67 protein-coding genes and 1 pseudogene (2 of these 68 cut by a window edge) are annotated in these 53,259 nt (G+C 65.5%); 58 read left to right on the top strand and 10 right to left on the bottom strand.

Annotation, left to right across the window (positions count from 1 at the left end; translation table 11 throughout):
* The 4 genes from rpsL to tuf all read left to right on the top strand — a co-directional run.
* Positions 1-373 carry the 3' portion of a 30S ribosomal protein S12 gene (gene rpsL, locus ACOZBP_RS05155; protein ID WP_292037356.1) on the top strand. 2 nt of this gene lie to the left of the window's left edge, so only the last 373 of its 375 coding nucleotides appear in the window; the start codon is cut by the window's left edge — 1 of its three bases falls inside, at position 1; it ends in the stop codon at positions 371-373.
* Between the two features lie 78 nt (positions 374-451).
* Positions 452-925 carry a 30S ribosomal protein S7 gene (gene rpsG, locus ACOZBP_RS05150; protein ID WP_201100533.1) on the top strand — a complete coding sequence of 158 codons (474 nt, stop codon included), beginning with the start codon at positions 452-454 and terminating at the stop codon, positions 923-925.
* Positions 926-1,063: 138 nt separating this feature from the next.
* Entirely contained in the window at positions 1,064-3,142 is a 2,079-nt protein-coding gene (gene fusA / locus ACOZBP_RS05145; protein ID WP_422675311.1) for an elongation factor G, read from the top strand.
* Between the two features lie 121 nt (positions 3,143-3,263).
* Entirely contained in the window at positions 3,264-4,454 is a 1,191-nt protein-coding gene (tuf, locus tag ACOZBP_RS05140; protein WP_422675310.1) for an elongation factor Tu, read from the top strand.
* 116 nt (positions 4,455-4,570) lie between these two features.
* On the opposite strand, the gene ACOZBP_RS05135 is transcribed toward tuf, so the two are convergent.
* On the bottom strand, positions 4,571-4,735 hold the full coding sequence (locus ACOZBP_RS05135) for a hypothetical protein (protein WP_422675309.1): 165 nt from the start codon (positions 4,733-4,735) through the stop codon (positions 4,571-4,573).
* A gap of 152 nt (positions 4,736-4,887) precedes the next feature.
* Between ACOZBP_RS05135 and ACOZBP_RS05130 the strand changes: the two genes are divergently transcribed.
* From ACOZBP_RS05130 to ACOZBP_RS05120, 3 genes are all read left to right on the top strand, one after another.
* Positions 4,888-6,036, top strand: coding sequence for a GNAT family N-acetyltransferase (locus ACOZBP_RS05130; protein ID WP_422675308.1), 1,149 nt, complete (start codon positions 4,888-4,890; stop codon positions 6,034-6,036).
* A gap of 17 nt (positions 6,037-6,053) precedes the next feature.
* The gene (locus tag ACOZBP_RS05125; protein WP_422675307.1) at positions 6,054-6,962 is read left to right on the top strand and encodes a transcriptional regulator; all 909 of its coding nucleotides are present in this window, start codon (positions 6,054-6,056) and stop codon (positions 6,960-6,962) included.
* Positions 6,963-7,065: 103 nt separating this feature from the next.
* The gene (locus ACOZBP_RS05120) at positions 7,066-7,962 is read left to right on the top strand and encodes a GIN domain-containing protein (RefSeq protein ID WP_422675306.1); all 897 of its coding nucleotides are present in this window, start codon (positions 7,066-7,068) and stop codon (positions 7,960-7,962) included.
* 157 nt (positions 7,963-8,119) lie between these two features.
* Here ACOZBP_RS05120 and ACOZBP_RS05115 read toward each other — a convergent pair whose 3' ends face one another.
* Entirely contained in the window at positions 8,120-8,869 is a 750-nt protein-coding gene (locus ACOZBP_RS05115; protein WP_422675305.1) for a porin, read from the bottom strand.
* Between the two features lie 597 nt (positions 8,870-9,466).
* Between ACOZBP_RS05115 and rpsJ the strand changes: the two genes are divergently transcribed.
* The 30 genes and pseudogenes from rpsJ to ACOZBP_RS04965 all read left to right on the top strand — a co-directional run bounded on the left by rpsJ (position 9,467) and on the right by ACOZBP_RS04965 (position 25,948).
* Positions 9,467-9,772 (top strand): 30S ribosomal protein S10, encoded by a 306-nt coding sequence (gene rpsJ / locus ACOZBP_RS05110; RefSeq protein ID WP_105563630.1) that lies wholly within the window; start codon positions 9,467-9,469, stop codon positions 9,770-9,772.
* Between the two features lie 23 nt (positions 9,773-9,795).
* Positions 9,796-10,542, top strand: coding sequence for a 50S ribosomal protein L3 (gene rplC, locus ACOZBP_RS05105; protein ID WP_422675304.1), 747 nt, complete (start codon positions 9,796-9,798; stop codon positions 10,540-10,542).
* The gene (gene rplD, locus ACOZBP_RS05100; RefSeq protein WP_422675303.1) at positions 10,542-11,180 is read left to right on the top strand and encodes a 50S ribosomal protein L4; all 639 of its coding nucleotides are present in this window, start codon (positions 10,542-10,544) and stop codon (positions 11,178-11,180) included. The genes rplC and rplD overlap by 1 nt, the downstream gene beginning before the upstream one ends.
* Positions 11,180-11,485 (top strand): 50S ribosomal protein L23, encoded by a 306-nt coding sequence (locus tag ACOZBP_RS05095; protein WP_105563633.1) that lies wholly within the window; start codon positions 11,180-11,182, stop codon positions 11,483-11,485. The genes rplD and ACOZBP_RS05095 overlap by 1 nt, the downstream gene beginning before the upstream one ends.
* A gap of 4 nt (positions 11,486-11,489) precedes the next feature.
* Complete coding sequence (rplB, locus tag ACOZBP_RS05090) at positions 11,490-12,326, top strand: 50S ribosomal protein L2 (RefSeq protein ID WP_114818616.1); 837 nt, start codon at positions 11,490-11,492, stop codon at positions 12,324-12,326.
* 2 nt (positions 12,327-12,328) lie between these two features.
* Positions 12,329-12,607, top strand: coding sequence for a 30S ribosomal protein S19 (rpsS, locus tag ACOZBP_RS05085; RefSeq protein ID WP_105563635.1), 279 nt, complete (start codon positions 12,329-12,331; stop codon positions 12,605-12,607).
* A gap of 3 nt (positions 12,608-12,610) precedes the next feature.
* A complete protein-coding gene (gene rplV / locus ACOZBP_RS05080; protein WP_105563636.1) occupies positions 12,611-12,991 on the top strand; it encodes a 50S ribosomal protein L22 in 381 nt (126 codons plus the stop codon).
* Positions 12,991-13,734, top strand: a complete 744-nt coding sequence (gene rpsC / locus ACOZBP_RS05075; protein ID WP_422675302.1) for a 30S ribosomal protein S3 — start codon at positions 12,991-12,993, stop codon at positions 13,732-13,734. The genes rplV and rpsC overlap by 1 nt, the downstream gene beginning before the upstream one ends.
* 6 nt (positions 13,735-13,740) lie before the next feature.
* Complete coding sequence (gene rplP, locus ACOZBP_RS05070; protein ID WP_105563638.1) at positions 13,741-14,181, top strand: 50S ribosomal protein L16; 441 nt, start codon at positions 13,741-13,743, stop codon at positions 14,179-14,181.
* Positions 14,178-14,375 carry a 50S ribosomal protein L29 gene (gene rpmC / locus ACOZBP_RS05065; protein ID WP_105563639.1) on the top strand — a complete coding sequence of 66 codons (198 nt, stop codon included), beginning with the start codon at positions 14,178-14,180 and terminating at the stop codon, positions 14,373-14,375. Before rplP ends, rpmC begins: the two co-directional genes overlap by 4 nt.
* Positions 14,376-14,385: 10 nt before the next feature.
* Positions 14,386-14,628 (top strand): 30S ribosomal protein S17, encoded by a 243-nt coding sequence (gene rpsQ / locus ACOZBP_RS05060; protein WP_105563640.1) that lies wholly within the window; start codon positions 14,386-14,388, stop codon positions 14,626-14,628.
* A gap of 19 nt (positions 14,629-14,647) precedes the next feature.
* Complete coding sequence (gene rplN, locus ACOZBP_RS05055; RefSeq protein WP_021698481.1) at positions 14,648-15,016, top strand: 50S ribosomal protein L14; 369 nt, start codon at positions 14,648-14,650, stop codon at positions 15,014-15,016.
* A 1-nt stretch (position 15,017) separates the two neighbouring features.
* Positions 15,018-15,326 (top strand): 50S ribosomal protein L24, encoded by a 309-nt coding sequence (rplX, locus tag ACOZBP_RS05050; RefSeq protein WP_422675301.1) that lies wholly within the window; start codon positions 15,018-15,020, stop codon positions 15,324-15,326.
* Entirely contained in the window at positions 15,326-15,886 is a 561-nt protein-coding gene (gene rplE / locus ACOZBP_RS05045) for a 50S ribosomal protein L5 (RefSeq protein WP_422675300.1), read from the top strand. The genes rplX and rplE overlap by 1 nt, the downstream gene beginning before the upstream one ends.
* 19 nt (positions 15,887-15,905) lie before the next feature.
* Positions 15,906-16,211, top strand: a complete 306-nt coding sequence (rpsN, locus tag ACOZBP_RS05040; RefSeq protein ID WP_105563643.1) for a 30S ribosomal protein S14 — start codon at positions 15,906-15,908, stop codon at positions 16,209-16,211.
* A gap of 15 nt (positions 16,212-16,226) precedes the next feature.
* Positions 16,227-16,625: a 30S ribosomal protein S8 gene (gene rpsH, locus ACOZBP_RS05035; protein ID WP_105563644.1), complete on the top strand. Its 399-nt coding sequence runs from the start codon at positions 16,227-16,229 to the stop codon at positions 16,623-16,625.
* A 1-nt stretch (position 16,626) separates the two neighbouring features.
* Positions 16,627-17,160: a 50S ribosomal protein L6 gene (gene rplF / locus ACOZBP_RS05030; RefSeq protein ID WP_422675299.1), complete on the top strand. Its 534-nt coding sequence runs from the start codon at positions 16,627-16,629 to the stop codon at positions 17,158-17,160.
* Positions 17,161-17,163: 3 nt separating this feature from the next.
* Entirely contained in the window at positions 17,164-17,520 is a 357-nt protein-coding gene (gene rplR / locus ACOZBP_RS05025; protein WP_422675298.1) for a 50S ribosomal protein L18, read from the top strand.
* A gap of 13 nt (positions 17,521-17,533) precedes the next feature.
* Positions 17,534-18,139 (top strand): 30S ribosomal protein S5, encoded by a 606-nt coding sequence (gene rpsE, locus ACOZBP_RS05020; protein ID WP_105563647.1) that lies wholly within the window; start codon positions 17,534-17,536, stop codon positions 18,137-18,139.
* A gap of 5 nt (positions 18,140-18,144) precedes the next feature.
* On the top strand, positions 18,145-18,339 hold the full coding sequence (gene rpmD, locus ACOZBP_RS05015; protein ID WP_422675297.1) for a 50S ribosomal protein L30: 195 nt from the start codon (positions 18,145-18,147) through the stop codon (positions 18,337-18,339).
* Between the two features lie 166 nt (positions 18,340-18,505).
* Positions 18,506-18,967 (top strand): annotated as a pseudogene (gene rplO, locus ACOZBP_RS05010) (50S ribosomal protein L15); the annotation flags it as partial.
* 279 nt (positions 18,968-19,246) lie between these two features.
* Positions 19,247-20,626, top strand: coding sequence for a preprotein translocase subunit SecY (gene secY / locus ACOZBP_RS05005; protein ID WP_422675296.1), 1,380 nt, complete (start codon positions 19,247-19,249; stop codon positions 20,624-20,626).
* A gap of 25 nt (positions 20,627-20,651) precedes the next feature.
* A complete protein-coding gene (locus tag ACOZBP_RS05000; protein WP_422675295.1) occupies positions 20,652-21,212 on the top strand; it encodes an adenylate kinase in 561 nt (186 codons plus the stop codon).
* 67 nt (positions 21,213-21,279) lie between these two features.
* A complete protein-coding gene (locus ACOZBP_RS04995) occupies positions 21,280-22,005 on the top strand; it encodes an energy transducer TonB (RefSeq protein WP_422675294.1) in 726 nt (241 codons plus the stop codon).
* Between the two features lie 548 nt (positions 22,006-22,553).
* A complete protein-coding gene (locus ACOZBP_RS04990) occupies positions 22,554-22,841 on the top strand; it encodes a hypothetical protein (protein WP_422675293.1) in 288 nt (95 codons plus the stop codon).
* 109 nt (positions 22,842-22,950) lie between these two features.
* Positions 22,951-23,319, top strand: coding sequence for a 30S ribosomal protein S13 (gene rpsM / locus ACOZBP_RS04985; protein ID WP_114816471.1), 369 nt, complete (start codon positions 22,951-22,953; stop codon positions 23,317-23,319).
* A 14-nt stretch (positions 23,320-23,333) separates the two neighbouring features.
* Positions 23,334-23,723, top strand: coding sequence for a 30S ribosomal protein S11 (gene rpsK, locus ACOZBP_RS04980; protein WP_292036867.1), 390 nt, complete (start codon positions 23,334-23,336; stop codon positions 23,721-23,723).
* Between the two features lie 84 nt (positions 23,724-23,807).
* On the top strand, positions 23,808-24,827 hold the full coding sequence (locus ACOZBP_RS04975) for a DNA-directed RNA polymerase subunit alpha (protein ID WP_422675292.1): 1,020 nt from the start codon (positions 23,808-23,810) through the stop codon (positions 24,825-24,827).
* Positions 24,828-24,946: 119 nt separating this feature from the next.
* Positions 24,947-25,363 carry a 50S ribosomal protein L17 gene (gene rplQ, locus ACOZBP_RS04970; protein ID WP_292036869.1) on the top strand — a complete coding sequence of 139 codons (417 nt, stop codon included), beginning with the start codon at positions 24,947-24,949 and terminating at the stop codon, positions 25,361-25,363.
* A gap of 114 nt (positions 25,364-25,477) precedes the next feature.
* Positions 25,478-25,948: a GNAT family N-acetyltransferase gene (locus tag ACOZBP_RS04965; protein WP_422675291.1), complete on the top strand. Its 471-nt coding sequence runs from the start codon at positions 25,478-25,480 to the stop codon at positions 25,946-25,948.
* 3 nt (positions 25,949-25,951) lie between these two features.
* Here the strand turns inward: ACOZBP_RS04965 and ACOZBP_RS04960 are convergent, their stop codons facing one another.
* Both ACOZBP_RS04960 and ACOZBP_RS04955 read right to left on the bottom strand, forming a co-directional pair.
* Positions 25,952-26,809: an ABC transporter permease subunit gene (locus ACOZBP_RS04960; protein ID WP_422675290.1), complete on the bottom strand. Its 858-nt coding sequence runs from the start codon at positions 26,807-26,809 to the stop codon at positions 25,952-25,954.
* Positions 26,799-27,722, bottom strand: coding sequence for an ABC transporter ATP-binding protein (locus ACOZBP_RS04955; RefSeq protein WP_422675490.1), 924 nt, complete (start codon positions 27,720-27,722; stop codon positions 26,799-26,801). The genes ACOZBP_RS04960 and ACOZBP_RS04955 overlap by 11 nt, the downstream gene beginning before the upstream one ends.
* Positions 27,723-27,821: 99 nt before the next feature.
* On the opposite strand from ACOZBP_RS04955, the gene ACOZBP_RS04950 reads away from it, so the two are divergent.
* The 4 genes from ACOZBP_RS04950 (at position 27,822) to bla (ending at position 32,755) form a co-directional block, all read left to right on the top strand.
* Positions 27,822-29,048: an ectonucleotide pyrophosphatase/phosphodiesterase gene (locus ACOZBP_RS04950; RefSeq protein WP_422675289.1), complete on the top strand. Its 1,227-nt coding sequence runs from the start codon at positions 27,822-27,824 to the stop codon at positions 29,046-29,048.
* 38 nt (positions 29,049-29,086) lie between these two features.
* Complete coding sequence (locus ACOZBP_RS04945; RefSeq protein WP_422675288.1) at positions 29,087-30,328, top strand: TCR/Tet family MFS transporter; 1,242 nt, start codon at positions 29,087-29,089, stop codon at positions 30,326-30,328.
* A 93-nt stretch (positions 30,329-30,421) separates the two neighbouring features.
* Complete coding sequence (locus ACOZBP_RS04940; RefSeq protein ID WP_422675287.1) at positions 30,422-31,810, top strand: Do family serine endopeptidase; 1,389 nt, start codon at positions 30,422-30,424, stop codon at positions 31,808-31,810.
* A 63-nt stretch (positions 31,811-31,873) separates the two neighbouring features.
* On the top strand, positions 31,874-32,755 hold the full coding sequence (gene bla / locus ACOZBP_RS04935) for a subclass B3 metallo-beta-lactamase (protein WP_422675286.1): 882 nt from the start codon (positions 31,874-31,876) through the stop codon (positions 32,753-32,755).
* Here bla and ACOZBP_RS04930 read toward each other — a convergent pair.
* Positions 32,752-33,174 carry a VOC family protein gene (locus ACOZBP_RS04930; protein WP_422675285.1) on the bottom strand — a complete coding sequence of 141 codons (423 nt, stop codon included), beginning with the start codon at positions 33,172-33,174 and terminating at the stop codon, positions 32,752-32,754. The two genes, bla and ACOZBP_RS04930, sit on opposite strands and share 4 nt — an antisense overlap.
* 85 nt (positions 33,175-33,259) lie before the next feature.
* Here ACOZBP_RS04930 and ACOZBP_RS04925 point away from each other — a divergent pair, with 85 nt between their 5' ends.
* From ACOZBP_RS04925 to ACOZBP_RS04870, 12 genes are all read left to right on the top strand, one after another.
* Positions 33,260-34,570 carry a replication-associated recombination protein A gene (locus tag ACOZBP_RS04925; RefSeq protein ID WP_422675284.1) on the top strand — a complete coding sequence of 437 codons (1,311 nt, stop codon included), beginning with the start codon at positions 33,260-33,262 and terminating at the stop codon, positions 34,568-34,570.
* A gap of 216 nt (positions 34,571-34,786) precedes the next feature.
* Positions 34,787-35,239 carry a hypothetical protein gene (locus ACOZBP_RS04920; RefSeq protein ID WP_422675283.1) on the top strand — a complete coding sequence of 151 codons (453 nt, stop codon included), beginning with the start codon at positions 34,787-34,789 and terminating at the stop codon, positions 35,237-35,239.
* An 11-nt stretch (positions 35,240-35,250) separates the two neighbouring features.
* Positions 35,251-35,979 (top strand): RluA family pseudouridine synthase, encoded by a 729-nt coding sequence (locus ACOZBP_RS04915; protein WP_422675282.1) that lies wholly within the window; start codon positions 35,251-35,253, stop codon positions 35,977-35,979.
* 73 nt (positions 35,980-36,052) lie between these two features.
* A complete protein-coding gene (locus tag ACOZBP_RS04910) occupies positions 36,053-36,547 on the top strand; it encodes a CC0125/CC1285 family lipoprotein (RefSeq protein ID WP_422675281.1) in 495 nt (164 codons plus the stop codon).
* A 198-nt stretch (positions 36,548-36,745) separates the two neighbouring features.
* A complete protein-coding gene (locus tag ACOZBP_RS04905) occupies positions 36,746-37,078 on the top strand; it encodes a hypothetical protein (RefSeq protein ID WP_422675280.1) in 333 nt (110 codons plus the stop codon).
* A gap of 144 nt (positions 37,079-37,222) precedes the next feature.
* Positions 37,223-40,258, top strand: coding sequence for a TonB-dependent receptor domain-containing protein (locus ACOZBP_RS04900; protein WP_422675279.1), 3,036 nt, complete (start codon positions 37,223-37,225; stop codon positions 40,256-40,258).
* A 173-nt stretch (positions 40,259-40,431) separates the two neighbouring features.
* On the top strand, positions 40,432-40,830 hold the full coding sequence (gene crcB, locus ACOZBP_RS04895; RefSeq protein WP_422675278.1) for a fluoride efflux transporter CrcB: 399 nt from the start codon (positions 40,432-40,434) through the stop codon (positions 40,828-40,830).
* Positions 40,827-41,822: an RluA family pseudouridine synthase gene (locus ACOZBP_RS04890; protein WP_422675277.1), complete on the top strand. Its 996-nt coding sequence runs from the start codon at positions 40,827-40,829 to the stop codon at positions 41,820-41,822. The genes crcB and ACOZBP_RS04890 overlap by 4 nt, the downstream gene beginning before the upstream one ends.
* Positions 41,819-42,496, top strand: coding sequence for an HAD-IA family hydrolase (locus ACOZBP_RS04885; protein ID WP_422675276.1), 678 nt, complete (start codon positions 41,819-41,821; stop codon positions 42,494-42,496). Before ACOZBP_RS04890 ends, ACOZBP_RS04885 begins: the two co-directional genes overlap by 4 nt.
* Before the next feature lie 9 nt (positions 42,497-42,505).
* Entirely contained in the window at positions 42,506-43,270 is a 765-nt protein-coding gene (locus ACOZBP_RS04880) for an ATP12 family chaperone protein (protein WP_422675275.1), read from the top strand.
* Positions 43,271-43,350: 80 nt separating this feature from the next.
* Positions 43,351-43,809, top strand: coding sequence for a hypothetical protein (locus ACOZBP_RS04875; RefSeq protein WP_422675274.1), 459 nt, complete (start codon positions 43,351-43,353; stop codon positions 43,807-43,809).
* A complete protein-coding gene (locus tag ACOZBP_RS04870) occupies positions 43,806-44,105 on the top strand; it encodes a transcriptional regulator (protein WP_422675273.1) in 300 nt (99 codons plus the stop codon). Before ACOZBP_RS04875 ends, ACOZBP_RS04870 begins: the two co-directional genes overlap by 4 nt.
* Positions 44,106-44,108: 3 nt before the next feature.
* Here ACOZBP_RS04870 and ACOZBP_RS04865 read toward each other — a convergent pair whose 3' ends face one another.
* Positions 44,109-44,876, bottom strand: coding sequence for a pseudouridine synthase (locus ACOZBP_RS04865; RefSeq protein ID WP_422675272.1), 768 nt, complete (start codon positions 44,874-44,876; stop codon positions 44,109-44,111).
* A 312-nt stretch (positions 44,877-45,188) separates the two neighbouring features.
* Between ACOZBP_RS04865 and ACOZBP_RS04860 the strand changes: the two genes are divergently transcribed.
* Complete coding sequence (locus ACOZBP_RS04860) at positions 45,189-45,683, top strand: hypothetical protein (protein ID WP_422675271.1); 495 nt, start codon at positions 45,189-45,191, stop codon at positions 45,681-45,683.
* Here ACOZBP_RS04860 and ACOZBP_RS04855 read toward each other — a convergent pair whose 3' ends face one another.
* Positions 45,684-46,310 carry a DUF938 domain-containing protein gene (locus ACOZBP_RS04855; protein WP_422675270.1) on the bottom strand — a complete coding sequence of 209 codons (627 nt, stop codon included), beginning with the start codon at positions 46,308-46,310 and terminating at the stop codon, positions 45,684-45,686.
* Positions 46,311-46,525: 215 nt separating this feature from the next.
* On the opposite strand from ACOZBP_RS04855, the gene ACOZBP_RS04850 reads away from it, so the two are divergent.
* Together ACOZBP_RS04850 and ACOZBP_RS04845 are read left to right on the top strand one after the other, a co-directional pair.
* Positions 46,526-48,376 carry a phosphoenolpyruvate carboxykinase (GTP) gene (locus ACOZBP_RS04850; RefSeq protein ID WP_422675269.1) on the top strand — a complete coding sequence of 617 codons (1,851 nt, stop codon included), beginning with the start codon at positions 46,526-46,528 and terminating at the stop codon, positions 48,374-48,376.
* 48 nt (positions 48,377-48,424) lie between these two features.
* Entirely contained in the window at positions 48,425-49,435 is a 1,011-nt protein-coding gene (locus ACOZBP_RS04845; protein WP_422675268.1) for an NAD(P)/FAD-dependent oxidoreductase, read from the top strand.
* Here the strand turns inward: ACOZBP_RS04845 and ACOZBP_RS04840 are convergent.
* The gene (locus ACOZBP_RS04840; RefSeq protein ID WP_422675267.1) at positions 49,432-50,169 is read right to left on the bottom strand and encodes a TonB family protein; all 738 of its coding nucleotides are present in this window, start codon (positions 50,167-50,169) and stop codon (positions 49,432-49,434) included. The genes ACOZBP_RS04845 and ACOZBP_RS04840 overlap by 4 nt on opposite strands.
* A 129-nt stretch (positions 50,170-50,298) precedes the next feature.
* Between ACOZBP_RS04840 and ACOZBP_RS04835 the strand changes: the two genes are divergently transcribed.
* Both ACOZBP_RS04835 and ACOZBP_RS04830 read left to right on the top strand, forming a co-directional pair.
* On the top strand, positions 50,299-51,102 hold the full coding sequence (locus ACOZBP_RS04835) for a transglycosylase SLT domain-containing protein (RefSeq protein WP_422675266.1): 804 nt from the start codon (positions 50,299-50,301) through the stop codon (positions 51,100-51,102).
* A gap of 95 nt (positions 51,103-51,197) precedes the next feature.
* Positions 51,198-52,340: a DUF2336 domain-containing protein gene (locus ACOZBP_RS04830; RefSeq protein WP_422675265.1), complete on the top strand. Its 1,143-nt coding sequence runs from the start codon at positions 51,198-51,200 to the stop codon at positions 52,338-52,340.
* A gap of 67 nt (positions 52,341-52,407) precedes the next feature.
* Here the strand turns inward: ACOZBP_RS04830 and ACOZBP_RS04825 are convergent, their stop codons facing one another.
* On the bottom strand, positions 52,408-52,881 hold the full coding sequence (locus ACOZBP_RS04825; protein WP_422675264.1) for an Hpt domain-containing protein: 474 nt from the start codon (positions 52,879-52,881) through the stop codon (positions 52,408-52,410).
* Positions 52,882-52,945: 64 nt separating this feature from the next.
* Positions 52,946-53,259: the final stretch of an NAD kinase gene (locus ACOZBP_RS04820; protein WP_422675263.1), read on the bottom strand. The gene runs 466 nt beyond the window's last position; only the last 314 of its 780 coding nucleotides appear in the window; its start codon lies beyond the right edge, outside the window; its stop codon occupies positions 52,946-52,948.

The raw sequence follows: 53,259 nt of genomic DNA, 5'->3' as shown, positions 1-53,259 counted from the left end.
GCCTACGATCAACCAACTGATCCGCAAGCCGCGCAAGCCCAAGCCCACCCGTAACAAGGTCCCGGCTCTGGAAGGTTCGCCCCAGCGTCGCGGCGTTTGCACCCGCGTCTACACCACGACCCCGAAGAAGCCCAACTCGGCTCTGCGTAAGGTCGCCAAGGTCCGTCTGGCCAAGAACGGCTATGAAGCCGTTTGCTACATCCCCGGCGAAGGTCACAACCTGCAAGAGCACTCGGTTGTTCTGATCCGCGGCGGCCGCGTGAAGGACCTTCCCGGCGTGCGTTACCACATCCTGCGCGGCGTGCTCGATACGCAAGGCGTCAAGGACCGCAAGCAGCGTCGTTCGCACTACGGCACCAAGCGTCCGAAGTAAGCGAACCGTTTTCAGGCCTGCTGGTCTGGACCCTCAGAAATTTTCCCGGCGTCTGCCGGGCACTGCAAGGAATAACCTATGTCGCGTCGTCACCGCGCCCAGAAGCGTGAAGTTCTGCCGGATCCCAAGTTCGGCGATCTGATCGTCACCAAGTTCATGAACTACGTCATGTACGAAGGTAAGAAGGCCGTCGCCGAGAACATCGTCTATGGCGCCTTCGACATCCTGGCCGAGAAGAAGAAAGACCACACTGCGGTCGAGACCTTCCACACGGCTCTGGACAACGTCGCTCCGTCGGTCGAAGTCCGTTCGCGTCGCGTCGGCGGCGCCACCTACCAGGTGCCGGTCGAAGTCCGCCCGGACCGTCGCCGCGCCCTGGCCATCCGTTGGCTGGTGAACGCTGCGCGCAAGCGCGGTGAAAACACCATGACGGAAAAGCTGGCTGCTGAGCTGCTGGACGCCTCGAACAACCGCGGCACCGCAGTCAAGAAGCGCGAAGACACCCACAAGATGGCCGAAGCCAACCGCGCCTTCAGCCACTACCGCTGGTAAGCGTCTTCAAAGCGCCATCGAGCGCGCTTATCTGAGACTATCCGGCGCGGGCGGTTTGAGCTAAATCGCCCGCGCTGTCTTATCCGATATCACCTTGGGCGCCCGTCGCGTCCGCGAAGCACCCCGAAGGCAACTCCAATGCCCCGCACGCATAAGATTGAAGACTACCGCAACTTCGGCATCATGGCCCACATCGACGCGGGCAAGACGACGACGACCGAGCGGATCCTGTTCTACACCGGCAAGTCCCACAAGATCGGCGAAGTCCACGACGGCGCCGCCACCATGGACTGGATGGACCAGGAGCAGGAACGCGGCATCACCATCACGTCCGCCGCGACGACCGCCTACTGGAAAGAAAAGCGCCTCAACATCATCGACACCCCCGGCCACGTGGACTTCACCATTGAAGTCGAACGTTCGCTGCGCGTGCTTGACGGCGCTGTGACGGTTCTGGACGGCAACGCCGGCGTTGAGCCGCAGACCGAAACCGTCTGGCGTCAGGCCGACAAATATTCGGTGCCGCGCATCGTCTTCGTCAACAAGATGGACAAGATCGGCGCCGACTTCGACGCCTCGGTCCAGTCGATCCGCGACCGCCTGGGCGCCAAGGCTGTGCCGATCCAGTTCCCCATCGGTTCGGAATCCTCGCTGTCGGGCCTGGTCGACGTCGTCGAAATGCGTTCGGTCGTCTGGGACAACGACGCCCTGGGCGCCAACTTCACCGTGGGTGAGATCCCGGCCGACCTGATGGACAAGGCTGTTGAGGCCCGTCAGTACCTGATCGACAACGCTGTCGAACTCGATGACGAAGCCATGGAAGCCTATCTGGGCGGCGAAGAGCCCTCGGTCGAGACGCTGAAGAAGTGCATCCGTAAGGCTGTTCTGACCGGCGCCTTCTATCCGATCCTGTGCGGCTCGGCGTTCAAGAACAAGGGCGTTCAGACCCTGCTCGACGCCGTCGTCGACTACCTGCCGTCGCCGCTCGACATCCCGCCGACCCCGGGCATCGACTTCCGCACGGAAGAGCCGGTCGTGCGCAAGGCTTCTGACGATGAGCCCCTGTCGGTTCTGGCGTTCAAGATCATGGACGACCCCTTCGTCGGCTCGCTGACCTTCTGCCGCCTGTATTCGGGCAAGATGGAAACCGGCATGTCGCTGCTGAACTCCAGCCGCGACAAGAAAGAGCGCGTCGGCCGGATGCTGCAAATGCACTCCAACGACCGTCAGGACATCAAGGAAGCCTACGCCGGCGACATCGTCGCCCTGGCCGGCCTGAAGGACACCCGCACCGGCGACACCCTGTGCGATCCCATCAAGTCGCCCGTCATCCTCGAGAAGATGGAATTCCCGGCGCCCGTGATCGAGATCTCGGTCGAGCCCAAGACCAAGGCCGACCAGGAGAAGCTGGGCGTCGCCTTGGCCAAGCTGGCTTCGGAAGACCCCTCCTTCACCGTCTCGACCGACCACGAGTCGGGCCAGACGATCCTGAAGGGCATGGGCGAGCTTCACCTGGACATCAAGATCGATATCCTGAAGCGCACCTACAAGGTCGAAGCCACGATCGGCGCCCCGCAGGTGGCCTATCGTGAATCGCTGGGCCGCAAGGTCGACATCGACTACACCCACAAGAAGCAGACCGGCGGTACGGGCCAGTTCGCCCGCGTCATGATCACGTTTGAACCCGGCGAGCCGGGCTCGGGCTTCGTGTTCGAAAACTCGATCGTCGGCGGCGCAGTGCCCAAGGAATACATCCCGGGCGTTGAAAAGGGTCTGGAGTCCATCAAGGACAACGGCCTGCTGGCCGGCTTCCCGCTGATCGACTTCAAGGCGACCCTGACGGACGGCAAGTACCACGACGTCGACTCCAGCGTGCTGGCGTTCGAAATCGCGGCTCGCGCCGCCTTCCGCGAACTGAAGGAAAAGGGCGCTCCGAAGCTGCTCGAGCCGATCATGGCGGTCGAGGTCGTGACCCCCGAGGAATATCTCGGTTCGGTCATCGGCGACCTGAACGGCCGTCGCGGCATGATCCAGGGTCAGGACATGCGCGGCAACGCCACTGTCGTGAACGCCTTCGTCCCGCTGGCGAACATGTTCGGCTACGTGAACACCCTGCGGGGCATGTCGCAAGGTCGCGCCCAGTTCACCATGCAGTACGACCACTACGAGCCGGTGCCGCAACACGTCGCCGACGAAGTGATTAAGAAGTACGCCTAAACCCGTCGCTGTCCCGTCGTTTGTGACGGGCGCACTTGAAACCCGGGCGGTTTGCGCGCAGACCGCCCGCCTCATCCCCAAACCAATAGGACCCCCGGTTCGGGGACCCAGGAGCTAGAAGATGGCCAAGGAAAAGTTCGAACGCACCAAGCCGCACTGCAACATCGGCACGATTGGTCACGTTGACCACGGCAAGACGACGTTGACGGCGGCGATCACGATGACGCTGGCGAAGGCCGGCGGCGCGAAGGCGATGAACTACGCCGACATCGACGCCGCCCCGGAAGAAAAAGCCCGCGGCATCACGATCAACACGGCTCACGTCGAGTATGAGACGGCCAACCGTCACTACGCGCACGTCGACTGCCCGGGCCACGCCGACTACGTGAAGAACATGATCACGGGCGCCGCCCAGATGGACGGCGCCATCCTGGTGGTGTCGGCCGCCGACGGCCCGATGCCGCAGACGCGCGAGCACATCCTGCTGGCCCGTCAGGTCGGCGTGCCGGCCCTGGTCGTGTTCATGAACAAGGTCGACCTGGTCGACGACAAGGAGCTGCTGGAGCTGGTCGAGATGGAAGTGCGCGAGCTGCTTTCGTCCTACCAGTTCCCGGGCGACGACATCCCGGTGACCATGGGTTCGGCCAAGGCCGCGACCGACGGCGTGAACCCGGAAATCGGCGAGCAGCAAGTGCTGAAGCTGATGGAAACCGTCGACGCCTACATCCCGCAGCCGGAACGTCCGGTCGACATGCCCTTCCTGATGCCGCTCGAAGACGTCTTCTCGATCTCGGGCCGCGGCACCGTGGTCACGGGTCGCGTCGAGAAGGGGATCGTCAAGGTCGGTGAAGAAGTCGAGATCGTCGGCATCCGTCCGGTCCAGAAGACGACCTGCACGGGCGTCGAAATGTTCCGCAAGCTGCTGGACCAGGGTCAGGCCGGCGACAACGTGGGCGTGCTGCTGCGCGGCACCAAGCGTGAAGACGTCGAGCGCGGTCAGGTGCTGTGCAAGCCGGGTTCGATCACCCCGCACACCAAGTTCCTGGCTGAAGCCTACATCCTGACCAAGGAAGAAGGCGGCCGCCACACGCCGTTCTTCACCAACTACCGTCCGCAGTTCTACTTCCGCACGACCGACGTGACCGGCATCGTGCACCTGAAGGAAGGCGTCGAGATGATCATGCCCGGCGACAACGCCGAGCTGACCGTCGAACTGATCACCCCGATCGCCATGGATCAGGGCCTGCGCTTCGCCATCCGTGAAGGCGGCCGCACCGTCGGCGCCGGCGTGGTGGCCAAGATCGTCGAGTAATCGATCGATCCGGGCCCCAGGGCCCGAACAGTAGCGTAACGGCCTCTCTCACCAGCGGCCGCAGTATCGAGTAACAGAGCGGCCCCCCGGAGCAGTCCAGGGGGCCGCTTCTGCTTTCAGGGATTGGGCTTTCCGGTGGCCGGGTCGGTTTCCGTCTGGCCTGAATTGCTGGAACCCGCGGCGCCGTCGGGTTCGGTTGCAGGGCGCGGCGGTTGCCCGGGGCGGTCAGGCTTCTGGTTCTCGTTCTCGATTTCGCGACTGTCGGGGCGGGGATCGGGCATGGCGTGTTTCCTTGTGAGGCAGAACAACGCCCGGCGGCGAGCGCCGCTCCCATATCTCGTTCACCAACACTCTAAACCGTGTTGAAACGCGGCTGATCCAGAGTGGTAAGGCGGAGTGGCGGTTGCTCGTCGTTTCGCGCAAGGGGGAAGCCATGTCCGGCGCGTTATCGGTTGAAATCCGCAAACTTGACAGCCTGACGGCTGACGAGCGCGTTCAGTGGAACGCCTGGAGCGCGGCTGATCCCGATCTGGCCAGCCCCTATTTTCGTGTCGAGTTCGCCCAGATCGCGGGAGGGGTGAGCCCCGGCGCCGCCCTGGCGGTCTTCCGCCGCGATGGCGAAACGGTTGGCTATTTTCCGCATCAGAGGCGCGGCGGGGCGATCCAGCCGATCGCCGCTCCCATGAACGACTATCACGGCGTGATTGGTCCGAAGGGCGCTGTGCCGACGCTGGCGGAGGTCGCCCGACTGCTGGGCGGCACGCGGTTCAGCGTCAATGGATGGGTTGGACCGGCGTCCGGGGGCATCCGGGGCGAGAGTTTCCGCACCGCCATTCCCGAGGACGGCGGCTACCAGGCCTGGTATGCGGCGCGGCGTCAGGCCTTCGGCAAGTATTTCAAGGACAAGGAGCGGGCGCGGCGCAGCATGGCCGCCGAGTTCGGCTCGGTCGAGGTCCAGATCGGCGTGCGCGACGGCGCCCTGCTGGACGAGTTGATCGCTCTGAAACGCGAGCAGTACCGGCGAACCACGCGACACGACGTCTTCGCCTGCGGCTGGACTCGCGACCTGCTGCACGCCCTGATGGCGGCGGAACATGACGATTTCGGCGCCTCGATCGCGGTGCTGCGGGCGGGCGGGCGTATAGCGGCCATGGAGTATTCGCTACACGCCGGCCGACGGTTTCATTTCTGGTTCCCGGCCTATGTCCCCGCACTGGCGCGCTGTTCGCCGGGCATCATGCTGAGCATGGAGACCATTCGTCTGGGGGCCGAGCGCGGCTACCGCGATTTCGACTACGGTTTCGGCGGCGAGGCCTACAAGCGCTACTTCTGTGACACGATCCAGCCTGTGACGGAGGCTGCGATCCTGAAACCCGGACTGCCGAGCGCCCTGGGCGAGATGACTGCGTCCGTGCTGAGCCTGGCCGGGCCGGAGCGGGCGGAGGCTTTGCGCAACAGCCTGCGCCGACGCTGGAACGTGATCGAGGCCTGTGAAACCAATGGCGTGGACCGGTTCAAGGGGGTGGCGCTGGCCGCCCGCGTGGCCGTCTCCAAGGCGATGGGACTGACGGCATCTGCATAATGAAGACGAGGACCATCATGTCTGAGCGCGGCACCCGCTACCCGGGCCCCATCGCCGAGGCGGCGTTTCATCCGCACAGCCTCATCTCCCAGGGGTTCGCCGAAGACGCCGTTCTGGCCGGGATTCTGGATCGCTATCCGGCCGACCTCTTCGACATCAATCTGTACGACTACGACGACGAGGGGCAGGTGTCGCTGCGGACCGGCGCGCGCGGGCGACTGGACGGAGGGCAACTGCTGGAGGCGATCCAGCAAGGCCGGCTGTGGGTCAACCTGCGCGGGGTGGAAACGGGCTGGCCTGAACTGTGGGCTGCGGCCATGGCCGAGTATCGAAAGATCCAGGCGACCTATCCGGGACTGAAGGCGATCAAGAACGCGGGCCAGTTGATCCTGTCCTCGCCCAAGGCGCGGGTGCCCTATCATTTCGATGCGGCGGGGGTGGTGCTGTTCCACCTGCGCGGGCGCAAGCGGATCTTCATCTACCCTGGCGACGAGGCTCATCTGCCAGAGCGCAACATGGAGCAGGTGGTGGCCCGGCAGACGACCGAGGAACTGCCCTATACGCGCGCCTTCGAGGAGGACGCGCGGATCATGGATCTGGAGCCCGGCCAGGCGTTGACCTGGCCCCTTTATGCGCCGCACCGGGTCGAGAATCTGGATCGCTTCTGCGTCTCCCTGTCGATGGACTTCCAGACCTGGCCGTCGCGCTGGCGCAACGGCGCGCTCTATACCAACGCCGTCATGCGCAGCCGGGGCGGGTCGCCCCGCCTTACCGACCGGATGGGGCAGGGGGAACTGGCGGCGCGATGGGTCGCCTCGCTGGCGCTGCGCCGCATGGGCGCGCTGAAAAGCCGGATCGCGCATTTCGAGCGCGACTTCGAACCCGAGGTGGGCGTGGCGGACGGCGCCGGAAGCCTGAGCCGCTGAGATCCGAAATCCATTTCTTACAACGACTTCATGACCTCGATTTAAAATGACTTGAGCGCTGCGGCGGACCATTTTCACCTCACATCTGGAGAGGGACATCGCCATGAAGATCGCCGTATACGCCGCAGCCTCCGCCGCCGTCCTGGCCGCATTCGCCGCCGCCCAACCTGCGGCCGCACAGGACGCCGAGATACGTAACGCTGTGGCGCGCGTGATCGTCATTCCCGAGGACCGCACGGACATCGCCGTCGAGATCACGCAGGGATCGGCCGATCTGCCGCCACTGACGGTCGAGCGTCGGGGCGACAAGGTTCGCATTGACGGCGGCCTGGGCCGTCGCCGCAGCGTCCTGCAATTCAACAATGACAGCATCCGCAACTGCAACAACGGGCGAGCCGACGCGCGCCAGCCGGGCGAGGGCGCCACGGTCGAACTGGCCGACAAGGGACGCATCCGTCTGGAGGACGCGCCGCTGGTGGTGCTTCGCACGCCGCGTGCGGTGGATGTCAGCTCGGGCAGCGGCGTCTATGGCTCGATCGGCCGGGGCGCGCGGACGGTGGACCTGGGCGCCGGCGGTTGCGGGAACTGGACCGTCGCCAATGTCGACGGGCGTCTGGAGATCGGGGTCGGCGGCTCCGGCACGGTCCGCGCGGGCACGTCGCGCTCGCTGGAAGCCTCGGTCGGCGGCTCGGGCTCGATCCTGGCGGGGGCGACCGGTGATCTGGAAGCCAATGTCGGCGGCTCGGGCAATATCGTGGTGGCGGGTGTGAACGGCCCCGCCGAGGTGTCCATCGGCGGTTCGGGCGACGTCACGATCCGGGGCGGCCGCGCCTCAACGCTGGAGGTGGCGATCGCCGGCTCGGGCAACGTCCGTTTCGACGGGACGGCGAACGCCTTGGAGGCCTCGATCGCCGGCTCGGGCGATGTGCGCGTGGCCGAGGTCACCGGCCCGGTGTCGCGCTCGATCGTGGGTTCGGGCGAGGTGCGCATCGGACGCTGATCCGAGACACCCAGCCCAGAGAGAAGGCCCGGGAGCGTGGAACCCCCCGGGCCTTCTTCACGTCCGGGTCTCAACCAAGCAGCGACCAGTAAAAAGCCCCGGCGGATTGCTCCGCCGGGGCTTTTCGTCCTGACCCTGGGGTCGAGGCTTTCGCGGCTTAGAAGCCGGCGAGGCCCGGCAGGCCGGCCAGGGTGCGGCCCAGGTTGGCGCCGGCGCGGTCCAGCGACTGCAGGGTGCCGCCGAAGTTGTAGCGAGCGCCGACCATGAAGACGTCAGCGTCGACATCGACGTTGGCGAAGTCGGTCGAGACGCGCTGGTACGTGCCGCTGACGCTGAACGGGCTGTTGGCGAACTGGTACTCGGCGCCGGCGCCGTAGGCCCAGACGTCGGCTTCGGCCAGGTCGGCGTCGACGTTGGTGTACGAGACGCCAGCGTTCAGGCGGAACGACGGGTTGACGTAGTAGGCGGCGTCGCCGCCGAAGGTCCAGGCGTCAGCGCCGTCCAGATCGGTGTAGGACACCAGGCCCGTCAGGGTCGCGGAGGCCAGGTACTTCTGGACTTCTGCGCCGACCGAGAAGGTCTCGTCGCCGCCGAGGTCCGTGACGCCGACGAAGCCGCCGAGGCGCAGGTCCGAGCCGATGGTCTTGGTCAGGTGGGCGGCGGCGGCGGCCGTGGTGTCGTCGCCGAAGTCGCTGTCAGCGTAGTTGACGGCGCCGTTGACGGTGACGGTCCATTCCGGAGCGACCTGGAAGGCGCCGACGCCGTCCAGCTGGGCGCCGTCGGTCTTGAAGCCTTCGGCGTCGGTGTGGACGTAGCCGATGCCGGCCGAGCCGACAGCGTCTTGAGCGAAGGCGGGAGCGGCGATCAGGGTCGCGGCGGCGACCGAGGCGAGGAAGACGGTTTTCATTATGATTATCCTTTTTGTCGTGCCGCCGGATTCGCATCGCGGCGGGAACGGCCAGATAGGCCCCGCTTGGACGCTTTGCTGTAACGAACTTGTCATGTTTCAGCGGTTTAGGGCCGATGTTGCCGAAGTGTGACGCATTGCGGCATGTTTGCGTCACTCGGCGGTGCGGGATTGCGGCGGACCCTTAACGGCGCTGTCATGTGGTCAAGCTTTCGCCCCAGACGTTAAGCGGCAGGGCGCGAGCGGCGCGGAGGGGCGCTATATAGAGGGCGTCCGATCGATTGATCCGCCGCAGGCCAGCGCGAGTCTCAAACCCTTGCTGCGCGGCGGTTTCAGCGCTTGACGAAAAAGGAATCGAAGGGCATAAGCCCCCTTCTTGTTGGACCGGCTGTGCACTTTCGGGTGCAGACGCGGTTCGCAGGGACGACCTAAGTTACTGTTCTTTGCAGCATTCTTGGGACTTCAATGGCCTTCGCGGGTTTCTGCGTGGGCCAATCGTTTTTGCGGATTTGCGTTCCTTGGGGCTCTGCCCGAGGCTTCGGTCTTTGAAATGGTTCACAGGGACGCGGTTCCGACCGCTTGGGAATAACAACCGATATGGATCAAAGCATCCGCATCAGGCTCAAGGCCTTCGATCATCGCGTCCTCGACTTTTCGACGCGCGAAATCGTCAATACCGCCAAGCGCACCGGGGCGACCGTTCGTGGTCCGATCCCGCTGCCGACCCTGATCGAAAAGTTCACCGTGAACCGCTCGCCGCACGTCGATAAGAAGTCGCGCGAGCAGTTTGAAATCCGCACGCACAAACGCGTGCTCGACATCATCGACCCCACCCCGCAGACCGTGGACGCGCTCATGAAGCTCGACCTGTCCGCTGGCGTGGACGTCGAGATCAAGATTTAAGAAAGAAAGAGGCGGGATCCGACATGCGTACGGGCGTGATCGCCAAGAAACTGGGTATGACGCGCGTCTTCGCTGAAGACGGCGCGCACATCCCGGTCACGGTTCTGCAGCTTGATGGCTGTCAGGTCGTGGGTCAGCGCACTCAAGAGCGGGACGGCTACGTCGCCCTGCAACTGGGTGCCGGCACCAAGAAGGCAAAAAACACCAACAAGGCTCAGCGCGAAGTTTTCGCCAAGGCCGAGGTTGAACCTAAACATTATGTGACCGAATTCCGCGTTGACGCGGAAGGTCTGCTGGACGTGGGCGCCGAACTGTCGGCCGAACACTTCCTGGTGGGTCAAAAGGTCGACATCCAGGGCGAGACCATCGGTAAGGGCTTCGCCGGCGCCATGAAGCGCTGGAACTTCGGCGGTCTTCGCGCCTCGCACGGCGTGTCGGTGTCTCACCGTTCGCACGGTTCGACCGGCCAACGTCAAGATCCGGGCAAGACCTTCAAGGGCAAGAAGATGGCTGGCCATTACGGTCAGGAAGTCGTCACCCAGCAGAACCTGACCGTCGTCCGCGTGGACGCCGAGCGTGGCCTGATCCTGATCAAGGGCGCTGTCCCGGGTCACGACGGCAGCTACGTCAAGGTTCGCGACGCCATCAAGAAGGCTCGCCCGGCTGACGCTCCCTTCCCGGGCGCCGTCAAGTCGACCAAGGCTGCTCAACCCGCCTCGACCCCGGCTGAAGCGCCGGCCGTTGAAGCGACCGAAGGCGGTGAAGCGTAATGAAACTCTCTGTCATCAAGCTCGACGGCAAGGCTGCCGGCGACGTGGAACTGTCGGAAGCCGTCTTCGGCATCTCCGACATCCGCGGCGACCTGCTCGCTCGTTACGTCAACTGGCAGCTGGCCAAGCGCCGCGCCGGCACCCACAAGGTTCAAACCCGCAACGAGAATTCTCGTACGGGCAAGAAGATGTACAAGCAAAAGGGCACCGGCGGCGCTCGTCACGGTTCGCGCCGTGCCCCGCAGTTCGTCGGCGGTTCGCGCGCCTTTGGTCCGGTTGTCCGTGACCACGGCTATTCGCTGCCGAAGAAGGTCCGCGCCCTGGCTCTGCGTCACGCTCTCAGCTCGAAGGTCAAGGCCGGCGATCTGATCGTGGTCGACAGCGTTTCGGTCAAGGAAGCCAAGACGGCCTCGCTGCGCGAGACCTTTGGCAAGCTCGGCTGGACCAAGGCTCTGATCATCGCGGGTCCGGAAGTCGAAACCAACTTCGGCCTGGCCGCTCGCAACATCCCGAACATCGACGTGCTGCCGAACGCCGGCCTGAACGTCTATGACATCCTTCGGGCCGACAAACTGGTGCTGACCAAGGCCGCCGTTGAGGCGATCGAGGCGCGCTTCGCTGAGAAGGAAGCCGCATAATGGCCGCCGCTCAACCCACCGCCAAACACTACGACACCATCCTGGCTCCGATCATCACGGAAAAAGCCACGATCCTGTCGGAGCAGAACAAGGTTGTGTTCCGCGTCGCCGGCACGGCGACCAAGGACGAGATCGCTGCTGCGGTCGAAAGCCTGTTCAAAGTCAACGTCCTCAAGGTCAACACCCTGGTTCAAAAGGGCAAGACCAAGCGCTTCCGGGGCATCCTGGGCCGTCGCGTGGACATCAAAAAAGCAATCGTGACGCTGGCCGATGGTCAGTCGATCGACGTGACGACGGGGCTCTAATCAGATGGCTCTGAAGCATTACAATCCGACGTCGCCGGGCCGCCGCGCCCTGGTGCTGGTCGACCGGTCCGAGCTCCACAAGGGCCGTCCCGAGAAGTCGCTGACCGAAGGCCTGACGAAGTCCGGCGGTCGTGGCGCAGGTGGTCGCATCGCTGTCCGCTTCCGCGGCGGCGGCGCCAAGACCCTGTACCGCAAGATCGACTTCAAGCGTCGCAAGTTCGACGCCATCGGTACGGTCGAGCGTCTGGAATATGACCCGAACCGCACGGCCTTTATCGCTCTGGTGACCTACGCCGACGGCGAGAAGACCTACATCATCGCGCCGCAACGCCTTAAGGCCGGCGACACGGTGATCTCGGGCGAAAAGACCGACGTGAAGCCGGGCAACGCCATGCCGCTCCGTTCGATGCCGGTGGGTACGATCATCCACAACATCGAAATGAAGCCGGGCAAGGGCGCTCAGCTGGCCCGTTCGGCCGGCGCCTACGCCCAGCTGGTCGGCCGCGATCAGGGTTACGCCCAGATCCGCCTCGGCTCTGGCGAACTGCGCATGGTTCTGGACGGCTGCATGGCCACGGTGGGTGCGGTTTCGAACCCCGACCACATGAACCAGAACCTCGGCAAGGCCGGTCGCGTTCGTCACATGGGCTGGCGTCCGCACGTTCGCGGCGTCGCCATGAACCCGATCGACCACCCGCATGGTGGTGGTGAAGGCCGGACCTCTGGTGGTCGTACCCCGGTTACGCCGTGGGGCAAGGACACCAAGGGCACCCGCACCCGCAAGAACAAGGCTACGGACAAGTACATCATCCGTACCCGCCACGTTAAGAAGGCTCGCTAAGAATGGCCCGCTCCTCCTGGAAAGGCCCGTTTGTCGACGGGTATCTGCTCAAGAAGGCCGACGCCGTTCAAACGTCGGGCCGCAAGGATGTGATCAAGACCTGGTCGCGTCGTTCCACCATCCTGCCGCAGTTTGTCGGCCTGACCTTCGGCGTCCACAACGGCCAAAAGCACGTGCCGGTGATGGTCAACGAAGACATGGTCGGCATGAAGTTTGGCGAGTTCGCCCCGACCCGGTCGTTCCCGGGTCACGCGGCGGACAAGAAGGCCAAAAGGAAGTAACTGATGGCCAAGTCCAACAACCCCCGCCGCGTCGGCGCCACCGAGGCTCGCGCCAAGCTGGTCAACGTTCGCATCAGCCCTCAAAAGCTGAACCTGGTCGCCGCTTCGATCCGCGGTCTGCCGGTTCAGAAGGCGCTGAACGAGCTTGAGTTCAGCCGCAAGCGCATCGCCACCGACGTTCGCAAGGTCCTGTATTCGGCCGTTTCCAACGCCGAGAACAACCACAACCTCGACATCGACAACCTGGTTGTCGCTGAAGCGTTCGTGGGCAAGAACCTGGTGATGAAGCGCTTCGCGAGCCGCGCTCGTGGTCGCTCGTCGCGCATCCTGAAACCGTTCAGCGAGATCACGATCGTGGTCCGTGAAGCCGGCGAGGCCGCCTGATGGGTCAGAAAATCAATCCGGTCGGGCTGCGGCTCGGCATCACCCGTACGTGGGACAGCCGCTGGTTCGCCGGCGGCGCCGACTACGCCCGCCTGCTGCACCAGGACCTGAAGCTGCGCACGTGGCTGAAGGAGCGTCTGCTCGCAGCCGGCGTCTCGCGCATCATCATCGAGCGTCCGCACAAGAAGTGCCGCGTGACGATCTACGCCGCCCGTCCGGGCGTCGTGATCGGCAAGAAGGGCGCTGACATCGAGAAGCTCCGCAAGGACATCGCGGCCCGCACTGAAGGCGAAGTTCACCTGAACATCGTCGAAGTCCGCAAGCCCGAAGTCGATGCACAGCTGATCGCTGAAAACATCGCGCAGCAACTGGAGCGCCGGATCGCCTTCCGTCGCGCCATGAAGCGTTCGATGCAGTCGGCCATGCGTCTGGGCGCCAAGGGCGTCCGGATCAACGTCTCGGGTCGTCTGGGCGGTGCTGAAATCGCTCGTATGGAGTGGTACCGCGAAGGTCGCGTGCCGCTGCACACCCTGCGCGCCGACATCGACTATGGCTTCTATGAAGCCAAGACGACCTACGGCATCATTGGCGTGAAGGTCTGGGTCTTCAAGGGTGAAGTGCTCGAGCACGATCCCATGGCTCAAGACAAGCGCTGGGCCCTGGAAGCCTCGGGTCCGTCGTCCAACGAAGGCCGTGGCGGCCCCCGCGGTGACCGCGGTCCGCGCCGTGGTCGTGAGGGCTGATAGGTCATGTTGCAACCTAAAAAGACCAAGTACCGCAAGGCCTTCAAAGGCCGCATCCATGGCTCGGCCAAGGGTGGTTTCTCGCTGAACTTCGGCTCCTACGGCCTGAAGACGGTGGAACCCGAGCGTATTACTGCTCGCCAGATCGAAGCGGCTCGCCGCGCGATCACGCGTCAGATGAAGCGCCAGGGCCGCGTCTGGATCCGGGTCTTCCCGGATCTGCCCGTCACGGGCAAGCCGGCTGAAGTCCGGATGGGTAAGGGCAAGGGCGCCGTGGACCATTGGGCCGCGCGTTGCCACCCGGGCCGTATCCTGTTCGAAATCGACGGCGTGCCGGACGATGTGGCTCGCGAAGCGCTGCGCCTCGGCGCTGCCAAGCTGCCGGTCCGCACCAAGGTGGTCACTCGCCTTGACGCCGGCATCGCTCACCTTGAGGAAGCGGCATGACCAAGATCGCCGATCTCCGGGGCCAAACCCCCGACCAACTGGCCGACGAGCTGCTGAAGCTCAAGAAGGAACAGTTCAACCTGCGCTTCCAGGCCGCCACCGGTCAGATGGAAAAGACTCACCGCGTTGGTGAAGTCCGCAAAGATATCGCTCGCATCTCCACGCTTCTGCGTGAGAAGCGCGCTGCGGTTTAAGGAAACACCTATGCCCAAACGTATTCTTGAAGGCGTGGTCGTGTCCGACAAGGGCGACAAGACGGTCGTTGTGAAGGTCGAGCGCACTCTGCTGCACCCGGTCCTGAAGAAGATCGTCCGTCTGTCCAAGAAGTACCACGCTCACGATGAGGGCAACGCCCTCAAAGTCGGCGACGTCGCACGCATCGTCGAGTGCGCCCCCAAGTCCAAGCTGAAGCGTTGGGAAGTCGTTTCCCCCGCCTCGGCTTCGTAATAGAGAAGGATCGGATCCTATGATCCAGATGCAAACTAACCTGGAGGTCGCCGATAATTCGGGCGCCCGCCGGGTCATGTGCATCAAGGTGTTGGGCGGCTCCAAGCGCCGCTACGCCTCGGTGGGTGACACTATTGTCGCCTCGGTGAAGGAAGCTATTCCTCGCGGCCGCGTGAAGAAGGGCGACGTTGTTCGCGCCATCGTCGTGCGCACCGCCAAGGACATCCAGCGCAAGGACGGCTCGGTCATTCGTTTTGACAAGTCGGCCGCCGTCATCGTCAACAAGCAGAACGAGCCGGTCGGCACGCGGATCTTTGGCCCGGTTCCCCGCGAACTGCGCGCCAAGAACCACATGAAGATCATCTCGCTGGCTCCGGAGGTCCTGTAACATGGCCGCCAAGATCAAGAAGGGCGACAACGTTGTCGTCCTGGCCGGCAAGGACAAGGGCCGCACCGGCCAGGTGCTCCGCGTTCTCCCGACCGAAAACCGCGTCGTCGTGCAGGGCGTCAACATGGTTCAGCGCCACACGCGCCCGACCCAGGCTGACCCGCAGGGCGGCATCAAGCACAAGGAAGCCTCGCTTCACCTGTCGAACGTCGCGATCGCCGACGCCAACGGCAAGGCGACCCGCGTGGGCTTCCGGGTTGAAGGCGACGCCAAGGTTCGCTTCGCCAAGACCACGGGAGACGTCATCTAATGGCTGACACCAAGTACACCCCGCGTCTCAAGATCGAATATCAGGAGCGCATCCGCGCCGCCCTGAAGGAACAGTTCGGTTATACGAACGAGATGCAGATCCCCAAGCTGGACAAGATCGTCTTGAACATGGGTATCGGTGAAGCTGTCGCTGACTCCAAGAAGGCCAATGCGGCCCTCAAGGATCTGACGGCCATCGCCGGCCAGAAGGCCGTCGCCACCAAGGCTCGTAACTCCATCGCCGGCTTCAAGCTGCGTGAAGGCATGGTCATCGGCGGCAAGGTTACGCTGCGCGGCGCCCAGATGTATGAGTTCCTGGACCGGTTCATCACGATCGCGCTGCCGCGCGTGAAGGATTTCCGCGGCCTGAAGGGTACTTCGTTCGACGGTCGCGGCAACTACGCCACGGGTCTGAAGGAGCACATCGTGTTCCCGGAGATCAACTACGACCAGATCGACCAGATGTGGGGCATGGACGTTGTCGTCTGCACCACGGCCAAGACCGATGCGGAAGCCAAGGCTCTCCTCACCGAGTTCAAGTTCCCGTTCGTGAAGAACTGAGCGGGAAGGGAAGAGAACAATGGCTAAGAAAAGCGCCGTAAACCGTAACGAAGCCGTCAAGGCTTTGGTTGCGAAGTATGCCGCGAAGCGGGCCGCCCTCAAGGCGACCGCCAACGACGAAAGCCTGCCGCTGGAGGAGCGCTTTGACGCCCGCCTGAAGCTGGCTGAGCTGCCGCGCAACTCCGCACCGTCGCGCATTCGCAACCGCTGCGAAGTGACCGGCCGTCCGCGGGCCTTCTACCGCAAGCTGAAGATGAGCCGGATCGCCATGCGTGAACTCGGCAATCTGGGGCAAATCCCCGGCCTGACGAAGTCGAGCTGGTAAGGGGAGCGAACAGACATGATGATCAACGATCCCCTGAGCGACATGATCGCTCGCATCAAGAACGCGGCGACTCGCAAGCGTTCCAAGGTGCTGACCCCCGCCTCCCGTCTGCGCCAGCGCGTCCTCGACGTGCTGCAGGACGAAGGTTACATCCGCGGCTATTCGCTGGTTCAAAATCCCGGCGAGTTCCCGCAGTTCGAGATCGAGCTGAAGTACTTCGACGGCCAGCCGGTGATCGCTGAGATCGCCCGCGTGTCGAAGCCCGGCCGTCGCGTCTATTCGGCCATCGGCGACCTGAAGCCGATCAAGAACGGCCTCGGCATCTCGATCCTCTCGACTTCGAAAGGCGTCATGTCCGACGCCAACGCCCGCGACGCTAACGTCGGCGGCGAAGTCCTCTGCAGGGTCTACTGATATGTCCCGTATTGGCAAGAAAACCATCGCTGTGCCGAAGGGCGTGACTGTCACGCTCGACGGCCAGACCGTCTCGGTCAAGGGTCCCAAGGGCGAGCGCTCCTGGACCGTGGCCGAAGAAATCGAAGTCACCCAGGGCGAAGAGGGTCTGTCTCTGGCCCTTCGCACCGACACCCAGCGCGGTCGCGCCATGTGGGGTCTGTCGCGCACCCTGGTCGACAACATGGTCGTCGGCGTCACCGAGGGCTTCGAGAAGACCCTGGAACTGGTCGGCGTGGGTTACCGCGCCGCCCTGAAGGGCCAGGCCCTGTCGCTGCAACTCGGCTTCTCGCATGAAGTCGACATCGCGCCGCCGGCCGGCGTCACCTTCGTCGTGCCGAAGCAGACCGAGATCAAGATCCAGGGTGCTGACAAGCAGGCCGTCGGTCAGATCGCCGCCGTGATCCGCAAGCTGCGTCCGCCGGAGCCCTACAAGGGCAAGGGCGTGCGTTATTCGGGCGAAAAGGTCCGGCGCAAGGAAGGCAAGAAGAAGTAAGTCATGGCTCTTTCTCTGCAACAACAAGCCAAGCGCCGCGCCGAACGCAACCGTCGTCGCCTCAAGGCTGTCTCCAACGGCCGCCTGCGTCTGTCGGTCTTCCGTTCGGACAAGAACATCTCGGTTCAGATCATCGACGACGCTCAGGGCGTCACGGTGGCCGCCGCCTCGTCGCTGGAAGGCGGCAAGGGTTCCAAGGGCTCGAACGTCGCCGCTGCTGCTGCGATCGGCAAGCTGATCGCCGAGCGCGCCAAGGAGAAGGGCGTCACTGACGTCGTCTTCGACCGCGGCGGCTACATCTATCACGGCCGCGTCAAGGCGCTGGCGGAGGCCGCGCGTGAAGCCGGCCTGAACTTCTAAGGGATCGAGAAGCATGGCTCGTGAACCCCAACGCGGACAAGGTGGTCAGAACCGCGACCGCCGCGACCGTAACGCTCCCGCTGTCGACGGTCCGGATTCGGACATCGTCGAGAAGCTGGTGCACATCAACCGCGTCGCCGCCACCGTTAAGGGCGGACGTCGTTTTTCGTTCGCAGCCCTGATGGTTGTGGGCGACGGCAAGGGCCGGGTCGGCTTCGGTCATGGCAAGGCGCGTGAAGTGCCGGAAGCCATCCGCAAGGCGACTGAAGAAGCCAAGAAGACCATGATCCGCGTGCCTCTTCGTGAGAACCGCACGCTGCACCACGACGGCAACGGCCGTTGGGGCGCAGGCAAGATCATGATGCGCGCCGCCCCTCCCGGGACCGGCGTCATCGCCGGCGGTCCGATGCGTGCAGTCCTCGAAACCCTCGGCGTCCAGGACGTCGTGGGCAAGTCGACCGGCTCGTCGAACCCCTACAACATGATCCGCGCGACCTTCGAAGCTCTGAAGGTTCAATCGTCGCCGCGTCAGGTTGCTGCAAAGCGTGGCAAGAAGGTCGCCGACCTGATGGGCCGCCGCAACGACGGCGCTTCGGCGCCTGAAGCAGTCGAGGGCTGATAGACATGGCGAAGAACGAAAAAGCCACCGTCACGGTTCGCCAAACGGCCAGCCCGATCCGCCGCAAGGCTGATCAGCGCGCCACCCTGGCGGGTCTGGGTCTGAACCGCATCGGCCGTGAGTCGACGCTGGAAGACACCCCTTCGGTTCGTGGGATGATCGCCAAGGTCGCCCACATGCTGGAAGTGGTCGAAAAATAAGCTGATGCGCCCTTCCCCGTCCGCGGGGGAGGGCGTTTCACTTTTTAAGAAGCATCTTGCGATGCTGCGTCGGGCCGCCTAGAAGCGGCCCTTCAATTTATCCAACGCCGAGTCAGGTGTGATCCTTGCGATCGATCTGGCGCTAGCACCCGAAAGGATCAGGCACATGAAACTGAACGAAATTCGCGACAACGAAGGCGCCCACAAGAAGCGCATGCGCGTCGGCCGCGGCCCGGGTTCGGGCAAGGGCAAGACCGCCGGTCGCGGTGTCAAGGGTCAGAAGTCGCGTTCGGGCGTCGCCATCGGCGGCTTCGAAGGCGGTCAAATGCCGCTCTACATGCGTATGCCCAAGCGCGGCTTCAACAACGCCAACGCTCTGAAGCTGGCGGAAGTGAACCTGTGGCGCCTGCAAGACGCCATCGACGCCGGCAAGCTGGACGCCAAGGCTGAGATCAACGGCGCCGCCCTGGTGGCCGCCGGCGTGATCCGTCGCGTCAAGGACGGCGTCCGCGTTCTGGGCACCGGCGACATCAAGGCCAAGCTTAACCTGGTCGTGTGGTCGGCCTCGGCCGGCGCCATCAAGGCCATTGAAGCCGCCGGCGGTTCGGTCGAGCAACAGCGCATCGCCGCTGAAGCCAAGGCCGCTGCGCGCGTCGAGAAGCGCAACCTGGCCAAGGGCAAGGTGCCGCCTGCCAAGACGCCGCTGGGCGACGCCAACAAGGTCTCGGCCCGCGCCAAGCGCGCCGCTGCCAAGGCCTAAATCGATATCGTCATCCCGTGCGAGCGTTGCTGATGCGGCGTTCGCCGGGATTGTCCGCACCGGGATGACGAAATTCATGAAAGCGGCCCTCGCAAGACGGCCGCTTTCCGCCTATCTGACGACGGGCATAGTCGTGGGGACCGCCTAATGGCTTCGGCCGCTGAACAACTCGCCGCCAATATGAACATGGGCTCGTTCGCGAAAGCGACCGAGCTGCACAAACGCCTGCTGTTCACGCTGGGCGCGCTGCTGGTCTATCGGATCGGCACCTATGTTCCGATTCCGGGCATCAATTCCGAGGCCTTCCTGGCCTTCTTCCAGAACCCGGACGGCCAGCGCGGCATCCTGGACATGTTCAACATGTTCTCGGGCGGCGCGGTCGAGCGTATGGCCGTCTTCGCGCTGAACGTGATGCCGTACATCTCGGCCTCGATCATCGTGCAGCTGATGGGCGCGGTTTACCCGCCCTGGGAGAAGCTGAAGAAGGAAGGCGGCGAAAGCGGCCGCAAGCAGCTGAACCAGTATACCCGCTATCTGACGGTCTTCCTGGCCCTGGCCCAGTCCTTCGGCATCGCTGCGGGCCTTAACGCCCAGGCCGGTCTGATCGATCAGCCCGGCATCTTCTTCATCATCTCGACGGTCACGACCCTGACCGGCGGCACCATGTTCCTGATGTGGCTGGGTGAGCAGGTGACGGCGCGTGGCGTCGGGAACGGCATCTCGCTGATCATCTTCGCCGGTATCGTGGCGGTTCTGCCGTCTACCGTGGCGCGTCTGCTGGGCCTGGCCCAGCAGGGGCAGATGTCGGTCTTCGCCCTGCTGTTCATCGCCATTCTGGCGGTGGCGACCATCGTCTTCATCGTCTTCATGGAGCGCGCCCAGCGCCGCCTTCTGATCCAGTATCCGAAGCGTCAGGAAGGCAACCGCATGACGGGCGGCGAACGGTCCTTCCTGCCGCTGAAGGTCAACACCGCCGGCGTCATCCCGGCCATCTTCGCCTCGTCGCTGCTGATGCTGCCGACGACGGTGGCCACGTTCACCGCCAACGCCAACCTGCCCGAGTGGATGAGCTGGCTGCCGATGGTGACGGCGCAGCTGACCCACGGCCAGCCGCTGTTCATGATCCTGTATGCGGTCCTGATCGTCTTCTTCTGCTTCTTCTACACCTCGATCACCTTCAATCCCGAGGACACGGCCGAGAACCTGCGCAAGTACGGCGGCTTCCTGCCGGGCATCCGTCCGGGCAAGCGCACGGCCGAGTACCTGGACTATGTCCTGACGCGACTGACCGTGATCGGCGCTGCCTACATCACCGCCGTCTGCCTGCTTCCGGAGTTTCTGGTCAGCAGCATGGGCAACAGCCTCTACTTCGGCGGCACCTCCATCCTGATCGTCGTTTCGGTGACGATGGATACGGTGGCCCAGATCCAGTCCCAACTGCTGGCGCACCAGTATGAAGGTCTGATCAAGAAGGCGAAGCTGCGTGGTCGCGGCGGCCGGGGCGGCGCCGCCCCCGTCCGGCGCTAAAGCTCGGGGTAGGGGAGCCCGCACGATGAATCTGATCCTGTTCGGGCCGCCTGCGGCCGGTAAAGGCACGCAAGCCAAGCGCCTGGTCGAAGAGCGGGGCATGATCCAGCTGTCGACCGGCGACATGCTTCGGGCTGCGATCGCCTCGGGCTCGGAACTCGGCCTCAAGGTCCAGGACGTGCTTGCACGCGGCGACCTCGTGACCGACGACATCGTCATCGCCCTGATCGAGGACCGTTTGCCGGAAGCCGAGGCCGCCGGCGGCGCCATCTTCGACGGTTTCCCGCGCAATGTGGCCCAGGCCGAAGCCCTGGACGCCATGCTGGACAAGCGCGGCGCGCGGATCGACCGGGTCGTCCGTCTCAAGGTCGATGATCAGGCCCTGACCGACCGGATCGCCAAACGCTTCGCGGAGCAGGGGCGTCCAGACGATAATCCCGAGACCTTCAAGGACCGTCTGACGGTCTACAACGGCCAGACTGCGCCCCTGCTTCCCTACTATGCGGCCCAGGGCAAGTTGACCGAGATTGACGGCATGGGGGATATCGCCACCGTGGCTGCGGCCATCGACGGCGCCCTGGCTTAAGGCGCATCCTGATCTGAAGCGGTGTTCGGGCGTTAGGCGTCCGAGTATCCACTTCAACGGGGCGCACATGAGCAGAAGATCGTCGTCGCCAAACGGCAGGTTGACCCTGGCGGGCGTGGCGACCAGCGTCGGCCTTCTGCATTTGGCGCTGTTCGCTCTGCTGGGTCACCTGCGACCCACAACGCAATACACGCCGTCGTCGCGGCCGGTCGAGGTTGAACTTGTCCGGCCGTCGCCAATTCCGCCCTTGCCGGTTTCGCCGCCGCCTCGCACGCCGACGCCGACCGCCGGGGGAGGGGCGCCCTCGGCGCCGTCGATCGTGCGGCCTGCGCGGCCCAGACCCGTTCAACCCCCGCCCGAACTCACAGCGCCGCCTCGACCTGCGCCTGAGCAGCCATTGGTGATCGGCGTCGCGTCGCCGCCGTCACCTTCGCCGGGACCGGGCCAGGGCGGACAGGGCGCAGGGCAGGGCGGGGGAACTGGCTCGGGTGTCGGGCGTGGCGCGGGCGATGGACGCTTCCGGTTGCTGCGCGGGCCGACGATAGGCGAACTGCGCCGCCTCCATCCGCCGGCTGCCTTTCGCCAGAGGATCGGGGGACAGGCGACCCTGTCCTGTCGGATACGGCTCGACACGCGTCTTGAGGACTGTCGGGTGGTGGAGGAAAGTCCGACCGGCATGGGGTTTGGCCCAGCCGCCCTGGCGGCGTCGATCCATTTCCGGTTTCAGCCGCCCATACGCGACGGCGCGCCCGTGGATGGGCAGGAAGTCCCCGTCGTCGTTATCTGGCCCTGACGTGTGAGGGCGACTTGAAGTCCGGCAGCCGTCAGGCATTATGAGTCATATCTCGACGTTATGTCATGGCTTCCGGAGGGATCCCTGTGCTTGTGGAGGCGCAGAACGGCTCAGACGACAGGCGACGCCTGATAGCGGTCATCGGGGTCGGTTTGATCCATGTCGCCCTTATCGCCGTTTTCGCCCTCGACCGACGCGACTTGCCATCGGAAACCTTCCAGCCGCCGGCCTTTGATATCCTGATGATGCGGCTGTCGCCGACAGCCCCGTCCGTCGACAAAGAGGCCGGAGGAGGCGCGCCACCGGCGGCTTCACGCGTTCACAGAGCGGTTCATCCGCCGGTTGAAAAGGTGGAGGCGCCGGCGCCGCTCGTTCAGGCGCCGCTTCCGACGCTTGAGGTCGGGCTCGCGGCTGTGCCGACTATCGAGCCTGGCATGGGACGTGGAGGCGACGGTACGGGGCAAGGCGACGGTCTCGGCGAGGGGGATGGCGCAGGCGCAGGTCGGGGGACCGGGCCGGTTCTCCTTAGCGGTCCGAAAGGAGCGGTCATGACGGCCAACGTCTCTTCGGCCTCGCTGGCGACGCTGCCCGGTTCCTACGCCGTGCTTCAATGCTATATTCAGGTGGGCCGCGACCGTCTGGAAGACTGCAGGGTGCAGGACGAGCATCCGGCGGGCGAAGGCGTAGGGCGGGCTGCGATTCAAAGGGCCGGGGAATTCCGCTATAGAGCGCCCAGCCGCATAGGCCGCTTCGGCGGGCGTCATCGTCAGGTGATCGCCGTGGCTTTTCCGCCTGTGCAAGCGCCGGCGGGAGGCGGCGATGGCGGCGCCCGTTGACGCAAACAGAATCCCCTGTATAAGGGCCGCTTCCGCGAAGGGCGCACACGCTCCTGGTCTGTTGACCGGAGCGGTTTCCGCGTCTGTTTAAGCGTATCTGGAGATTCTCGTGGCCCGTATCGCTGGCGTCAACATTCCGACCAACAAGCGCGTCGAAATCGCGCTTCAGTACATCCATGGCATCGGCGCGCACGCCGCCAAGGAAATCACCGCGAAGGTCGGCATCGAGCCGGCGCGCCGCGTGAACCAGCTGACCGACGCAGAGGTCCTGCAGATCCGTGAAACGATCGACAAGGACCACACCGTCGAAGGCGACCTGCGCCGCGAGACGTCGATGAACATCAAGCGTCTGATGGACCTGGCCTGCTACCGCGGCCTGCGTCACCGCAAGGGCCTGCCGGTCCGTGGTCAGCGCACGCATACCAACGCACGTACCCGCAAGGGTCCGGCCAAGCCGATCGCCGGCAAGAAGAAGTAAGAGAGGGCTGATCGATGGCCAAGGAACCGGGTCGCGTAAAGAAGCGCGAGCGCAAGAACATCACGTCGGGCGTCGCTCACGTGAACGCCTCTTTCAACAACACCATGATCACGATCACGGACGCCCAGGGGAACGCGATTTCCTGGTCTTCGGCTGGTCACATGGGCTTCAAGGGTTCGCGTAAGTCGACCCCTTACGCCGCCCAGATGGCCGGTGAAGATGCGGGCAAGAAGGCCCAGGAACACGGCGTCAAGACGCTGGAAGTCAACGTCTCCGGTCCGGGTTCCGGCCGTGAGTCGGCGCTCCGCGCGCTGCAGTCCATCGGTCTGACGATCACGACCATCCGCGACGTGACTCCGATGCCGCACAATGGTTGCCGTCCGCCCAAGCGCCGCCGCGTCTAAGCGACCGCCTACCCCTTTTCCCGCCGGTTCCGGCTGCCCTGAACGTGAGGGTGCGGAACCGGCGAAATCCGTTCGAGGGACTCTATGATCGAAAGAAACTGGCAAGAGCTGATCCGTCCCGAGAAGCCGCAAGTCGAGGGCGGCTCCGACCCGCTGCGCAAGGCGCGTCTGGTCGCTGAGCCTCTCGAGCGCGGTTTCGGCGTGACGCTCGGCAACGCGCTTCGTCGCGTTCTGCTGTCGTCGCTGCAAGGCGCGGCTGTCACGGCCATCCAGATCGACGGCGTCGTTCACGAGTTCTCGTCGCTGGAAGGCGTTCGGGAAGACGTGGTCGACATCGTCCTGAACATCAAGCAACTGGCGCTGCGTATGCACGCCGAAGGCCCCAAGCGCATGACCTTGCGCGCCACGGGCCCCGGCGTCGTCACGGCGGGCCAGATCGAGGCTCCGGCTGATATCGAGGTTCTGAACCCCGATCACGTCATCTGCACGCTCGACGACGGCGCTTCGGTCCGCATGGAACTGACTGTCCAGAACGGCAAGGGCTACGTCGCCGCCGAACTGAACCGTCCGGAAGATGCGCCGATCGGTCTGATTTCGGTCGACGCCCTCTATTCGCCCGTCAAGCGCGTCGCCTATCGCGTCGAGCCGACCCGTCAGGGTCAGTCGATGGATTACGACAAGCTGATCCTGGAAGTGGAAACCAACGGCGCCGTCTCGCCGGTTGACGCGGTGGCCTATGCCGCCCGCATCCTGCAAGACCAGCTGCAGATCTTCATCACCTTCGACGAGCCGACCAAGGCTGTTGAGGCCACGGACGGCAAGCCCGACCTGCCCTTCAACCCGGCTCTGCTCAAGAAGGTCGACGAACTGGAGCTGTCGGTCCGCTCGGCCAACTGCCTGAAGAACGACAACATCGTCTACATCGGCGACCTGATCCAGAAGACCGAGGGCGAAATGCTTCGCACCCCGAACTTCGGCCGCAAGTCGCTGAACGAGATCAAGGAAGTTCTCGCGACGATGGGCCTGTCGCTCGGCATGGACGTGCCGAACTGGCCGCCCGAAAACATCGAAGATCTGGCCAAAAAGTTCGACGACCAGATCTGATCATCAACCCTCCGCCCAGCGCCCTTCGGGGCGCGGATGGGGCGGTTAGAATGAACAAGGCCCCAGGTCCCGCCCCTTTAGTTAAGGCCGGAAACCAGGGTTGAGTAGGAGAGACCCCGATGCGCCACGGCGCCGCTTACCGCAAGCTCGGCCGTACGGTCAGCCACCGCCAAGCCATGTTCGCCAACATGGCCGCCTCGCTGATCAAGCACGAGCAGATCACCACCACCCTGCCGAAGGCGAAGGAACTGCGTCCATTCGTCGAGAAGCTGGTCACCCTCGCCAAGAAGGGCGACCTGCACGCTCGTCGTCAGGCCATCAGCGCCGTCCGCGACGTGCCGCAGGTGGGCAAGCTGTTCGAAACGATCGGCCCGCGCTACGCCGAACGTTCGGGTGGTTACATCCGCATCATGAAGGCCGGCTTCCGTCACGGCGACAACGCTGCGATGGCCGTGATCGAGTTCGTCGACCGCGACACCGCCGCCAAGGGCCTGGACTCGGGTCCGGTCTACGCGATCGAAGGCGACGAAGCGTAATCGCTCCATCGACTTGATACATTGAAGGGGCGGCTGGAGTGATCCAGCCGCCCTTTTCGTTTGCGCGGCGCTGTGCGGCTTGCCGGTGGGCAGGCGGGGCGCGATACAGCCCCCATGACCCGTCCCCAAGATCACATCACCGCCTATACGTCCGCCCATCGAGAGGCCTGGAAGCGGCTGAACACAGATTGGCTGGTGGAGGGCGGCTTCGTCCTGGAAGCCAAGGATCACCTGACCCTGGATGATCCTGAAGGACAGATACTATCCAGGGGCGGCCATATCTTCCTTGCCGAGCGTGATAGGGCGCCGGTCGGCTGCTGCGGCCTGATCGCCATGTCGGACGGCGGCTATGAAGTCACCAAGATGACGGTAATCCCAGAGGCGCGGGGCGGGGGTCTTGCCCTGAAGCTGCTGGAAGCTTGCGAGGCGGCGGCCCGGGACGGGGGCGCGCACCGCCTCTATCTGGAGACCAGCTCGACCCTTGAGGCGGCCTTGGGCCTCTATGCCCGCTTTGGCTTTGTCCACCTGCCGCCGCAGCCGACGCCCTATGCCCGCGCCGACGTGTGGATGGAGAAGCGGCTTTAGCCGCTATTCCTTGGACAGATCCTGACGGCTGAACCAGCCGATGGCTGCGGCCAGGGGGGCCAGGGTCCACAAGGCCAGGCTGGTGAGGGCCTTGAGGGCGAGGCCGTCGGGCATGGCGGCGGCCGCCATCCCGCCCTGGATGAGCGCCTTCAAGGTGTCGAAGGCCAGGCCCGGAACCAGAAGTTGGGTCAGCCAGTCGCCGGTCTCCAATCCCAGAGGTCCAGCAAGAGGGCCGCCGAGGAAGGACTGGGCCACGCCGAGCACCAGGGGGACGAACAGGGCCGCCACCAGCGACCGGGTCACGGTGGCGGCCAGCAGGCTGATCATCAGGAACTGCACCACGCGCACGAAGGACAGGAGGAACAGCAGGGCGAAGTCGGCGGCCTGTTCGGCGCCGAAGGTGAAGGCCATTGGGCGGTCGAAGATGGCGGCCTTGGCGACGTCGGCCATCGAGGCGGCCAGCAGAAAGACCAGCATGGCGGCCAGGGTCAGCAGCTTCACCACCCCGACCTTGCCCAGCAGCAGGTTGGGGCGGCTGTTGCGGGCGCTGATCAGACGCCAGGTCTCCCAGCGATAGTCGCCGGCATAGAGGGTGGCGGCGCCGATCAGCACGAAGGCCAGGATGGCGGGGTTGGCCAGATCGCCGGCGCTGCTGGCGAGGGCCTGACCCAGGTCCAGGGGGCCGCCCAGTTCGACGGGCAGGTTGGCGCCATTGATCTTGACCGCCTTGGACTGGATCAGCAACTGACTGATGATTGAGATCGCCAGGCCCGCGATCGGCACGAAGAAGACGCTCCAGAAGACGGCGGTGCGGTTCTGGAACAGGCGGTAAGCCTCGGAGCGGATGGCGTCAGCCAGCATGGAGGGCCTCCCGAACCTGAGCATCGGTGCGTGCGGGGCCGGTCTCGGCCATGAAGACGCTTTCCAGATCGGCGCCGACCCAGCGGGCCTCGTCGATGTCCACGCCCTGTTCGATCAGGGCGCGGAGCAGGGCAGGGCCCTCGGCGCGAGGGATGGCGGCCAGAACGGCGTCGCCGTCCAGCGAACCCTTGTCGCCCAGGACGCCCATGATTTTGGCGAGCGGCGTGGCGGACAGGCGCAGGCGTTCGCCGGAAGCGGTCAGTTCGCTGACCTTGCCCTCGGCGGCCAGCTTTCCGCGATTGAAGATGGCCACGCGGTCGCAGACGCGCTGGACCTCGAGCAGTTGGTGGCTGGCCAGGATGATGGTCACGCCGTCGTCGTCGGCCAGGCTGCGGATCAGGGCGCGCATCTCCTGGATGCCGGGCGGGTCCATGCCGCTGGTCGGTTCATCGAGGATGACGAGATCGGGCCTGGTCATCAGGGCGGCGGCGACGCCGAGGCGCTGCAACATGCCGACCGAGAAGCCGCGCACGCGGCGGTTGGCCGCCTCGGTCAGGCCGACGCGGTCCAGCCAGGCCTCGACGGCGGCGTCCTTGCCCATGCCGTGAGCGAGCGCCAGCCATTCCAGCACCTGACGGGCGGTCATGTAGGGCGGGAAGCGGGGCGTCTCGATCATGGAGCCGATGCGGCGCATGACGGCGGGGTCGCCCGCCTGCTGGCCCAGGACCCGGACCTCGCCCGCCGTGGGTCGGATCAGGCCCAGCAGGATGCGGAACAGGGTGGACTTGCCGGCGCCGTTCGGCCCCAGCACGCCGTAAACCCCGCCGCGCGGGATGGAGAGGCTCAGCCCGTCCAGGGCGCGTACGGCGCCATAGGTCTTGGTCAGGCCGGTCGTTTCGATCACAGCGGTCATGCGGTCGAGCTTGGCCCGGTGGGGATAAGCCGACAAGCCGTCTTCTGCCTGTCGCAGATTAAGCTTAGGCAATCTTCCCGAAATCGCTTCGGAGTTTCCATGCTTTCTCGTGTCGCGGGCCTGTGTCTGGCCCTGTTGCTTACGGCCTGCGCCACCTCGCCGGTCGTCGCCCCCAAGCCGCAGGCGGCTGAGCCGCCGCTGGTCATGCTGATCTCCATCGACGGCTTCCGCGCCGATTATCTGGACCGGGGGATCACGCCCAACCTGTCGCGACTGGCGGGCGAGGGCGCCACGGGGCCGATGCGGCCGTCCTTCCCCAGCGTGACCTTCCCCAATCACTATACGCTGGTCACGGGCCTGCACCCCGACCATCACGGCATCGTCGGCAACAACATGGTCGACGCCGAACTGGGCCGGTTCTCGCTGGGCAACAAGCAGGCCGTCACCGACCGCCGCTGGTGGGATCAGGGCGAGCCGATCTGGGTCACGGCCGAGAATGCCGGCGTGAAGACGGCCACCATGTTCTGGCCGGGGTCGGAGGCCGCCATTCGCGGGGTGCGGCCGTCCTACTGGACGGAGTTCAATCAGGGCATGCCGGGCGACGCACGCGTGGACCGCGTGCTGCAATGGATGGACCTGCCGGAGGATCAGCGGCCGCAGCTGACCACCCTCTATTTCGACATTGTCGACACCCAGGGCCATCGCCACGGTCCCGACGGGGCCGAGACGGTCGAGGCGATCCGCTCGGTGGACGCCTCCGTCGGCCGTCTGGTCGAGGGGCTGAAGGCGCGGGGCCTGTATGAGCGCACGGTGCTGGTGGTCGTGTCCGACCACGGCATGGCCGCGACCTCGCCCGAGCGCGTGACCTGGATCGACGACCTGATCGACCCGGACGCGATCCAGATCATCTATTCCGGCGCCGTCACCTTCCTGAACCCCGTCGCTGGTCGCGAGGCGGAGGTCGAGGCGGCGCTGCTGGGCTCGCGCCCGCATCTGGATTGCTGGAAGAAGAGCGAGATCCCGGCGCGGTTCGTCCTGGGCTCCAACCCGCGCGTCTCGGCCATCGTCTGCGCCTCCGAGCCGGGCTGGACCTTCACGACCAGGGCGCGGCCGGTGACGAAGCCGGGCGGGGCGCATGGCTATGACAACTTCTCGCCGGACATGGCGGCCATCTTTATCGCTCACGGGCCCGGCGTGGTTCAGGGGCGACGGCTGGCCGATCTCGACAGCGTGGACGTCCAGCTCTTACTGGCGCGTCTGCTGGGCATCGACGCGCCGCGCGGCGACGGTCGGGCCGAGGACACGCTGCCGGTGACGATTCCCTGATCCAGGCGTAGAAGAGCGCTCGAACAGATCGGCGCTTCATGTCCCTGCATCACCCCAAGGTCCGCCGCGCGGCGATGGCCTTCATCTTCGTCACGGCGGTGCTGGACATCGTGGCCATGGGGATCGTCATCCCCGTGCTGCCGCATCTGATCGAGGAGTTTGTCGGCTCGAACGCGCAGGCGGGCTTGTTGAACGGGGTCTTCGTGGCTCTGTGGGCGGGGATGCAGTTTCTGGCCTCGCCGGTCATCGGTTCGCTGTCGGACCAGTATGGGCGCCGGCCGGTCATCCTGATCAGCTGCGCCGGACTGGCGGCGGACTATGTGCTGATGGCCCTGGCGCCGAACCTGTGGTGGCTGGCGGTCGGGCGGCTGATCGCGGGCGTCACCTCGTCGAGCTTCACGACCATCTACGCCTACATGGCCGACATCACCGAGCCGGAGAAACGGGCAAGGGCCTATGGCCTGATCGGCGCGGCCTTCTCGGGCGGCTTCGTGCTGGGGCCGGTGCTGGGCGGCTTCCTCGGCGAGTTCGGGCCGCGGGCGCCCTTCTGGGTGGCAGGCGGCCTTTCGGGCCTGGCCTTCCTCTACGGCCTGTTCATCCTGCCCGAGAGCCTGGCCCCGGAGAAGCGAATGAAGTTCAGCTGGGGCCGGGCCAATCCGGTGGGGGCCATGGTGCTGTTGCGGCGTCATGCCGAACTGGCCGGGCTCGCGGTCGTGAACTTCCTGCTCTACTTCGCCCACCACGTCTTTTCGGCGGTCTTCGTTCTCTACGCCGGCCTGAGATACGACTGGGGGCCGTGGCAGGTGGGGATGCTGCTGGCCATGGTCGGGGTGCTGGACATGATCGTTCAGGGGGTTCTGGTCGGCCCTGTGTCGAAGACGCTGGGCGACCGCATGACCATGATCTTCGGTCTGTGCGGCGGCACGGTGGGCATCGCCCTGATGGGCTGGGCGCCGACCGGCGTCGCCTTCATCCTCGCCATGCTGCCCAACGCCCTGTGGGGCCTGGCCATGCCGACGCTGCAATCCCTGATGACGCGTCAGGTGGGCGAGAGCGAGCAGGGTCAGCTTCAGGGCGCGAACATGAGCGTCGCCTCCATCGCCGGGGTGGCCTCGCCGCTGTTCTTCGGCTGGGTCTATTCGGAATCGGTGGAGCAGGGGATGTGGGCGCCCAATCCGGGGCTGGCCTTCTATCTGGCCGCGGCCGTTCTGGCGCTGGCGGCCCTGATCGGCTGGATCACGGCGCGCCGGGCGGAACGGGACGCGGTCACGGTCGTTTGATCGCGGCGGGCGTCAGGCTTGGCCGTTGGCCTTGATCCCGTCCCAAACCCGTTGCGCAATGCGGCCAAGCCTTCCGAACGAGATACTGACGACATGAAGACCTCCAGACTGGCTCTCGCCGCCGTCCTGATGCTGTCCGCCTGCGGTCAGCCGCAACCGTCCAAGGCTCAGGAAGGCGTGTTCGCCGAGCAGCCGCGTCAGGCGCCGCGTGACCCGGGGGCGATGAAGTCCAGCTTCGCCCCTGTGGTGCGCGAGGCGGCGCCCGCCGTGGTCAACATCTCGGCGCGAGGCGTGCAGCAAGTGCGCGATCCCTTCTTCGAGATGTTCGGCGGCGGGCCGCAGTCGCGCGTGACCGGCTCTATCGGCTCGGGCGTCATTGTGCGCGCTGACGGGATTGTGGTGACGAACAACCACGTCATCCAGAACATGCAGCAGATCCGCGTCACCCTGAACGACCGACGCGAGTATCCGGCTCGCGTCCTGCTGGCTGACGAACGGTCCGACATCGCCGTGCTGCAACTCGAAAACGTGGACGGCGACCTGCCGACCCTGCGCATCGACGATCAGGAGGAGCAGCAGGTCGGCGATCTGGTCCTGGCCATCGGCAATCCGTTCGGCGTCGGCCAGACCGTAACCAACGGCATTGTTTCGGCGCTCAACCGCACCGAGACGGGGATCAGCGATTCGGGCTCCTTCATCCAGACCGACGCCCCTATCAACCCGGGCAACTCCGGCGGGGCTCTGGTCGACATGGACGGGGATCTGATCGGCATCAACACCGCCATCTTCTCACGCACGGGCTCCTCCAGCGGCGTGGGCTTCGCGGTGCCGGCGACCATGGTCAAGCGGGTAGTCGATTCCGCCCTCGGCGGGGCCAAGGCGGTGGTGCGGCCGTGGCTGGGGGTGAAGGGCGACACCGTCAGCGCCGACATCGCCCGCAGCCTGGGCCTGTCGCGGCCGCAGGGCCTGATCATCACCGAGGTCTATCCGCAGGGACCGGGCGCCCGCGCCGGGCTGGAGCAGGGCGACGTCATCACCGCCGTGGACGGGGCCGAGATCAACGACCAGGGCGGTCTGAACTTCCGCGTCGGCACCAAGTCTCCGAACGACGCGGTGGCGGTGACCATCCTGCGCGACGGCAAGACCCAGACGCTGAATGCGCGCGTGGCGGCTCTGCCGGGCGAGGCTGAGCCCGGTCAGGGCACGACGGTGGGGCAGGGCGCGCTGGCGGGTCTGCAAGGCGTGGCGCTGAACCCGGCGCTGGCGGATCGTCTGGGCGGCGATCCCTTCACCAGCGGTGTGGTGGTGACGGGGTTGCAGCGCAACAGCATCCCGGCGCGCATCGGGTTGCGTCCCAATGATTTGATCGTACAGGTGGATGGTCGCCCGGCGACCTCGGTCGCGGCCTTGGCCCGAGCTCAGCGCGGGACGGAGCTGACCATCGTGCGCGGCGGTCGCAAGCTGACGGGGCGGTTGCCATAGTCCAACTGGGGATAGCTGAGCCTTTCTGTTGCGAACGGCCCCTGTCTCATGGCGAATGGCGGGATGATGATCCTGCCCTTCACCGCCGCGCTCGCCCTGCTGTTCGCAAGCGGGAGCGCCCTGCACGACGATGCTCTGACGCAGCCCATCCCGGGAAACCCCGACTGGATGAAGCCGCAGTCGCCGTTGAAGCTGTACGGCGACACCTATTTCGTCGGCACCGGCGGCATCAGCATGGTGCTGATCGACACCGGCGACGGGCTGATCCTGATCGACGCCGCCCTGCCGCAGACTGTGGCGATGACGGAGGCGAGCATCCGCCACCTGGGGTTCCGGGTGGAGGACATCCGCTACATCCTGAATACCGAGGCGCACTACGACCATTCCGGGGGGCTGGCGGCTCTGGCGCGCGGCAGCGGTGCCGAGGTGATCACCAGCTCTATTGGCGCCGCCGCCCTGCGCGCGGGGCGGGCCGATGCCCATGACCCGCAAGCCTCCAGCCTGCCTGAACAGCCGCCGGTCCCGGACGCTCGCGGAATCGCGGACGGACATGTGGTGCGGCTGGGCGATACGGCGGTGACGGCGGTCTTCACGCCGGGCCATACCCCGGGGAGCGTCAGCTGGACCTGGAAAGCGTGCGAGGGCGAGGCCTGCGTTGACGTGGTGTTCGCGTCCAGCCTCAACGCCGTGGCGAGCGGGTCCTTCACCTACACGGCGCAGCCCGAAGTGACGGCGGCGCTGCGGGCTTCCATCGATCGGGTGGAGGCGCTGCCGTGCGACCTGCTGATCTCGGCTCACCCGGACAACTCGGGCGGCGACGTCAAGATCGCGGCCTTGCAGGCCGGTGCGACGCCCAATCCCTTCCTCGATCCGTCAGCCTGTCGTGCCTATGCGGAACGGGCGCGGGGACGGCTTCAGGCGCGGCTGGATCGCGAAGCGTCCTAAGCGGCCTTGCTCGGGCCGCCGATGGACCAGGTGTGGCCGAAGGGATCGCGGACCTGGCCGTAGCGATCGCCCCAGAACTGGTCTTCCAGCGGCATGACCGGCACGGCGCCGGCCACCAGGGCGCGGGTCCACCATTCGTCGGGATCGTCGACCTGAAGGTGGAGGGTGACGCCCCTGGGCGTGATGTCGGCCTCGCCGGTCCATTCGGGGAATTCGTCGGCCAGCATGAGGCTGGCGCCGTTGATCCTGAGGTGGGCGTGCATCAGCCGCTCGCCGTCCTCCGCGAGGATGCGCATGATCTCTTCGGCGCCGAAGGCCCGGCCATAGAATTCGATGGCCGCCAAGCCGCCCTTTGAGGGAATGGTCAGATGGGGCGTGACGCCTCCGGTCGGGCCCTGGTTCGGCTGGGGTTCGGACATGGTTCCTCCGTTCGGGCCGATAGTAGTGCGTGTAATCGGCTGAACGAACGCCTATCTCTGCTGTTCCCCAATTCTTGACTGTCCCATGAGTGATCTGTTCGAAGCCTCCGGCATCCATCCCCCCGACGCGCCGCTCGCCGACCGTCTGCGCCCGCAGACGCTGGATCAGGTCGTGGGCCAGGACCACCTGCTGGGCGAGGGCGGGCCGATCCGCCGCATGATCGAGGCCGGGCGTCTGGGCTCCATGATCCTGTGGGGACCGCCCGGCACCGGCAAGACCACCATCGCGCGGCTGCTGGCCAGGGCGGCGGGCTATGAATATCAATCCATCAGCGCCGTCTTCTCAGGCGTCGCTGATCTGAAGAAGGCGTTCGAGGCCGCGCGGATGCGCCGCGCGGCGGGGCAGCAGACCCTGCTGTTCGTCGACGAGATTCACCGCTTCAACCGCGCCCAGCAGGACGGCTTTCTGCCCTTCGTCGAGGAGGGCGTGGTCACTCTGGTCGGGGCGACGACCGAGAACCCGTCGTTCGAGCTGAACGGGGCGCTGCTGTCGCGCAGCCAGGTCTATGTGCTGAAGCGGCTGGACGACGCGGCGCTGGATCAGTTGCTGGATCGGGCGGCGGTCCTGATGGACCGGCCCCTGCCGCTGACGCCGGAAGCGCGCCACGCCATGCTGGCCCTGGCCGACGGCGACGGGCGCTATCTGCTGACCATGTCGGAGGTGCTGTTCGACCTTCCCGAGGGTGACCTGCTGGATGTGCAGGGTCTGGCCGGGGTGCTGCAGAAACGTGCGCCCGCCTACGACAAGAGCAGAGAAGAACACTATAACCTCATATCCGCGCTGCATAAGTCGGTGCGCGGGTCGGACCCGGACGCGGCGCTCTACTGGCTGGCGCGGATGCTGAACGGGGGCGAGGATCCGCTCTATCTGGCGCGGCGCATCGTGCGGATGGCGGTCGAGGACATCGGTCAGGCCGACCCCCTGTCCATCATGGTCGCCAACGCGGCCAAGGACACCTACGACTTCCTCGGCTCGCCTGAAGGGGAACTGGCGCTGGCCCAGGCCGTCGTCCATCTGGCCACCGCGCCCAAGTCGGTCGGCGTCTATGAGGCCTTCAAGGCCGCCAAGCGCGCGGCGCACGAGACCGGCTCGCTGATGCCGCCCGCCCATATCCGCAACGCGCCGACCAAGCTGATGAAGTCGCTCGGCTACGGCAAGGGCTATCAGTACGATCCCGACACGCCCGAGGGCTTCTCGGGCGCCAACTTCTTCCCCGACGAGATGGAGCGCCGCACCTTCTACAAGCCCAAGGGCGAGGGGCATGAGGAGAAGGTCAAGGCGCGGCTGGAACGCTGGGCGGCGATGCGGGCGCGGGCGCAGAAGGAAGACGGCTGAAGCTTTGCTCCCCACTTGGGGGGAGGGGGACCGCGAAGCGGTGGAGGGGCTACGCGGTTGAAGCGGCCCCTCCGTCTCGTCGGCTGCGCCGCCGATCCACCTCCCCACAAGTGGGGAGGAGAGAAGCGTGCCCTAGCCTCACCTGATCGCCGTTCATTGTTAAGCATGGCGGTTCGGGATTAGCCTCTCGCTGATCGACAACCTGGGGAGGGAATGATGATCGATATTGCGAGACGGATGGCGACGCCCTGGCATCTGTGGCTGGTGGGCCTGCTTTCGTTGGCCTGGAACGGCTTTGGCGCTTTCGACTACATCCAGACCAATACGCGGGGCGAGGCCTATATGCGGGCTTCGGGTTTTGGCGACGACATGATCGCCTATTTCAACGCCATGCCGACGTGGATGTATGTGCCGTGGACGCTGGGCGTCTGGGGTGCGGTGATCGGGTCGCTGCTCCTGCTGGCGCGTAGTCGCTTTGCGGTTCACGCTTTCGGCCTGTCGTTGATCGGAGCGGTGGTCAGCCTGATCTATTCCAAGTTCATCAACCCGCCGCCGGCCCTGCCGCCGGAACTGGCGATGATGGCGTGGATGCCCTACGTCATCGTCGTGATCGCGGCCTTGCTGCTCTGGTACGCTTGGACCATGGCGAAGAGGGCGGTCCTCCGCTAAAGGCTCGGCGGGTGAAAACCCGCCAGCCCGCTTCCCTGACCGAAGAAGACATCGCCGCCGTCCGTTCGTGGGTCATCCACGAGGACGCGCACATCATCGCCTTCAACAAGCCGTCCGGCCTGTCGAGCCAGGGCGGACGCATCCAGGCCCATACGCTGGACGACCTGCTGTGGGCCTTCGCCCGCTCGAACGGCAAGCGGCCGGAACTGGTGCATAGGCTGGACCGCGACACCTCGGGCGTCATCCTGGCGGCCAAGACCAAGCCCGCGGCAGGCTTCCTGGGCAAGGCCATGCAGATGCGCCGGTTCCAGAAGACCTATCTGGCCCTGGTGTCGGCAGCGCCCGAGCCCAGATCGGGCCGGATCACCGCCGCCCTGCGCCGCGAAGAGATCGGCCGCGAATCCTATATGCGGGTTGTGGAGTTCGATGCGCCGGGCGCGCAAGGCGCCGTCAGCGGCTATCGCACCCTGGCGGCCAGCGAGGACGGGGCTCTGGTCGAGTTGTCGCCCGAGACAGGGCGGATGCACCAGTTGCGGGTGCACATGGCCTCCATCGGTCGGCCTCTGGTCGGGGATGTTCGCTATGGCGGGGCGCTGACGTTCGCCGGTCGTGGCGCGTCGCGGCTGATGCTGCACGCGGTCAAGCTGTCCTTCCCGCACCCCGAAGGCGGCGAGCGCGTGACGCTGGAGGCAGAGCCGCCGACGGACTTTGCGGCCTTGCAGGCGGCGGCGGGTCTTTAGGTTCGGCGCCCGTTCAGCTTCGCGGCGGAACATCCAGCCTGGCTCGACGCTATTCGAGCAAGGAGATCGCCGTATGAAACGCCTGACATTCAGCCTTATCGCGCTGTCGACCCTGGCCCTCGCCGCCTGCGCCAGCCTTGCGCCCTACGGCCCACAACAGGCGGGGCGAGGCCAGGGGTTCAGCGAGCAACGCATTGAAACCGATCGGTTCCGCGTCACCTACAACGGGGTTGGCGCGCCAGGACCTGTGGCGGATCGCGCCCTGTTCCGCGCGGCGCAACTGACTGTCGATCAGGGCTATGACTGGTTCGAGGTGACGCAGCGCTGGATCGACGGGCGCCCCGACAGCGCGGGCGGCGTGCGCCCCAGCGTGTCGATCGGCGCAGGCTCCGGCCGATATGGCGGCTACAGCACGTCAGGCGTCGGCGTCGGCCTCGGCTTCGACCTCAGCGGCCCGCAACCCACCTCCACCACGCTCGAGATCGTCATGGGACGCGGTGCACGCCCTGACCGCGCCGAAGCCTATGACGCGCGCGGGGTTCAGGACGCGATCCGCATGAGGCTGTAGGCCATATACAATGGCTAAGCTTGATGCCGACTAGGAAATTACTCGCCGCAGAAATGAGTATTTCTTGACCTCTACTGACGCCTTGAACGAGGGCGGTCTTGGCTGGAGGTTTGGGGGAACCGGCGCCCCGCAGAAGGGGCCATTGTTATGTGAATGTTCTCCGTCCCAGCTAGGGAGAGCGGTGCGGAGCGGGGCCGCTTGAGCGCGCGCAATGATGGCGCGCACCATCCTGGACCCCCCGCCTGGATCGAGCAGGCTCTGATATCGCCGCTCTCACTGATGATTAAGCCGAAAATGGCTGATCCGGCGCGGGCATCTGGTGTCTGCGATGCTTCAAATATCTACGATATGTTAGAAGGAAGTCGCGAGAATCTGCCACGTGGAAGGAAAAAACCTTCCGTGAACGGTGCTGGCCCGATGATGCTTGTCGCAAATAGGGCGGCAAAGGGGCGAAGCTACCTTTTCCAGCGGAAAGCCAAAGCGTGTCTAGTTTGCGACATATGGGACGCCATGATGATGAAGGCCGAGTAATTTCATGGCGTAAATGCGACCCCAAGGCGTAATCGGGTGGCGGACTAGTGGGGCGAATCAAGATTCGCCCACGCCAGGATTGAGGGTGGAGGCGAAGGGAGCATCCTTTGCTTTGTCACCTAACTTCAGGAGAGGGGTTTGAAATTGACCAATAAACGTGAGCGCCTACTGGCCACGACGATGATTGCCGGTTTTGCGCTGGCAGGCATGGCCGTGCCCGCCATGGCGCAGACTGCGCCGGCTCAGCCGGATCAGGCCAGTCAGGTCGAAGACGTCGTCGTCACGGGTTCGCGCATCCGTCAGCCGAACCTGACCACCACCAGCCCGGTGACCCAGGTCACGGGCGAGGACATCGACATTCAGGGCGTTACCCGGGTCGAAGACTTGGTGACGCAACTGCCGCAGGCTTTCGCCGCTCAGAACTCGACCGTGTCTAACGGCGCCTCGGGCACCGCCACCGTGTCGCTGCGTAACCTCGGGTCTTCGCGCACCCTGGTGCTGATTGACGGCAAGCGCATGGGCTACGGCTCGCCGCTGGACGACGCCGCAGACCTCAACCAGATTCCGGGCCAGATGGTGGAACGGGTTGAAGTGCTGACGGGCGGCGCCTCGGCCGTCTATGGTTCGGACGCTGTCGCTGGCGTTGTGAACTTCATCATGCGTCGTGATTTCGAAGGCATCGAAATCGACGGCCAGTACGGCTTCAACCAGCACAACAACGACTATGACGGCGTGGGCAACCTGCGCAACGTCATCGCCGCTCGCGCCGCAGCCAACCCATCGCAGTTCAGCCTGCCCGACGATAACGTCACGACCGGCTTCAGCCGTGAAGTGAACGTTCTGATGGGCGTGAATGCGCCCGATGATCGCGGCAACATCACCCTGTATGCGGGGTATCGCAAGAACAACAAGGTTCTGGGCCGCGATTACGACTATTCGTCCTGCTCGCTCGGCGCACCTGCAGCCGCTACGCCGGGTGACTTTGCTTGCGCCGGTTCGGGTACCTCTTTCCCGGGTCAGTTTACGAACTTCGGAAGCTACACCTATACAGTTGACGATGTGGGCAACTTCATCCCCTATGTTGGCGCGCGTGACGCCTATAACTTCGGACCGCTGAATTACTACCAGCGTCCCGATGAGCGTTACACTCTGGGCGCTTTCGGCCACTATGATGTGACCGATAAAATCGAAGTCTATACGCAGCTGATGTTCAGCGACTACTCGACCATCGCGCAGATCGCGCCGTCGGGTAACTTCTTCGGCGAGTTTGCGGACGGCTTCCGCACGACGGACGGCAGCTCGACCATTCGATGCAACAACCCCCTGCTGTCCGCTCAACAGCGCGGCGCCATCGGTTGTAGCGCTGCGGACATTACCGCCGGCGCGGCCAAGGACATGTATATCGGTCGCCGTAACGTCGAAGGCGGCGGTCGTCAGTCGGATATCCGCTTCCAGTCGTACCGCGGCGTTGTCGGTGCTCGGGGCGATCTGAACGAAGCCTGGAGCTATGATCTGTCGGCGCAGTACTCGCGCTCGCAGTACACCAATATCTATCGCAATGAGTTCTCCAACACGCGTCTGGCTCGTGCTCTGGATGTTGTGAGCGACCCGGTAACCGGTCAGCCCGTCTGTTCGTCGGTCGTCGCCGGCATCGACGCCGACTGCGTCCCCTACAACATCTTCCGTTCGGGCGGCGTGACGCAGGAAGCTCTGGACTATCTGCAAGTGCCGCTGATCGCCACCGGCTGGACGACCCAGCAGGTCGTCTCCGGCTCGCTGACCGCCGATCTGGGCACCTATGGCGTCAAGTCGCCGTGGGCCACGCGCGGTGTTCAGGCCGCGTTCGGCGCGGAGTATCGTCGTGACTCGCTGGACCTCACGCCTGACGTGTCGTTCACCAGCGGCGACGGCGCTGGCCAAGGCGGCCCGACCCTGGGCCTCAACGGTGCGAACCAGGTCTATGACGTGTTCGCTGAAGCCCAGATCCCGATCGCCGAAGGCATGGCTTTCGCCGACCAGCTTTCGGTCGACGTCGCCTACCGCCATTCCGAATATGAACTGGGCGGCGGCACGGACTCGTGGAAGATCGGCGGCGACTGGGCTCCGGTCCCATCGGTTCGTTTCCGCGCCAGCGCCCAGCGTGCTGTTCGCGCTCCGAACGTGATCGAACTGTTCACCGCCCAGGGCTTCAACCTGTTCGACCTGGACGCCGACCCCTGCGACAAGAACGTGGCGGCCAGCTACGCTGGCGACGCGGCCTGCATCGGCTCCAACCCGTGGCAGGTGACCCTGGCTCAGGCCACCAGCACGGGCATCTCCAGCCCGGCTGGCCAGTATAACTTCCTGCAAGGCGGCAACACCGCGCTGACGCCGGAAGAGTCGGACACCCTGACTTTCGGCGTGGTCTTCACGCCTGAGTTCCTGCCTGGCTTCAACCTGACGGTTGACTACTTCGACATCCAGATCGACAACCTGATCTCGTCGATCGGCGCCCAGAACTCGCTGGACGCCTGCTACACCGCCGGCCTGGCCGCTGCCTGCTCCAACATTCAGCGTAACTCGAATGGGCAGTTGTGGATCGGCACCGGCAATGTCGTCGATCTGAACACCAACATCGGCGGCCTAGCTACGTCGGGTGTGGACGTGGCGGTCAACTATCGCAAGGATCTGGCCGATTACGGGTGGGATAGCGCCGGCACGCTGGGCTTCACCATGGTCGGCACCTGGCTGCAGTCGCTGGAAACCGACACGGGTCTGGGCTTCGACAACTCGAAGTATGACTGCGCCGGCTACTACGCCAACCAGTGCGGCGTTCCGAACCCGGAATGGCGTCACCGTATGCGTGTCGACTGGGGCACCCCGATCGAAGGTCTGAACCTGGCCGGCACCTGGCGCTACTACGGCGGTTCTGAAATCGCCGTGCTGGGCGCTGACGGCAGCCTCGGCAACTCGCCGGCCGCTCGTATCGACCGCGAGTTCGACGCCATCAACTACTTCGACCTGGCGGCGACCTGGCAGGCTCGGGACAATGTGAGCCTCCGCGTCGGCGTCAACAACGTCTTCGACACCGATCCGCCGCTGTCCTACAGCGTCGGCACCACCGGCAACAACAACACCTATCCGCAACTCTATAATGCGATGGGACGCTACGTCTTCTTCGGCGTGACGGCGAACTTCTAAGCTATTCCAACAGCTTGAGTTCTGAGCGGCGGCGGGTCCCAGGATCCGCCGCCGTTTTTTTGTCTGGCGCGCGCCGACATGGCTCAGAAGATGAGGTTCTTCCGGATTCAATGCTGCGCACAGCGGCAAGTCGCGGCTTCGCCAAAGCCGCCTGACGGGTGTAGAAGCCCGACATGATGCAATTTCTTCTGGTCGCCGCCGGCGGCGCAATGGGGGCCGTGGCGCGCTACAGCCTGGGTCTGACGGTCGGTCGGGTCGCGTCCGGCGCGACGTGGCCGTGGGGGACCTTCCTGGCCAATGTTTCGGGTGGTCTGCTGATGGGCCTGCTGGCGGGTTGGCTGGCGCTTAAGGGGGGCGCGGCACAGGAGAGCATCCGCCTGTTCGCCGCCGTCGGCCTATTGGGCGGCTTCACCACGTTCTCTGCTTTTTCGCTTGAGACCGCTTTGATGATCGAACGCCGTGAACTGGCCACGGCTTTCGTCTATGCGGTGGGTTCGGTGGTTCTTGCCATCGCCGCCCTGTTCGTCGGCCTGATGATCGCGCGCAAACTGTTTACCGGAGTGGGCGCATGAGCCGCGAAGTCCAGACCCTCTATGTCGCCGAGGACGAACACGACATCCGCCTGGACCGGTGGTTCAAGCGCCGCTGGCCGCACCTGACCCATATCCAGGTGGAGAAGATGGCCCGCAGCGGCCAGATTCGCGTCGACGGTTCTCGGGTCAAGCCGCAGGATCGCCTGACCGCCGGCGCCGCCGTGCGCGTGCCGCCGCTGCCGGATGACAATCCGCGCAAGCCCGGCGACCTGCACGAACTGACCGAACGCGACGTGGCCTACGCCAAGTCGCTGGTCCTGTACGAAGATCACATGGTCATCGCCCTCAACAAGCCGCACGGTCTGGCCGTGCAGGGCGGGACCAAGACGACGAAGCACGTCGACCGCCTGCTGTCGGCCTGGGGCGAGGGGATGGATCGGCCACGTCTGGTCCACCGTCTGGACCGCGACACCTCAGGCGTCCTGCTGCTGGGCAAGGGGCCGGAGGCGGCCAAGCGTCTGGCCGGGGCCTTTGCGCGTCGTCAGGCCAAGAAGACCTACTGGGCCATCGTCATCGGCAACCCCAAGCCCACCCATGGTCAGATCGACCTGGCGCTGAAGAAGACCGGCATCAACGACTATGAGATGATGCGTCCGGCCGAGCCCAAGGACCCCAAGGGCGAACCCGCCGAGACCGCCTTCGCCACCATCAGCCGCGCCGCGCACCGGGCCTCGTGGATGGCGCTGCGTCCGTTTACCGGGCGGACGCACCAGCTGCGCGCCCACATGGCGGCCATCGGCCACCCCATCCTGGGCGACCACAAATATGGGGACGAGAAGTCGCGCGAACTGTCAGGCGTGCTGAAGCTGCAACTGCACGCCCGCCGTATCGAACTTGACCACCCCGGCGGCGGCACCCTGATCGTCGAGGCGCCGCTAAGCCCCGAGATCAAGGCCGGATTCGCCCACTTCGGCTTCTCTGAGGATGAAAGCGACGTCGATCCGTTCGAAGGGGTCAAGCGCCAGCGATGAGCCGGCCGCTTGCAGTTTTCGACATTGACGGCACCCTGGTGGACAGCCGCGCCTCGATCTTTCGGGCCAGTTGCGAAGCGGCTCAGACCCTGGGTCTGCCCGAGCCATCCTATGACCGGGTGCGCCAGATCGTCGGGCTGACGCTGGATAAGGCGCTGCACGTGCTGGAGCCCAGTCTGACGGACGCCGAACTGGCGGACTTCGTTGCGGCGTTTCAGGCCAGCTTCCGCGCCATGTACGACGCCGGGCATCAGGAAGAGCTCTACCCCGGCGTCATGGATACGCTGCGGCGGCTGAAGCGGGACGGCTGGCGCCTGTCGCTGGCGACGGGTCAGAACCGGCGCGGCGTGGCCCGCAATCTGGCGCGGCCTGAATGGAGCGACCTGTTCCTGTCCAGCCATTGCGCGGCGGATGGTCCGGGCAAGCCCGATCCTGCCATGCTGCTCGCCGCCATGACGGCGTGCGGAGCCGATGCCGCGTCCACGACGATGATCGGCGACACCAGCCATGACATCACGATGGCGCTGAATGCGGGCGTGCATCCTCTGGGCGTCGGCTGGGGTTTCCATACCTGCGAAGAACAGGTCGCGGCAGGCGCACATCATGTCGCCGTCGACTTCCCTGATCTGGAGGCGGCGCTGGAGCGCTTCGCCTCGACCGCTCTTGCCGCCTAGAAGGCCGACATGTCCCACATCCCCCCGCTTGATCCCAATGTCGCCGCCCGCAAGGGTTTTCGCGAGTCCGAAGAGCGTATCAAGCGCTCCTGGACGGTCGCTGATGTCTCGGCGGACGAAGGCGGTTGGACCGTGCGTCTGGACGGCCGCACGCCCAAGACTCCGGCGGGCAAGACCCTGACCCTGCCGACCGAGGCGGCTGCAAGGCTGGTCGCCGAGGAGTGGGCGGCCCAGGGCGAGTTCCTGGTTCCGGGAACCATGCCCGCGACGCGTCTGGCCTCGACCGCCATCGACCGGGTCAGCCAGACGCGCGAGCCGGTGGCCGCCGAGATCGCCGCCTACGCCGGGTCGGACGTGATCTGCTATCTGGCCGAGCACCCCACGTCGCTGATCGCGCGCCAGCAGGCCGAGTGGGGGCCGTGGCGCGACTGGGCCGCGCGAGAGCTGGGCGTGAACCTTCACACGGCCGAGGGCATCGTGCATCGGGCGCAGCCGCCCGAGGCGCTGGCGCGGGTGAAGGCCCTGGCGTTGGAGCTGGACGATCATGCCTTGACCGGACTGGCGACGGCGGTGCCGCTTCTGGGGTCGGCGGTGCTGGGACTGGCTGTTCAACGCGGCGCCCTGTCGGGCGAGGCGGCGCTGGACCTGTCGCGTCTGGACGAAGCCTTTACTGAGGAACGCTGGGGCGTAGACGAGGAGGCTGCCGCCCGTGTCGCCGCTCACCGCGCCGAGGCGACGCTGCTGCAGCGGTGGTTCGAGGCGCTGCGCGCTTAATTTTCCAGTATGGAAAATGATGGCTTGCCGATCTGGAAAGTCGTGTCTATTCTTTCCGTATTGGAAAGTGAGGCTTCGTCATGTCGCAGGACCCCCAGAACCCCCAGAACCCTCAGGACGCCCTGGCGTCGGTACGAGCCGCGCGCAGCAGTGTCGCGCCATCGATGAACTATCCCCTTGGCTATGACCTGGCCTACGGCGCGGTCTGCGGGCTTCTGGTGGCGGGGCAGGGCATGCCCCAGCCCTGGTCTCTGATCGTCCTGCCCATCGCACTGGGCGGTCTCGCCATCCTGGTGATGTGGTGGCGCAAGACGTTCGGCTGGTGGGTCAGCGGCTACTCGCCAAAACGCGCGCGTTGGGTGGCGTTTGGGCTCCTGGCTGTCTTCCTCGGGCTGATCAGCCTGTCCTTGTATGGACGGTTCGTCGGGCCCTGGTGGCTCTTCATGGTGTCAGGCGCGCTGGGCTTCATCGCCGCCATCGTGGGCAGCCGAATCTGGACGGGCGTGTGGCGACGGGAGTTGGCGGAGATCGGTGAATGAGCGCGTCTCCGGTTTTCGATGCGATCATCCATGCTCCGGGGCGGCTACAGATCTGCGCCCTTCTGTCCGGCATCGATGACGCGGAATTCGCCATGATCCGTGATCGGATCGAGGTGTCGGATTCCGTCCTGTCCAAGCATCTGAAGCAGTTGGAGGAGGCGGGCTATGTCAACCTTCGCAAGGCGGCGTCGGAAGGGCGTCAGCGGACGTGGATCAGCCTGACATCCGCCGGCAGAAAGGCCTTCGCCAGCCATGTTGCGGAACTGACCCGGATGGCGGGGATCGCCCTGGCTTGACCTTCAGTCCATTGCGCCCCTGATCAGGGCTTCGCGTTCTTCGGGCGTGATCATGCGCCACTTGCCCTCGGGCAGGTTGTTCAGGTGGATGGGGCCGACGCGGATGCGCAGCAGGTCCGTGACTTCCAGATCCACCATCTCGCACATGCGGCGGATCTGGCGGTTGCGGCCCTCGGTCAGGATGAAGCGCAGGCGGTTCTGCTCCATGCGCGAGACCCTGGCGTATTTCAGGATCCGCCCGTCCAGCATCAGGCCGCGGCGCAGCAGAGCCAGCTTCTTCTCGGTGACGTCGCCTTCGATGCGGACCAGGTATTCCTTGTCCAGGCGGGACTGCGGGCCGATCACGGCCTTGGCCACCACGCCGTCGGATGACAGCATCAGCAGGCCGCGCGAATCTTCGTCCAGACGACCGATGGGGGGCAGGGAGGCGTCTTCGGCGGGCGGCGCGCCTTCACCGACAAGGTTCTCCGCCGTCAGCAGGCGCACGGCCGGGATCTTGTCCGGCTCGGGCTGGCCCGAAACATAGCCCAGCGGCTTGTGGATCAGGATGGTGACGCCAGAGGCCAATGCGGCCTCGCCCCGGTCGTTCAGGGTCAGGGTCTGGCCCGGTTCGATCTTGCGGCCCGCGTCGGTGACGCTCTCGCCGTCGATGGTGACCATGCCGGCGGCGATCAGGGCCTCTGCCTCGCGGCGCGAGCAGACGCCGGTCTGGCCCAGCCACTTGTTGATGCGGACAGGCTCGGGGCCGTCGTAGGTGCGGGTGAAAGCCATGGCGGTCCGTCCTTGAGGATGCGGCTCTGTAGAAGGCGGAGGGGCGGGCAGGCAAGCGATCCTGTGACCGATGTTCGGAAAGATTTCGCGCGCGGCGTCTGAATATCGCTGAGATCATATGGGCGTGGGCCGTCATTGACCCTAAGCGCGGTCGGCCTATATGTTCAGTCACCCCAACGAACTGATCCAGATCGCGTCCGGTCCATCCGTGACGCGGCGATTCTCGTTTTCAGTTTCCCCTCAGGGGCTCTTCGTCTGATCCATTCCGAACAGGCGATCGAATATTGAACGACAACCTTTGAAGGACATGTCTTGAACGCTCAACGCAACGCATCGACCGGCCCCCGCACTCGCCAGGGCTATAACCGCCCCGTTCCCACCCGTCTGCGGATGGGGCTCGTCATGCGACGGGAGATGGATTTTGGCGAGTTGGGAGACATGGAGGCGTCGCTGAGAGCCGATGGGGTTTCGCTGGCTCCGATCTCTACGGGCGACGCCAGCCTGATCAGCAGCGGCGTTACGGTTCTGGCCACCGCGACGGCCGCCGACATCACGGGTGGTCTGGTCAAGGGTCTGGTCGTGCCGGGCGGTCTGGCCGATGAGGCCGGCGTGGCGCTGGTGCGGGAACTGCTGGTGCTGGCGCGGACTAACGGCGTGCCGGTTCTGGCCTTCGCCGACGGCGTGGCCCTGGCCGCACAAGTGTTCGGGATCGCAGCCGAAGCGCCGGGCGCCGTGTTCCGGGGCGACAAGGTCGCTCTGGTCAACGACCGGGCCGAACTGTCGGCGGTGGTCGCAACGATTGCCTGATCAGGTTCGTCTGAACAGCAGGCTGACGTTGTTGGCGGGCATTTCCGTCCGCAACGTCAGCGCCAGGCAGTGTGATCGAGCCAGCGCGACGACCTCGTCCCGATCACGCAGGCCCCAGGCCGGATCGCGGGCCTTCAGGCTGGCGTCGAAGGCTTCGTTCGACGGGGCCAGCGCAACCTCGGCTTCGCGATAGGGGCCATAGAGGTAGAGCAATCCGCCGGGGCGGGGCAGGACGCGTTCAGCCAGCGCCATCAGGCCCTCGGTCGCCGCCCACGGGCTGATGTGAATCATGTTGATGCAGACGACGGCGTCGAAGCTGGCGTGGGGCCAGGTCGTTTCATCCAGACAATCGAGCGCAAGCGGCGGCTGGAGATTGCTCAGGTCCGCCTCGGCCGTCCAGGCGGCGATACTGGCGCGGGCCTCGGGGCTGGGGTCGCTGGGCGTCCAGTCCAGACCGGGCAGGGCGGTGGAAAAGGCGACGGCGTGCTGGCCGGCGCCCGCCGCAATTTCGAGCACGCGCCCCGTGTTCGGCAGATGGGCGCGCAGGCGCTGCAGGATGGGCTCGGCGTTCCGAACAGCGGCCGGCGAGGCCATTGCTCCGGCCGGCAGGGCGATCAGGGTGTCCATGGTTCGCATCCAGTCCTGATATCGGCAGCCGGCGCGTGTCGCGACCGGAAATCATGCTGCGGCGCAGCAAATTTATTCCGGCAAAAGTGAATTCTGGCAACGGTTGACCTTACGTCGTCTCCGGTGGCATTGCGCCTGTAACAGGGCGTGATCAGCGCCCGACTCGTCACGACGGCGTCAGATCGTCGGGCGGCCCGGTTCAGGAGACCATGATTGTGACTGCAGACGTATCGATTCCGGGACTCTATCCCGCGCCGACCGACCACAAGGGCCTGATCGCCTGGGTCGCCCAAATCGCGGCCCTGACCAGGCCGGACCGCGTTCACTGGTGCGACGGCTCGGACGCCGAAAAATCGGCCATCATCGCCGACCTGATCGGCAAGGGCACGTTGAAGGAACTGGATCAGTCCAAACGCCCCGGCTGCTACTACGCCGCCTCGGACCCCAAGGACGTGGCCCGCGTCGAAAGCCGCACCTTCATCTGCTCGGAAGACGAGGCCGACGCCGGCCCGACCAATAACTGGTCCGATCCGATCGAGATGCGCGACCGCCTCGACGGTCTGTTCGACGGCTGCATGGTCGGTCGCACCATGTACGTCGTGCCCTTCTGCATGGGCCCGTTGGGCTCCAAGATCTCCGCCCTGGGCGTCGAGATCACCGACAGCGGCTATGTCGCCGTGTCGATGGGCGTCATGACCCGCATGGGCAAGGGCGCCCTGGACATGCTGGGCGCCGACGGCGTCTTCGTGCCGGCCGTCCACACCCTGGGTGCGCCGCTGGCTGAAAGTCAGGCCGACGTGCCCTGGCCCTGCAATGACGACAAGTGGATCGTCCACTTCCCCGAGACGCGCGAAATCTGGTCCTACGGCTCGGGCTATGGCGGCAACGCCTTGCTTGGCAAGAAGTGCTACGCCCTGCGCATCGCCTCGATCATGGCCCGCGACGAAGGGTGGCTGGCCGAGCACATGTTGATCCTCAAGCTGACCAGCCCTGAGGGCGTGTCCAAATACGTCGCCGCCGCCTTCCCCTCGGCCTGCGGCAAGACCAACCTGGCCATGCTGCAACCGGCGCTGGCCGGCTGGAAGGCTGAGACCGTCGGCGACGATATCGCCTGGATGCGCTTCGGCGACGACGGCCGCCTCTACGCCGTCAACCCGGAAGCGGGCTTCTTCGGCGTGGCGCCGGGCACCAGCCGCAACACCAACCACAACGCGCTCGAGACCCTGGCGAAGAACACCATCTTCACCAACGTCGCCCTGACCGCTGACGGCGACGTCTGGTGGGAAGGTCTGACCAAGGAGACGCCGCAAGGCCTGACCAACTGGAAGGGCCAGCCGCACGATCCGGCCTCTGGCGAGCCTGCCGCCCACCCGAACGCCCGCTTCGCCGCGCCCGCCGGCCAATGCCCGGCCATCGCGCCCGAGTGGGAAGATCCCAAGGGCGTGCCGATCGACGCCATCCTGTTCGGCGGTCGTCGCGCCTCGGCCGTGCCGCTGGTGACGGAGGCCTTCGACTGGGAGCATGGCGTCTTCATGGGCTCGACCGTGGCCTCGGAAGGCACCGCCGCCGCCGAGAACAAGGTCGGCGAACTGCGCCGCGATCCCTTCGCCATGCTGCCATTCTGCGGCTACAACATGGGCGACTATTTCGCGCACTGGCTGAAGCTGGGCGAGAAGGCGGACGCGTCGAAGCTGCCGCGTCTGTTCTTCGTCAACTGGTTCCGCAAGAACGAGGACGGCAAGTTCGTCTGGCCGGGCTTTGGCGACAACGCCCGCGTGCTGAAGTGGATCGTCGAGCGTCTGGACGGCAATGCCGAAGCCGTGGACACCCCGGTCGGCCGCCTGCCGACCCGGGCCGCGCTGGACCTGTCGGGCCTGAGCCTGTCGGACGCCGATCTCGACATCCTGCTGAACGTCGACGCCGACGTCTGGACGGAGGAGGCGGCCCTGATCCCCGCCTTCTACGACAAGTTCGGGGAGCGTCTGCCCAAGGCCCTGTGGAACCAGCACGCGGCCCTGACCCAGCGTCTGGAAGAAGCCCGCGCGGCCAAGCTCGCCGCCGAGTAAGACAAAAGCCGGGTTGAAATCGGGGCGCGGGAGGTCGAAGGACAGCCCGTGCCCCTTTTCAATTCTCAAGACATCCTGGTCATCGGCGCGGGCGTTCTGGGCCTGTGCACGGCGGCGGAGCTGGTCCGGCGCGGCCATGACGTGACCTTGGTCGATCCCGGCGGTCTGAACGCCTCGGCGGTGGCGGCGGGGATGATTGCGCCCGCGATGGAAAGCGCCATCGACGACCTGAGCGCCGACCATGCGGCCCTGTTGCGGCGCGGGCGCGATGCCTGGGTCGAGTTCGCCGAGGCGACGGACGTGGCCGTGGTTCGTGACCGGGCGGAATGGCGGGGCGGGAACGCCGAGGTGCTGGCCGCGCGGCTGGCGGCATTGGGCTTCGCCCATGATTACGACCTTGAGACCGGGCGGCTGACGACAGGCGAAGACTGGAAGATCGAGCCGGGGCAGGCGTTGGGCGCTTTGGCGCGGGGCGTTCGTCTAGTCCAGGGCCAGGCGACGACCCTGACGCGCGTTGGCGCGCGCTGGCGGATCGACACGACGGCGGGAGCGATCGAGGCCGTTCAGGTCGTGCTGGCGACCGGCGCCTCGGTTGCACTGGATGGCCTGCCTGACGATGCAGCCCGGTTGCTGGACCTGATCATCCCCATCCGAGGGCAGATCGGCGTGGTGCGCGAGCGACTGACCGATCACGTCGTGCGCGGGCCGGGCGCCTATATTGCGCCGATGGGGCAGGGCAGCGTGATCGGGGCGACGATGGAGGCGGGCGAACGGTCGCTGAGGCCCGATCCAGAGCGATGCGCACAGATGCTGGCGGCGGCCTGGGCCGTGCTGGGCCAGGCGCCGCGTCCGCTGCAGCCCGAATGGCGCGTTGGCGTGCGCGGCGCGACGCCGGACGGCCTGCCGATGGCGGGGGCGGTCGGAGACGGGCTGCATCTGGCCCTGGGGCCGCGCCGCAACGGTTGGCTGCTGGGACCGCTGGTCGCAGGCGTGGTGGCTGACGAGGTCGAGGGCCGGCCCTCGCAGGAACCGGCCCTCGCGCCCCGTCGCTTCATCTAGCCTTCGGGCAGGTTGAAGCGAATGGCCATGCTGACGCGGGCGCCATCGACGGCCTGACCATCCACCATGCGCGGGCTGAGACGGAAGTAGCGCGTCAGGCCCAGAGCGGCGCGACCGAAGCCCTGACTGCCGGGCGTCTCGGACGACACGGAGCAACCGGTCAGGGTCCCGTCCACCTTCACCAGGCAGGACAGGTTGGCGACGCCGCTGACGCCGCGCGCCTCGGCGGCCGAGGGATAGGCCCGCATCATCTGTTCGCCCGTCGGCTTTCTCACCCAGTCGGGATTGGTGATGACTGGCGGCGAACGCACCGGCTCGGCGCTGACGGACGTTCCGGTCGAGGGTTCGCTGGCCGGGGCGGTCAGGTTGATCGCCGGTCCGGCGGCTGCCGAGGTCACAGGCGCAATCGGAACCTCCAGCGGCGCCACCTCGGACGGGATGACGGTCTCCGGCCTATGGATCGGCGGCGTCGGCGCGGGCGGAACCTTGGGCGCGACCAAGGGCTCCGGTGGTTTGGGATAGGGGGTCAGATCGACCGTCGTGATGGGACCTTCGTCCATCGCCGGGATGTCGGCGATCTCGAACCGCTGATTATAGAGCCACACGCCGGCCCCGAGATGAACCAGGGCCGAAACTCCTATCGCCGCCCACATCCAGCGCGGGATTGGCTTCTTACGCTCGGAAAAGTCTATCGGGCTCACCAGTCCGGGGCCGCCCGCGGTTCTGATCATCATGGCCTTCAACGCCTTCTGTCGCAGACCCTCCCCAGCGCCCACGGAACGAAGTTCGCGCCAAGCTTGCGGCGATATTGCGGCGCTTGGCGGTTAGGTTTTCGTTAACCTTAGTTAGCGACCGTCAACCATATGAGCGTAGGAGCGATTCCATCATCCGGCGGGGTTGAAGCGGCCATCCGGCGTGCGTCCAGCACGACCGGCGTGGACTTCGATTTCCTGATGAAGACGGCGCGCCGCGAGAGCGCGATGAACCCGTCTGCGCGGGCCTCGACCTCGTCCGCCTCGGGCCTGTTCCAGTTCATCGAACAGACCTGGCTGGCCACGGTGAAGCAGCATGGCGCCAAGCACGGCTATGGCCAGTACGCCGACCTGATCCATCGCGGCGACGACGGTCGCTGGCGAGTGCAGGGCTCGGCCCGCAACGTGGTGCTGGACCTGCGGTTCGACGCTCAGGCGGCCTCGACCATGGCGGCCGAACTGACGGCCTCCAACGCCGCCTATCTGCGTGGCCGAACGGGGCGGGAGCCGGGCGCCGGCGATCTCTACGCTGCACATTTCCTTGGTCCCGCAGGCGCGGCCAAGCTGATGGAGGCCATGCAGTCGCGGCCCGGGTCCAGCGCGGCCTCGCTGTTCCCTGATGCCGCCTCGGCCAATCGCTCGATTTTCTATCGCAACGGCCGTCACGCCACGGTGGCCGAGGTTCACGCCAACCTGCAGCGTACCGCGGGTGAAGGCGCGCCAGCGGCCGGCGTCGGCTCGGCCATCAAGGCCACGCCTGATCTGAGCGACAAGGATCGTATGCTGGCTGCGCGCCTGGACCGCCTGAAGCAGGATCAGAGCCTGCTGGCGCTTCTGTTGGGTCAGGACGGGCAGGGGGGCAAGAGCAGCGGCTTCGGCGGGGCCTTTGCACCGCCGACCGAGACGGCGGCCTGAAGGAACGTGGTTTCGCCTCATTCCTAATGAGGTGTTAACTATGTAACGCTAAGCGTGACGATTGATTCTTCGCCCGCCTAGCTCACGAGCTCTTCATGACCGCCTACCGCGCACGACTGACGGAAAGCGACATCAGGCGTCTGATCAGATCTGACGCGGAAGACGAGCGCGCGGCGGCGGCGCACAAGCTGTGCCGCAGCATTGACCGGATGCCCCTGGACGAGGCCGACAGGGCCGCCGCGCAAAAGATTCTGAACGTCATGGCCAACGACGCCGCCGAATTGGTGCGGCGCGCCCTTGCTGTCACGTTGAAATCGTCGGACCTGATGCCGCGCGAGGTGGCGCGCCGCCTGGTCGCCGACGTGGACAGCGTGGCCTTGCCGATCATCAGTTGCTCGCCGGTCTTTACCGATGACGACCTGATTGAAATCATTCGCGCCGGTTCAGCGGTGCGCCAGACCGCTGTCGCGGGCAGGGGTTGCGTGCCACGCGACGTCGCGACCGTGCTCGCGGCGGAAGGTTGCCAGTCTGCAGTGCGCGCCCTGGCGGCCAACGACAATGCGGATATTTCCGAAGCGGCTCTGGGCGTGGTGATCGACCGGTTCAGCCAGACGTCCGAGATCGTTTCCGCCATCGCCTATCGCCAGGTCCTGCCGCTGTCGGTCACCGAGCGGCTGGTCGCGCTGGCCAGCGACGCGGTGCGCGAGCATCTGGTGACGCGCCACGCCGTGGCCCCGGAAACGGCGATCCAGTTCTCGCAGTTCACGCGCGAGCGGGTGACCGTCGATCTGGTTGATCAGGCGCGGGTCAGCAACGACCTGCCGGCCTTTGTCGCCGGACTGAACGCGCGCAGGGCGTTGAATGCGTCGCTGCTGCTGCGCGCGCTGGCGCGGGGCCAGATGGCCCTGTTCGAACATGCCCTGGCCGAGTTGACCGGCACGCCGCACCATCGCGCCTGGCTGATGGTGCATGATGCGGGGCCTCTGGGGCTGAAATCCATCTACGATCGGGCCGGGCTTCCGCCGCGCCTGTTTCAGGCCTTCCGCGCCGGGGTCGATACCTGGCGGGCGCTACAGGCGGAAGGCGGGGATACAGCCAGCGACGTGTTCCGCCAACGCATGCTGGAACGCTTCCTGAGCCAGCGTCCCAGCACGTCGCGCGATGATCTGGCCTATCTGATGGAGCGGCTGGACCAATCGACTGAGATGGCTGTCGAGGCGGCCGTCAGCGCAGCCTAGGCTGCATCCGCTCATGAAAAAGGCGCCCCCAGCATCGGCGGCGCCTTTTCTTTGACCGTCGTCGGCGTCAGGCGAGATGTTCGTTGACGCGCGCTTCCAGGGTTTCCGCCAGTTCGCGTCCGACCGGATGTTCGTCCGTCTGGATCTCATCGCGCACGACCGCGCGGATGGCGTCGATGTGGGCGTCGAGGATCGCTACGGGCGCCTGCATCCGCCTGTCGGCGTCATCCATCATCCGGCACAGCGAGCCCGCAATGCGGGTCACCAGGGGGTATTGATAGGTGGCGCCCAGTCCCTTGAGGTCATGGGCGCGAAAATAGAGGGCTTCCGCTGTCTGGGGGGTATAGCCCTTGGCGCGGATCTCGGCCTGGGCCTGGTCGAGTTTGGTGATTTCGTCCTGCAGCCATTGGCCGAACTGGGCCGACATGGCCTTGAGGGCGGCCTCTGCCTTGGCGATGGCGTCGGCGTCGATGCCGCCGAAACCGCCGACCTTGGCGCGCAGGGGATTGGGCGGGCGAATGACCTGGGGAGGGTTGCTCACGTGACGGGCTCCTGAACTCGTAGCGGACAGCCTAGGCCTGGGAGCCTTAAAAACCCGTGACGTTTCAGCTGGCGAATTGTTCCGCCATGACGCGCTCTTCGAAAGAGCGGCCCGCGTCGAACAGCATGGTCAGGCTGATATCGCGGCGTTCGCGTACCTCGACGCGGGTGACCCGCCGAACTTCGAAGTTGTCGGCGGTGGCGCTGACCGGCCGCTTGTCGGGCTCCAGCACCTCGAAACGCACGCGCGCCGTGTGCGACAGCAGGGCCCCGCGCCAGCGACGCGGGCGGAAGGCGCTGATCGGCGTCAGGGCCAGGCTGGGCGCGTCCAGCGGGATGATGGGGCCATGCGCCGAAAGGTTGTAGGCGGTCGAGCCGG

Origin of the sequence: Brevundimonas sp. NPDC058933 (assembly GCF_049315965.1) — a bacterium.
In the GTDB taxonomy this organism is placed as follows: domain Bacteria; phylum Pseudomonadota; class Alphaproteobacteria; order Caulobacterales; family Caulobacteraceae; genus Brevundimonas.
This window is presented reverse-complemented; position numbering and strand designations above follow the sequence as displayed.

Bases quoted from the DNA above. Each gene is read 5' to 3' on its own strand.
- rpsG (WP_201100533.1), top strand. From the start codon at position 452: ATGTCGCGTCGTCACCGCGCCCAGAAGCGTGAAGTTCTGCCGGATCCC.
- fusA (WP_422675311.1), top strand. From the start codon at position 1,064: ATGCCCCGCACGCATAAGATTGAAGACTACCGCAACTTCGGCATCATG.
- tuf (WP_422675310.1), top strand. From the start codon at position 3,264: ATGGCCAAGGAAAAGTTCGAACGCACCAAGCCGCACTGCAACATCGGC.
- ACOZBP_RS05135 (WP_422675309.1), bottom strand. From the start codon at position 4,735: ATGCCCGATCCCCGCCCCGACAGTCGCGAAATCGAGAACGAGAACCAG.
- ACOZBP_RS05130 (WP_422675308.1), top strand. From the start codon at position 4,888: ATGTCCGGCGCGTTATCGGTTGAAATCCGCAAACTTGACAGCCTGACG.
- ACOZBP_RS05125 (WP_422675307.1), top strand. From the start codon at position 6,054: ATGTCTGAGCGCGGCACCCGCTACCCGGGCCCCATCGCCGAGGCGGCG.
- ACOZBP_RS05120 (WP_422675306.1), top strand. From the start codon at position 7,066: ATGAAGATCGCCGTATACGCCGCAGCCTCCGCCGCCGTCCTGGCCGCA.
- ACOZBP_RS05115 (WP_422675305.1), bottom strand. From the start codon at position 8,869: ATGAAAACCGTCTTCCTCGCCTCGGTCGCCGCCGCGACCCTGATCGCC.
- rpsJ (WP_105563630.1), top strand. From the start codon at position 9,467: ATGGATCAAAGCATCCGCATCAGGCTCAAGGCCTTCGATCATCGCGTC.
- rplC (WP_422675304.1), top strand. From the start codon at position 9,796: ATGCGTACGGGCGTGATCGCCAAGAAACTGGGTATGACGCGCGTCTTC.
- rplD (WP_422675303.1), top strand. From the start codon at position 10,542: ATGAAACTCTCTGTCATCAAGCTCGACGGCAAGGCTGCCGGCGACGTG.
- ACOZBP_RS05095 (WP_105563633.1), top strand. From the start codon at position 11,180: ATGGCCGCCGCTCAACCCACCGCCAAACACTACGACACCATCCTGGCT.
- rplB (WP_114818616.1), top strand. From the start codon at position 11,490: ATGGCTCTGAAGCATTACAATCCGACGTCGCCGGGCCGCCGCGCCCTG.
- rpsS (WP_105563635.1), top strand. From the start codon at position 12,329: ATGGCCCGCTCCTCCTGGAAAGGCCCGTTTGTCGACGGGTATCTGCTC.
- rplV (WP_105563636.1), top strand. From the start codon at position 12,611: ATGGCCAAGTCCAACAACCCCCGCCGCGTCGGCGCCACCGAGGCTCGC.
- rpsC (WP_422675302.1), top strand. From the start codon at position 12,991: ATGGGTCAGAAAATCAATCCGGTCGGGCTGCGGCTCGGCATCACCCGT.
- rplP (WP_105563638.1), top strand. From the start codon at position 13,741: ATGTTGCAACCTAAAAAGACCAAGTACCGCAAGGCCTTCAAAGGCCGC.
- rpmC (WP_105563639.1), top strand. From the start codon at position 14,178: ATGACCAAGATCGCCGATCTCCGGGGCCAAACCCCCGACCAACTGGCC.
- rpsQ (WP_105563640.1), top strand. From the start codon at position 14,386: ATGCCCAAACGTATTCTTGAAGGCGTGGTCGTGTCCGACAAGGGCGAC.
- rplN (WP_021698481.1), top strand. From the start codon at position 14,648: ATGATCCAGATGCAAACTAACCTGGAGGTCGCCGATAATTCGGGCGCC.
- rplX (WP_422675301.1), top strand. From the start codon at position 15,018: ATGGCCGCCAAGATCAAGAAGGGCGACAACGTTGTCGTCCTGGCCGGC.
- rplE (WP_422675300.1), top strand. From the start codon at position 15,326: ATGGCTGACACCAAGTACACCCCGCGTCTCAAGATCGAATATCAGGAG.
- rpsN (WP_105563643.1), top strand. From the start codon at position 15,906: ATGGCTAAGAAAAGCGCCGTAAACCGTAACGAAGCCGTCAAGGCTTTG.
- rpsH (WP_105563644.1), top strand. From the start codon at position 16,227: ATGATGATCAACGATCCCCTGAGCGACATGATCGCTCGCATCAAGAAC.
- rplF (WP_422675299.1), top strand. From the start codon at position 16,627: ATGTCCCGTATTGGCAAGAAAACCATCGCTGTGCCGAAGGGCGTGACT.
- rplR (WP_422675298.1), top strand. From the start codon at position 17,164: ATGGCTCTTTCTCTGCAACAACAAGCCAAGCGCCGCGCCGAACGCAAC.
- rpsE (WP_105563647.1), top strand. From the start codon at position 17,534: ATGGCTCGTGAACCCCAACGCGGACAAGGTGGTCAGAACCGCGACCGC.
- rpmD (WP_422675297.1), top strand. From the start codon at position 18,145: ATGGCGAAGAACGAAAAAGCCACCGTCACGGTTCGCCAAACGGCCAGC.
- secY (WP_422675296.1), top strand. From the start codon at position 19,247: ATGGCTTCGGCCGCTGAACAACTCGCCGCCAATATGAACATGGGCTCG.
- ACOZBP_RS05000 (WP_422675295.1), top strand. From the start codon at position 20,652: ATGAATCTGATCCTGTTCGGGCCGCCTGCGGCCGGTAAAGGCACGCAA.
- ACOZBP_RS04995 (WP_422675294.1), top strand. From the start codon at position 21,280: ATGAGCAGAAGATCGTCGTCGCCAAACGGCAGGTTGACCCTGGCGGGC.
- ACOZBP_RS04990 (WP_422675293.1), top strand. From the start codon at position 22,554: ATGACGGCCAACGTCTCTTCGGCCTCGCTGGCGACGCTGCCCGGTTCC.
- rpsK (WP_292036867.1), top strand. From the start codon at position 23,334: ATGGCCAAGGAACCGGGTCGCGTAAAGAAGCGCGAGCGCAAGAACATC.
- ACOZBP_RS04975 (WP_422675292.1), top strand. From the start codon at position 23,808: ATGATCGAAAGAAACTGGCAAGAGCTGATCCGTCCCGAGAAGCCGCAA.
- rplQ (WP_292036869.1), top strand. From the start codon at position 24,947: ATGCGCCACGGCGCCGCTTACCGCAAGCTCGGCCGTACGGTCAGCCAC.
- ACOZBP_RS04965 (WP_422675291.1), top strand. From the start codon at position 25,478: ATGACCCGTCCCCAAGATCACATCACCGCCTATACGTCCGCCCATCGA.
- ACOZBP_RS04960 (WP_422675290.1), bottom strand. From the start codon at position 26,809: ATGCTGGCTGACGCCATCCGCTCCGAGGCTTACCGCCTGTTCCAGAAC.
- ACOZBP_RS04955 (WP_422675490.1), bottom strand. From the start codon at position 27,722: ATGACCGCTGTGATCGAAACGACCGGCCTGACCAAGACCTATGGCGCC.
- ACOZBP_RS04950 (WP_422675289.1), top strand. From the start codon at position 27,822: ATGCTTTCTCGTGTCGCGGGCCTGTGTCTGGCCCTGTTGCTTACGGCC.
- ACOZBP_RS04945 (WP_422675288.1), top strand. From the start codon at position 29,087: ATGTCCCTGCATCACCCCAAGGTCCGCCGCGCGGCGATGGCCTTCATC.
- ACOZBP_RS04940 (WP_422675287.1), top strand. From the start codon at position 30,422: ATGAAGACCTCCAGACTGGCTCTCGCCGCCGTCCTGATGCTGTCCGCC.
- bla (WP_422675286.1), top strand. From the start codon at position 31,874: ATGATGATCCTGCCCTTCACCGCCGCGCTCGCCCTGCTGTTCGCAAGC.
- ACOZBP_RS04930 (WP_422675285.1), bottom strand. From the start codon at position 33,174: ATGTCCGAACCCCAGCCGAACCAGGGCCCGACCGGAGGCGTCACGCCC.
- ACOZBP_RS04925 (WP_422675284.1), top strand. From the start codon at position 33,260: ATGAGTGATCTGTTCGAAGCCTCCGGCATCCATCCCCCCGACGCGCCG.
- ACOZBP_RS04920 (WP_422675283.1), top strand. From the start codon at position 34,787: ATGATCGATATTGCGAGACGGATGGCGACGCCCTGGCATCTGTGGCTG.
- ACOZBP_RS04910 (WP_422675281.1), top strand. From the start codon at position 36,053: ATGAAACGCCTGACATTCAGCCTTATCGCGCTGTCGACCCTGGCCCTC.
- crcB (WP_422675278.1), top strand. From the start codon at position 40,432: ATGATGCAATTTCTTCTGGTCGCCGCCGGCGGCGCAATGGGGGCCGTG.
- ACOZBP_RS04890 (WP_422675277.1), top strand. From the start codon at position 40,827: ATGAGCCGCGAAGTCCAGACCCTCTATGTCGCCGAGGACGAACACGAC.
- ACOZBP_RS04885 (WP_422675276.1), top strand. From the start codon at position 41,819: ATGAGCCGGCCGCTTGCAGTTTTCGACATTGACGGCACCCTGGTGGAC.
- ACOZBP_RS04880 (WP_422675275.1), top strand. From the start codon at position 42,506: ATGTCCCACATCCCCCCGCTTGATCCCAATGTCGCCGCCCGCAAGGGT.
- ACOZBP_RS04875 (WP_422675274.1), top strand. From the start codon at position 43,351: ATGTCGCAGGACCCCCAGAACCCCCAGAACCCTCAGGACGCCCTGGCG.
- ACOZBP_RS04870 (WP_422675273.1), top strand. From the start codon at position 43,806: ATGAGCGCGTCTCCGGTTTTCGATGCGATCATCCATGCTCCGGGGCGG.
- ACOZBP_RS04865 (WP_422675272.1), bottom strand. From the start codon at position 44,876: ATGGCTTTCACCCGCACCTACGACGGCCCCGAGCCTGTCCGCATCAAC.
- ACOZBP_RS04855 (WP_422675270.1), bottom strand. From the start codon at position 46,310: ATGGACACCCTGATCGCCCTGCCGGCCGGAGCAATGGCCTCGCCGGCC.
- ACOZBP_RS04840 (WP_422675267.1), bottom strand. From the start codon at position 50,169: ATGATGATCAGAACCGCGGGCGGCCCCGGACTGGTGAGCCCGATAGAC.
- ACOZBP_RS04835 (WP_422675266.1), top strand. From the start codon at position 50,299: ATGAGCGTAGGAGCGATTCCATCATCCGGCGGGGTTGAAGCGGCCATC.
- ACOZBP_RS04830 (WP_422675265.1), top strand. From the start codon at position 51,198: ATGACCGCCTACCGCGCACGACTGACGGAAAGCGACATCAGGCGTCTG.